The 56,311-nt window shown below is 70.9% G+C and carries 54 protein-coding genes (1 of these 54 cut by a window edge); 38 read left to right on the top strand and 16 right to left on the bottom strand.

The window, feature by feature from the left end; translation table 11 throughout:
* From ACFVX4_RS14205 to ACFVX4_RS14155, 11 genes are all read left to right on the top strand, one after another.
* Window positions 1-1,182, top strand: the 3' portion of a protein-coding gene (locus ACFVX4_RS14205) for an MCE family protein (RefSeq protein WP_389976010.1). It extends 132 nt beyond the left edge of the window; the window shows 1,182 of its 1,314 coding nt (coding positions 133-1,314); its start codon lies beyond the left edge, outside the window; it ends in the stop codon at window positions 1,180-1,182.
* Window positions 1,179-2,210, top strand: coding sequence for an MCE family protein (locus tag ACFVX4_RS14200; RefSeq protein ID WP_389976007.1), 1,032 nt, complete (start codon window positions 1,179-1,181; stop codon window positions 2,208-2,210). Before ACFVX4_RS14205 ends, ACFVX4_RS14200 begins: the two co-directional genes overlap by 4 nt.
* Window positions 2,207-3,226 carry an MCE family protein gene (locus tag ACFVX4_RS14195; protein WP_389976004.1) on the top strand — a complete coding sequence of 340 codons (1,020 nt, stop codon included), beginning with the start codon at window positions 2,207-2,209 and terminating at the stop codon, window positions 3,224-3,226. The genes ACFVX4_RS14200 and ACFVX4_RS14195 overlap by 4 nt, the downstream gene beginning before the upstream one ends.
* A 1-nt stretch (window position 3,227) precedes the next feature.
* Window positions 3,228-4,340, top strand: coding sequence for an MCE family protein (locus ACFVX4_RS14190; RefSeq protein WP_389976001.1), 1,113 nt, complete (start codon window positions 3,228-3,230; stop codon window positions 4,338-4,340).
* Complete coding sequence (locus ACFVX4_RS14185) at window positions 4,337-5,488, top strand: MCE family protein (protein ID WP_389975998.1); 1,152 nt, start codon at window positions 4,337-4,339, stop codon at window positions 5,486-5,488. The genes ACFVX4_RS14190 and ACFVX4_RS14185 overlap by 4 nt, the downstream gene beginning before the upstream one ends.
* A complete protein-coding gene (locus tag ACFVX4_RS14180; RefSeq protein ID WP_389975995.1) occupies window positions 5,485-6,744 on the top strand; it encodes an MCE family protein in 1,260 nt (419 codons plus the stop codon). The genes ACFVX4_RS14185 and ACFVX4_RS14180 overlap by 4 nt, the downstream gene beginning before the upstream one ends.
* Entirely contained in the window at window positions 6,741-7,262 is a 522-nt protein-coding gene (locus ACFVX4_RS14175) for a hypothetical protein (protein ID WP_389975992.1), read from the top strand. Before ACFVX4_RS14180 ends, ACFVX4_RS14175 begins: the two co-directional genes overlap by 4 nt.
* Window positions 7,259-7,879, top strand: coding sequence for a hypothetical protein (locus tag ACFVX4_RS14170; RefSeq protein WP_389975989.1), 621 nt, complete (start codon window positions 7,259-7,261; stop codon window positions 7,877-7,879). Before ACFVX4_RS14175 ends, ACFVX4_RS14170 begins: the two co-directional genes overlap by 4 nt.
* Before the next feature lie 88 nt (window positions 7,880-7,967).
* Window positions 7,968-8,465 carry a hypothetical protein gene (locus tag ACFVX4_RS14165; RefSeq protein ID WP_389976470.1) on the top strand — a complete coding sequence of 166 codons (498 nt, stop codon included), beginning with the start codon at window positions 7,968-7,970 and terminating at the stop codon, window positions 8,463-8,465.
* 205 nt (window positions 8,466-8,670) lie between these two features.
* Window positions 8,671-9,417, top strand: a complete 747-nt coding sequence (locus tag ACFVX4_RS14160; RefSeq protein ID WP_389975986.1) for a hypothetical protein — start codon at window positions 8,671-8,673, stop codon at window positions 9,415-9,417.
* A gap of 22 nt (window positions 9,418-9,439) precedes the next feature.
* Window positions 9,440-10,654, top strand: coding sequence for a lytic murein transglycosylase (locus ACFVX4_RS14155; protein WP_389975983.1), 1,215 nt, complete (start codon window positions 9,440-9,442; stop codon window positions 10,652-10,654).
* Here ACFVX4_RS14155 and ACFVX4_RS14150 read toward each other — a convergent pair.
* On the bottom strand, window positions 10,637-11,704 hold the full coding sequence (locus ACFVX4_RS14150; RefSeq protein WP_389975980.1) for an ATP-dependent DNA ligase: 1,068 nt from the start codon (window positions 11,702-11,704) through the stop codon (window positions 10,637-10,639). The two genes, ACFVX4_RS14155 and ACFVX4_RS14150, sit on opposite strands and share 18 nt — an antisense overlap.
* A gap of 97 nt (window positions 11,705-11,801) precedes the next feature.
* Here ACFVX4_RS14150 and ligD point away from each other — a divergent pair, with 97 nt between their 5' ends.
* Entirely contained in the window at window positions 11,802-12,812 is a 1,011-nt protein-coding gene (gene ligD / locus ACFVX4_RS14145) for a non-homologous end-joining DNA ligase (protein WP_389976466.1), read from the top strand.
* Window positions 12,809-13,888 carry an ABC transporter permease gene (locus ACFVX4_RS14140; RefSeq protein ID WP_389975977.1) on the top strand — a complete coding sequence of 360 codons (1,080 nt, stop codon included), beginning with the start codon at window positions 12,809-12,811 and terminating at the stop codon, window positions 13,886-13,888. The genes ligD and ACFVX4_RS14140 overlap by 4 nt, the downstream gene beginning before the upstream one ends.
* Window positions 13,889-13,900: 12 nt before the next feature.
* Here the strand turns inward: ACFVX4_RS14140 and ACFVX4_RS14135 are convergent, their stop codons facing one another.
* Complete coding sequence (locus tag ACFVX4_RS14135; protein ID WP_389976463.1) at window positions 13,901-16,057, bottom strand: OmpL47-type beta-barrel domain-containing protein; 2,157 nt, start codon at window positions 16,055-16,057, stop codon at window positions 13,901-13,903.
* A gap of 74 nt (window positions 16,058-16,131) precedes the next feature.
* Complete coding sequence (locus tag ACFVX4_RS14130; protein ID WP_389975974.1) at window positions 16,132-18,624, bottom strand: ThuA domain-containing protein; 2,493 nt, start codon at window positions 18,622-18,624, stop codon at window positions 16,132-16,134.
* A 194-nt stretch (window positions 18,625-18,818) separates the two neighbouring features.
* Between ACFVX4_RS14130 and ACFVX4_RS14125 the strand changes: the two genes are divergently transcribed.
* Window positions 18,819-19,874, top strand: coding sequence for a multicopper oxidase domain-containing protein (locus ACFVX4_RS14125; protein WP_389975971.1), 1,056 nt, complete (start codon window positions 18,819-18,821; stop codon window positions 19,872-19,874).
* 49 nt (window positions 19,875-19,923) lie between these two features.
* Here the strand turns inward: ACFVX4_RS14125 and ACFVX4_RS14120 are convergent, their stop codons facing one another.
* Entirely contained in the window at window positions 19,924-22,176 is a 2,253-nt protein-coding gene (locus ACFVX4_RS14120) for a DEAD/DEAH box helicase (protein ID WP_389975968.1), read from the bottom strand.
* Between the two features lie 96 nt (window positions 22,177-22,272).
* Window positions 22,273-23,055, bottom strand: a complete 783-nt coding sequence (locus ACFVX4_RS14115) for an IclR family transcriptional regulator (RefSeq protein WP_389976460.1) — start codon at window positions 23,053-23,055, stop codon at window positions 22,273-22,275.
* Between the two features lie 197 nt (window positions 23,056-23,252).
* On the opposite strand from ACFVX4_RS14115, the gene ACFVX4_RS14110 reads away from it, so the two are divergent.
* From ACFVX4_RS14110 to ACFVX4_RS14055, 12 genes are all read left to right on the top strand, one after another.
* On the top strand, window positions 23,253-23,363 hold the full coding sequence (locus tag ACFVX4_RS14110; protein WP_383967782.1) for a putative leader peptide: 111 nt from the start codon (window positions 23,253-23,255) through the stop codon (window positions 23,361-23,363).
* Window positions 23,364-23,503: 140 nt separating this feature from the next.
* Window positions 23,504-24,523: an ABC transporter substrate-binding protein gene (locus ACFVX4_RS14105; RefSeq protein WP_389975966.1), complete on the top strand. Its 1,020-nt coding sequence runs from the start codon at window positions 23,504-23,506 to the stop codon at window positions 24,521-24,523.
* Window positions 24,524-24,544: 21 nt separating this feature from the next.
* Window positions 24,545-25,561: an NrtA/SsuA/CpmA family ABC transporter substrate-binding protein gene (locus tag ACFVX4_RS14100; protein ID WP_389975963.1), complete on the top strand. Its 1,017-nt coding sequence runs from the start codon at window positions 24,545-24,547 to the stop codon at window positions 25,559-25,561.
* On the top strand, window positions 25,558-26,388 hold the full coding sequence (locus ACFVX4_RS14095; protein WP_389975960.1) for an ABC transporter permease: 831 nt from the start codon (window positions 25,558-25,560) through the stop codon (window positions 26,386-26,388). The genes ACFVX4_RS14100 and ACFVX4_RS14095 overlap by 4 nt, the downstream gene beginning before the upstream one ends.
* Window positions 26,385-27,140: an ABC transporter ATP-binding protein gene (locus ACFVX4_RS14090; protein WP_389975957.1), complete on the top strand. Its 756-nt coding sequence runs from the start codon at window positions 26,385-26,387 to the stop codon at window positions 27,138-27,140. The genes ACFVX4_RS14095 and ACFVX4_RS14090 overlap by 4 nt, the downstream gene beginning before the upstream one ends.
* Window positions 27,141-28,028, top strand: a complete 888-nt coding sequence (locus ACFVX4_RS14085; RefSeq protein ID WP_389975954.1) for an ABC transporter substrate-binding protein — start codon at window positions 27,141-27,143, stop codon at window positions 28,026-28,028.
* A 4-nt stretch (window positions 28,029-28,032) separates the two neighbouring features.
* Window positions 28,033-29,106: an LLM class flavin-dependent oxidoreductase gene (locus tag ACFVX4_RS14080; protein WP_389975951.1), complete on the top strand. Its 1,074-nt coding sequence runs from the start codon at window positions 28,033-28,035 to the stop codon at window positions 29,104-29,106.
* A 258-nt stretch (window positions 29,107-29,364) separates the two neighbouring features.
* Complete coding sequence (locus ACFVX4_RS14075) at window positions 29,365-30,165, top strand: VOC family protein (protein ID WP_389975948.1); 801 nt, start codon at window positions 29,365-29,367, stop codon at window positions 30,163-30,165.
* Between the two features lie 73 nt (window positions 30,166-30,238).
* The gene (locus tag ACFVX4_RS14070; RefSeq protein ID WP_389975945.1) at window positions 30,239-30,487 is read left to right on the top strand and encodes a WhiB family transcriptional regulator; all 249 of its coding nucleotides are present in this window, start codon (window positions 30,239-30,241) and stop codon (window positions 30,485-30,487) included.
* Between the two features lie 96 nt (window positions 30,488-30,583).
* A complete protein-coding gene (locus ACFVX4_RS14065; protein ID WP_389975942.1) occupies window positions 30,584-31,279 on the top strand; it encodes a GMC family oxidoreductase in 696 nt (231 codons plus the stop codon).
* A gap of 71 nt (window positions 31,280-31,350) precedes the next feature.
* Window positions 31,351-31,824 carry a GMC oxidoreductase gene (locus ACFVX4_RS14060; RefSeq protein WP_389975939.1) on the top strand — a complete coding sequence of 158 codons (474 nt, stop codon included), beginning with the start codon at window positions 31,351-31,353 and terminating at the stop codon, window positions 31,822-31,824.
* A 48-nt stretch (window positions 31,825-31,872) separates the two neighbouring features.
* On the top strand, window positions 31,873-32,373 hold the full coding sequence (locus ACFVX4_RS14055; RefSeq protein WP_389975936.1) for a tetratricopeptide repeat protein: 501 nt from the start codon (window positions 31,873-31,875) through the stop codon (window positions 32,371-32,373).
* 90 nt (window positions 32,374-32,463) lie between these two features.
* Here the strand turns inward: ACFVX4_RS14055 and ACFVX4_RS14050 are convergent, their stop codons facing one another.
* The 3 genes from ACFVX4_RS14050 to ACFVX4_RS14040 all read right to left on the bottom strand — a co-directional run bounded on the left by ACFVX4_RS14050 (window position 32,464) and on the right by ACFVX4_RS14040 (window position 34,790).
* Window positions 32,464-33,438: an acyl-ACP desaturase gene (locus ACFVX4_RS14050; RefSeq protein WP_389975933.1), complete on the bottom strand. Its 975-nt coding sequence runs from the start codon at window positions 33,436-33,438 to the stop codon at window positions 32,464-32,466.
* Between the two features lie 299 nt (window positions 33,439-33,737).
* Window positions 33,738-33,929, bottom strand: a complete 192-nt coding sequence (locus ACFVX4_RS14045) for a hypothetical protein (RefSeq protein WP_385817562.1) — start codon at window positions 33,927-33,929, stop codon at window positions 33,738-33,740.
* A gap of 9 nt (window positions 33,930-33,938) precedes the next feature.
* Window positions 33,939-34,790 (bottom strand): helix-turn-helix transcriptional regulator, encoded by an 852-nt coding sequence (locus ACFVX4_RS14040; protein ID WP_389975930.1) that lies wholly within the window; start codon window positions 34,788-34,790, stop codon window positions 33,939-33,941.
* Between the two features lie 237 nt (window positions 34,791-35,027).
* Here ACFVX4_RS14040 and ACFVX4_RS14035 point away from each other — a divergent pair, with 237 nt between their 5' ends.
* Window positions 35,028-35,432, top strand: a complete 405-nt coding sequence (locus tag ACFVX4_RS14035) for an ATP-binding protein (protein WP_389975928.1) — start codon at window positions 35,028-35,030, stop codon at window positions 35,430-35,432.
* 70 nt (window positions 35,433-35,502) lie between these two features.
* Here ACFVX4_RS14035 and ACFVX4_RS14030 read toward each other — a convergent pair whose 3' ends face one another.
* The gene (locus tag ACFVX4_RS14030; RefSeq protein ID WP_389976457.1) at window positions 35,503-35,883 is read right to left on the bottom strand and encodes an SsgA family sporulation/cell division regulator; all 381 of its coding nucleotides are present in this window, start codon (window positions 35,881-35,883) and stop codon (window positions 35,503-35,505) included.
* Window positions 35,884-36,103: 220 nt separating this feature from the next.
* Between ACFVX4_RS14030 and ACFVX4_RS14025 the strand changes: the two genes are divergently transcribed.
* Window positions 36,104-37,204, top strand: a complete 1,101-nt coding sequence (locus ACFVX4_RS14025) for a WD40/YVTN/BNR-like repeat-containing protein (protein ID WP_389975925.1) — start codon at window positions 36,104-36,106, stop codon at window positions 37,202-37,204.
* Between the two features lie 61 nt (window positions 37,205-37,265).
* On the opposite strand, the gene ACFVX4_RS14020 is transcribed toward ACFVX4_RS14025, so the two are convergent.
* Window positions 37,266-37,565 carry a YciI family protein gene (locus tag ACFVX4_RS14020; RefSeq protein WP_389975921.1) on the bottom strand — a complete coding sequence of 100 codons (300 nt, stop codon included), beginning with the start codon at window positions 37,563-37,565 and terminating at the stop codon, window positions 37,266-37,268.
* Between the two features lie 131 nt (window positions 37,566-37,696).
* Here ACFVX4_RS14020 and ACFVX4_RS14015 point away from each other — a divergent pair, with 131 nt between their 5' ends.
* Together ACFVX4_RS14015 and mmpA are read left to right on the top strand one after the other, a co-directional pair.
* A complete protein-coding gene (locus ACFVX4_RS14015; RefSeq protein ID WP_389975918.1) occupies window positions 37,697-38,374 on the top strand; it encodes an endonuclease V in 678 nt (225 codons plus the stop codon).
* A 49-nt stretch (window positions 38,375-38,423) separates the two neighbouring features.
* Complete coding sequence (mmpA, locus tag ACFVX4_RS14010) at window positions 38,424-38,567, top strand: morphogenic membrane protein MmpA (RefSeq protein WP_266429678.1); 144 nt, start codon at window positions 38,424-38,426, stop codon at window positions 38,565-38,567.
* Between the two features lie 33 nt (window positions 38,568-38,600).
* On the opposite strand, the gene ACFVX4_RS14005 is transcribed toward mmpA, so the two are convergent.
* Window positions 38,601-39,551, bottom strand: coding sequence for a peptidoglycan-binding protein (locus tag ACFVX4_RS14005; RefSeq protein WP_389975915.1), 951 nt, complete (start codon window positions 39,549-39,551; stop codon window positions 38,601-38,603).
* A 266-nt stretch (window positions 39,552-39,817) separates the two neighbouring features.
* Complete coding sequence (locus ACFVX4_RS14000) at window positions 39,818-41,008, bottom strand: saccharopine dehydrogenase family protein (protein ID WP_389975912.1); 1,191 nt, start codon at window positions 41,006-41,008, stop codon at window positions 39,818-39,820.
* A gap of 205 nt (window positions 41,009-41,213) precedes the next feature.
* Between ACFVX4_RS14000 and ACFVX4_RS13995 the strand changes: the two genes are divergently transcribed.
* The 4 genes from ACFVX4_RS13995 (at window position 41,214) to ACFVX4_RS13980 (ending at window position 47,021) form a co-directional block, all read left to right on the top strand.
* The gene (locus tag ACFVX4_RS13995; RefSeq protein ID WP_389975910.1) at window positions 41,214-42,350 is read left to right on the top strand and encodes a CaiB/BaiF CoA transferase family protein; all 1,137 of its coding nucleotides are present in this window, start codon (window positions 41,214-41,216) and stop codon (window positions 42,348-42,350) included.
* Window positions 42,351-42,425: 75 nt separating this feature from the next.
* On the top strand, window positions 42,426-43,568 hold the full coding sequence (locus tag ACFVX4_RS13990; protein WP_389975907.1) for an acyl-CoA dehydrogenase family protein: 1,143 nt from the start codon (window positions 42,426-42,428) through the stop codon (window positions 43,566-43,568).
* A 35-nt stretch (window positions 43,569-43,603) separates the two neighbouring features.
* Window positions 43,604-44,818 carry an acetyl-CoA C-acetyltransferase gene (locus ACFVX4_RS13985; RefSeq protein WP_389975904.1) on the top strand — a complete coding sequence of 405 codons (1,215 nt, stop codon included), beginning with the start codon at window positions 43,604-43,606 and terminating at the stop codon, window positions 44,816-44,818.
* A gap of 31 nt (window positions 44,819-44,849) precedes the next feature.
* Window positions 44,850-47,021 carry a 3-hydroxyacyl-CoA dehydrogenase NAD-binding domain-containing protein gene (locus tag ACFVX4_RS13980; RefSeq protein WP_389975901.1) on the top strand — a complete coding sequence of 724 codons (2,172 nt, stop codon included), beginning with the start codon at window positions 44,850-44,852 and terminating at the stop codon, window positions 47,019-47,021.
* Window positions 47,022-47,042: 21 nt separating this feature from the next.
* Here the strand turns inward: ACFVX4_RS13980 and ACFVX4_RS13975 are convergent, their stop codons facing one another.
* Window positions 47,043-47,774 (bottom strand): MerR family transcriptional regulator, encoded by a 732-nt coding sequence (locus ACFVX4_RS13975; protein ID WP_389975898.1) that lies wholly within the window; start codon window positions 47,772-47,774, stop codon window positions 47,043-47,045.
* A 130-nt stretch (window positions 47,775-47,904) separates the two neighbouring features.
* Here ACFVX4_RS13975 and ACFVX4_RS13970 point away from each other — a divergent pair, with 130 nt between their 5' ends.
* Complete coding sequence (locus ACFVX4_RS13970; RefSeq protein ID WP_389975895.1) at window positions 47,905-48,381, top strand: macro domain-containing protein; 477 nt, start codon at window positions 47,905-47,907, stop codon at window positions 48,379-48,381.
* Window positions 48,382-48,664: 283 nt separating this feature from the next.
* Window positions 48,665-49,297 (top strand): TetR/AcrR family transcriptional regulator, encoded by a 633-nt coding sequence (locus ACFVX4_RS13965; RefSeq protein ID WP_389975893.1) that lies wholly within the window; start codon window positions 48,665-48,667, stop codon window positions 49,295-49,297.
* Here ACFVX4_RS13965 and ACFVX4_RS13960 read toward each other — a convergent pair.
* Entirely contained in the window at window positions 49,215-50,189 is a 975-nt protein-coding gene (locus ACFVX4_RS13960) for an oxygenase MpaB family protein (protein WP_389975890.1), read from the bottom strand. The genes ACFVX4_RS13965 and ACFVX4_RS13960 overlap by 83 nt on opposite strands.
* Window positions 50,190-50,485: 296 nt before the next feature.
* On the opposite strand from ACFVX4_RS13960, the gene ACFVX4_RS13955 reads away from it, so the two are divergent.
* Window positions 50,486-51,403 carry an oxygenase MpaB family protein gene (locus ACFVX4_RS13955; RefSeq protein WP_389975887.1) on the top strand — a complete coding sequence of 306 codons (918 nt, stop codon included), beginning with the start codon at window positions 50,486-50,488 and terminating at the stop codon, window positions 51,401-51,403.
* On the opposite strand, the gene ACFVX4_RS13950 is transcribed toward ACFVX4_RS13955, so the two are convergent.
* Entirely contained in the window at window positions 51,366-52,415 is a 1,050-nt protein-coding gene (locus ACFVX4_RS13950; protein WP_389975884.1) for a LacI family DNA-binding transcriptional regulator, read from the bottom strand. The two genes, ACFVX4_RS13955 and ACFVX4_RS13950, sit on opposite strands and share 38 nt — an antisense overlap.
* 159 nt (window positions 52,416-52,574) lie before the next feature.
* Window positions 52,575-54,068: a M1 family metallopeptidase gene (locus tag ACFVX4_RS13945; protein ID WP_389975881.1), complete on the bottom strand. Its 1,494-nt coding sequence runs from the start codon at window positions 54,066-54,068 to the stop codon at window positions 52,575-52,577.
* A gap of 212 nt (window positions 54,069-54,280) precedes the next feature.
* On the opposite strand from ACFVX4_RS13945, the gene ACFVX4_RS13940 reads away from it, so the two are divergent.
* Window positions 54,281-56,275: a Xaa-Pro dipeptidyl-peptidase gene (locus ACFVX4_RS13940; RefSeq protein WP_389975878.1), complete on the top strand. Its 1,995-nt coding sequence runs from the start codon at window positions 54,281-54,283 to the stop codon at window positions 56,273-56,275.
* The last annotated feature ends 36 nt before the right edge of the window (window positions 56,276-56,311 follow it).

Here is a 56,311-nt window from a genome sequence, read left to right as displayed (position 1 = left end):
GTACGCACCTCCAGCGTCGGCAACGAGATGCACGACAACGCCGATGTGAAGCTGCGCGGTGTCGTCGTCGGGCAGGTCCGCTCCATCACGGCCGACGGGAACGGGGCCCGGCTCACCCTCGCCATCGAGCCCGCCAAGCTCGACCGGATCCCGGCCGACGTGACCGCGCAGATGCTGCCCACCACGCTCTTCGGGGAACGGTTCGTCGCACTCGTACCGCCCGAGATGCCGTCCACGCAGCCGTTGCGGGCCGGTTCCGTCATTCCGCAGGACCGCTCCAGCAACGCCATCGAGCTGGAGGAAGTCCTCGACAACGTCCTGCCGCTGCTGACCGCCGTCAAACCGGAGAAGCTCGCCGCCACTCTGGGCGCGGTCTCCCAGGCCCTCCAGGGGCGCGGCGAGAAGCTCGGCGACACGCTCGTCACGCTCGACGCGCACCTGGCGAAGTTCAACCCCCAACTCCCCACGCTCAACGCCGACATCAAGGAACTCGTCAAGGTGAGCAAGGTGTACGGGGACGCCGCCCCCGATGTCCTGGACGCCCTCACCGACTTCACCACCACCAGCGGCACCATCGCCGAACAGCAGGCGCAGCTCGCCGGGCTCTACGGGTCCACGACCGCGTCCGCGCGCGACCTCACCTCGTTCCTCCAGGAGAACAAGGACAACCTGATCCGGCTCTCCGCCACGAGCAGGCCGACGCTGGAGCTGCTGGCGAAGTACTCGGACGAATTCCCCTGCACCCTGCGGACCATGGCCGGCTTCGTCCCGGCCATGGACAAGGCGCTCGGCAAGGGCACCGACCGGCCCGGACTCCACGTCACCATCAAGCCCGTGAAGTCGAAGGGCAAGTACGTGCCCGGCAAGGACACCCCGGTCTACAACTCGACCGGCGGACCGCACTGCTACTCCGTGCCGTACGTGGGCAGGACCGTGCCGACCGCCGACGCCCGCACGGCGGCGGCGGTCACCCCGCCGGGTACCGCACACACCGGCGAACCGGCCGGCACCGCGTCCACGGCCAAGGACTCCGCCCTCGGCATGCCCAACTCCCCGCAGGAGAGCCGGCTCGTCAACGAGCTGGTCGCTCCCTCACTGAAAGTCCAGCCGCAGACCCTGCCCGACTGGAGCAGCGTGCTCATCGGTCCGGCCTTCCGCGGTGCGGAGGTGAAGCTCAAGTGAAGCGCCGCTCTCTCGCCGCTCCGCTCACGAAATCGATCGTCTTCATCCTGGTGACCGTTCTGGCCACCACCGTGCTGGCGCTGTCCATCGCCAACACGGGCGTCGGCGACACCACCACGTACAAGGCCAGGTTCACCGACGCCACCGGACTGGTCGTCGGCGACAGCGTCCGGATCGCCGGGGTCAAGGTCGGACAGGTCGAGTCCATCGAGGTGGCCGACAAGAGGCTCGCCGAGGTCGGCTTCGCCGTCCGCAAGGGGCGCAGTCTCCCCGCCTCGGTGACCGCCTCGATCAAGTACCTCAACATGGTCGGCCAGCGGTACATCGACCTCGACCAGGGGGCCGGGCCGGTCGGCAGGAGCTTCGCCGCCGGAGCGACCATCCCGCTCTCCCGCACCACCCCGGCGCTCGACCTCACCCAGCTCTTCAACGGCTTCCAGCCGCTCTTCGAGGGGCTCTCCCCGCCCGACGTCAACCAACTGGCCGGCTCCATCGTCCAGGTGCTCCAGGGCGAGGGCGGCACCGTCGACAGCATCCTCTCGCACGTCGGCTCGCTGACCGGCACGGTCGCCGCGAAGGACAAGGTGATCGGCGAGGTGATCAAGAACCTCAACACGGTCCTGAAGACCGTCAACGACCGCGAGGCCGGCTTCGACGACCTCGTCGACACCCTGCAGAAGCTCGTCACCGGATTCGCCGGCGACCGCAAACCGCTCGGCCAGGCGGTCACGGCCATGGGCGCGCTCACCACCGTCACCGCGGACCTCCTCGAAGACGGCCGGGCGCCCCTCAAGAGCGACATCAAACAACTCGGGCGGCTCTCCGACCAGTTGGGCAACGGCACCCCGCAGATCGAGAACTTCCTGCAGAAGACCCCGGCCAAGATGGCGGCGATCAGCCGGCTCACCTCGTACGGCTCATGGCTCAACCTCTACCTCTGCGAGGCCAAGGTCAGCGGAGTGACGACCGAGGACGGCAGCGCCCCGCCCACCGGCATCGTGGTCAGGAAGCCGAGGTGCCAGTCATGAGGATCAAACCCGTACGGGAACGCAACCCCGTCGCCGTGGCCGTCGTCGGGCTGGTCGTCCTCGCCCTCATCGGCCTGGGCGCCTACCGCGTCGACTCGCTGCCCTTCATCGGTGGCGGCACCACCTACAGCGCCGACTTCACCGAGTCCGCCGGACTGAGCGAGGGCGACGAGGTGCGGGTCGCCGGAGTGAAGGTCGGCGAGGTCACCGGCGTCTCGCTCGACGGCCCCAGGGTGAAGGTCGCCTTCAAGGTCAAGGACGTCTGGATCGGCAACTCCTCCACCGTCGGCATCGCCATCAAGACCCTGCTCGGCGAGAAGTACCTCGCCGTCGACCCGCTGGGCAACGCCCCGCAGGACCCGCACGAGCGCATCAGGGCGAGCCGCACCACGTCCCCGTACGACGTCACCCAGGCGTTCAACGGACTCGGCGAGACCATCGGCGAGATCGACACCGCACAGCTCGCCAAGAGCTTCGAGACGATCTCCGCCACCTTCAAGGACTCCCCGCCGGACGTGAAGAGCGCGGCCGACGGGCTGTCCGCCCTCTCGAAGACCGTCTCCGAACGGGACGCCCAGCTCGCCACCCTCCTCAAGGGCAGCAAGCAGCTCACCAAGACGCTCGCCGACAAGAAGAGCAGCTTCGAAACCCTGCTGGAGGACGGCAATCTGCTCCTCGGCGAGATCCAGGCACGCCGCGACTCCATCCACCAGCTGCTCACCGGTACCAAGAATCTGGGCATCCAGCTCACCGGCCTCGTGCAGGACAACAACAAGCAGCTGAAGCCCACCCTGGACTCGCTCGGCCGGGTCACCGCGGTGCTGGTGAAGAACCGCAAGAGCCTCGACAAGGTGCTCTCGCTCGCCGGCTCGTACAGCCGGCTCGTCGGCAACACCCTCGGCAGCGGCCGCTGGTTCGACAACTACGTCTGCGGAGTCGTCCCCAAGGAGTACGTGCCCGCGGGCACACCAGCGGGGCCCGAGTGCAAGCCACCCAAGCAGCAAGGCGGCCGCTGACATGAGAATGAAGCGCATCGTCGGCATCGGCGCCGGACTCGCCGTGGTGGCCGTCGCGGCCACCACCGGTGTGCTGGCCATGGACGACGAGGGAACGACGACCATCACCGCCTACTTCGACCGGGCCACCGGTGTGTACGCCGGATCGGACCTGCGGATCCTCGGCGTCAGGGTCGGCCGGGTCGAAGCGGTCACGCCCCGGGGCAAGGAGGTCGAGGTCACCCTGCGGGTCGACAAGGGCGTCAAGGTCCCCAAGGAGGCGCACGCCGTGGTCGTCGCCCCCAGCCTCGTCGCCGACCGCTACATCCAGCTCGCCCCCGCCTACGACGGCGGACCGCAGATCGCGGACAACGCCGTACTGCCGGCCGCGGACAACGCCACGCCCGTCGAGGTGGACCAGCTGTACGACTCCATCACGGAGCTCTCCAAGGCCCTCGGCCCGGACGGGGCCAACGCCGACGGAGCCCTCTCCGGACTCCTAGACACCGGGGCGAAGAACCTCGACGGCAACGGCAAGGCCATCGGCAATTCCATCGAGCAGTTCGGCAAGGCCACCAAGACCCTCGACAAGAGCAGCGGGAACCTCTTCGACACGCTGTCCTACCTCCAGACCTTCACCACCATGCTGAAGGACAACGACGGCAATGTGCGCGCCGCCGAACAGCAGCTCAACTCGGTGACCGGTTTCCTCGCCGACGACAAGGAGAACCTCGGCGCCGCGCTGAAGGAACTGGGCACCGCACTGGGGCAGGTGAAGGGCTTCATCCAGAAGAACCGCGGCGCCCTCAAGGCGAACGTGGACGCCCTGGTGCCGCTCACCCAGACGCTGGTCGACCAGCGGGCCTCGCTCGCCGAGTCACTGGACACGCTGCCGCTCGCCGCGGGCAACGTCGTCAACGCCTACGACCCGGTGAACCGCACGCTCAACGGCCGTACCAACCTCAACGAGCTCTCCATGGGCGGACCGCTCACGGAGGCCACCGGACTCGCCGGCCTCACCCCGGTGGACGGCGCACGCCGCAAGGCGCTGCCCACCCTGCCGCTCCCGGCCGTCGGCACCGTCTACGGCACCCCGGCGAGGACCGCCACGGAAAAGAAGGGGGCGAACCGATGAGCCGTGTGCTGCGCAGACCAGGAGCCCGCACGACCGGTGTCGCCGCGGTGCTGGCCGTGGGCGTCGGCCTGGCCCTCGTCGTCACCGCTTCCGGCCTGCCGTCGTTCACCGGGATCGACCAGGTCCCGCTGCCCGGCGGCGCCGACCTCGGCGACCACCCCTACGAGATCACCGCGGAGTTCGCGGACGTACTCAGTCTCGCCCCGCAGGCGTCGGTGAAGGTCAACGATGTCGCCGTCGGCCGGGTCACCAAGGTCTCCCTGGGCTCGGGCAGCTGGAACGCCAAGGTCACCATGCGCGTCAACGGCAAGGTCGAACTGCCCGCCAACGCCTACGCCCACCTGGAACAGTCCAGCCTCCTCGGCGAGAAGTACATCCAGCTCGCCGCGCCCGCGCGCGGCACCGCACAGGGCAGGCTCGCCGACGGGGACCGGATTCCGCTGACCCGCACCAACCGGAACCCCGAGGTCGAAGAGGTCTTCGGCGCACTGTCGATGCTCCTCAACGGCGGTGGCGTCAACCAGCTCAAGACCATCACCACCGAGCTGAACAAGGCACTCGCCGGACGCGAACCCCAGATGCGCTCCATGCTCGGCCGGGTCAACACCCTCGTCACCAACCTGGACGGCCACAAGAAGGACATCACCGACGCCCTCGACGGGGTGAACCGGCTCTCCGCCACCCTCGCCACCCGCAAACAGGACGTCGGTACGGTCCTCACCGGGCTCAGCCCCGGCCTGAAGGTCCTGGAGAAGCAGCGCGGCTCGCTCCTCACCATGCTGCGTTCGCTCGACACCCTCTCCACCGTCGCCGTCGACACGGTCGACAAGAGCAAGGCCGACATGATCGCCGACCTCAAGGCCCTCGCCCCCAGCCTCAAGGCGCTCGCCGACTCCGGCCGCGACCTGCCCGACTCCCTCCAGGTACTGCTTACCTACCCGTTCACGGACGAGGTGCTGCGCGGAGTGAAGGGCGACTACCTCAACGTCTACCTGGATGTGACGGCCATGCCCGGCACACAGATCATCCCGTCGCTCATCCCGGCGGTCCCCCCGCAGACCGGAACCGGTACGAGCGGGGCCGGCCGGACACTGCCGCTGCCCCTTCCCGCGGTCCCGACGGCGGGCACGGACGGGAGCAGCCGATGATCACCCTCGCCATCCGGCTCAAGAACATCTCCTTCCTGGTCATCGCGGTGCTAGTGCTCGGCTACCTCGGGGTGCGGTACGCCGACCTCGGCCACTACATCGGCCTGCGCAGCTACTACACCGTCAAGGTCCAACTCCCGCGCACCGGCGGGCTGTACACCCACTCCAACGTCACCTACCGAGGGGTCTCGGTGGGCCGGGTCGGGCCGATCGAGCTCACCGACGACGGAGTCGAGGCCGAACTGCGCATCGAGAAGGACGCCCCGAAGATCCCGGACGGCCTCAAGGCCGTCGTCGCCAATCTCTCCTCGGTCGGCGAGCAGTACGTGGACCTGCGGCCCACCCGCGCCGAGGGCCCGTACCTGGCGAACGGCTCCGTCATCGACCAGGCCGACACCACCGTCCCCGCCCCCGTCACCGATGTCCTCACCAGCGTCAACGACCTCGCGGGCTCCGTCGATCTGGAATCCCTGCGCACGGTCGTCGACGAGTTCGGCACCGCGTTCGAGGGGCGCGGCGACGACCTCCAGGTGCTGCTGGACACCGGAAGCGAATTCGTCCGGGCGGCGGACGACGCGCTGCCGGTCAACACCCGGCTGATGATCGACGGCCGGACCGTGCTGCGCACCCAGGCCGAACAGGGCGAAGCGCTCAAGGGCTTCGCCTCCGGTGCCGAGGAACTGGCCGCACAGCTCAAGGGATCCGACGCCGATCTGCGCAAGCTGATCGCGGTCGCCCCCGACGCGACCGGACAGATCAGCGGACTGCTGCGGGACCTCGACCCGAGCTTCGGCGTCGTCGTCGCCAACCTCCTCACCACCTCCGAGGTCGCCGTCACCCGGCAGCGCGGCATGGAGGAACTCCTGGTGAAACTGCCCGCGGTGGCGGCCGCCGGGGCCAGCGCGATCGACGAGAACGGCGCCCGGTTCGGCATGTCGGTCACCTTCTTCGAACCCCTGCCCTGCACCGCCGGATACGGCGGCACGGTCTACCGCAGCGGCCTGGACACCACCGCCGGACCGCCCGTCAACACCAAGGCCCGCTGCACCTCTTCGCCCGGCACCGGCATCAACGTGCGCGGCAGCGCCAACGCGCCCAAGGGCGGCGCCCTGCCCGAGCCCGCGAAGCCCGGCTCGATGCTGCTGGGTGACGACGCGGACCGGCTCCCGGGCGCGCTCGGTGTCAGCGGCCGGACCCCGTCGGACGGCGACGGCATGGCCGGCCTGCTGGGACTCGGACAGGGAGGCGGCCGATGACGGCCCGTACGAAGACCCTGACCGGCTGGGCGGTGCTGCTGGCCGCCGTGCTGGTCTGCGCCCTCGGCAGCTGGTCGTACGTCCGGGCACGGGGCGACGACAGCCTCGCGTACGCGAAGCACCGTGATGCCGCGCTGGCCGACGGCAAGCACCGCCTCGCCCTGCTGAACAGCCTCGATGCCAAGGACGCCGGGAGCGTGGACAGCGGCCTCGGCGCCTGGCTCGACTCCTCGACCGGGCCGCTCCACGACCAGCTGGGGCGCACCCGGAGCAAGGACGCGAAGGAACTGACCGAGTCCGGTGCCACCGCACGCGGGAAGGTCACCGACGCGGCGCTCACCGCGCTCGACGAGCGGACCGGAACGGCCGAGATGATCGCGACCGTCGATGTCGAGGTCACCCCGCGCACCGGAAAGGCCGGCACCGAACGCAAACGCTTCGAGGCCACGCTGGCCCGGACCCCGGACGGCTGGAAGGTCAAGGCGCTCACGGCGATTCCGGTCGGGAGCGGCGCATGAAGGAGCGGGGAGGGACGGCGGTCGTGAGTACGGACACCGACACGGACACGGAGACACGGGAGGCCGAGGAAGTCGGTGCGCTCGCCGAGGAGGAGCGGCCGGACCCGTCCGGGCCCGCCCGGCGGTGGCCGCGCATCGTGGCGGCCGTCCTGGTCGTCGCACTGCTCGCGACCGGCGGGGCGCTTTTCGCCGAGGGCAGGGCGCTGCGCGACACCCCCGCCACCTCGAACCGCGCGCTGACCGACAGCGAGGCGACCACCCGGGTCGCGGGCGATGTCAGCAACGCGCTCGGCAAGGTCTTCTCGTACAGCCCGCTGGCCACCGCCGTCACCAAGGAGTCGGCGAAGCAACTCCTGGCCGGCAAGGCGCTGCAGCAGTACGCGGCGCTGTTCGGCCAGGTGGAGAAGCAGGCGGCGGACCAGAAGCTGACGCTCACCACCCATGTCGTACGCGCCGGAGTGACCCGGCTGACGGACGACAGCGCCCACCTGCTGGTCTTCCTCGACCAGGTCTACGAGCGGGAGGGCAAGCAGGCCACCACGGCGGCGGCACAGCTCTCCGTCACCGCCCAACTGCGGGACGGCCACTGGACCGTGGTCGAGATCACCTCCAGATAGCAGCGTCCACACTCGCGCGACACGGTACGGACCGGCCGGCAGGGGAGAGACAGCAATGGCACGGGTACGGATGACGAGGAACCCGCTGATGGCGGCGGCGGTCGTGCTGGCCGTCGCGGCGGCCGGCGCGGCGGCCTGGAGCGGAGTGTCGTGGTACGACGCCGCGCACGACGAGTCGGCGGTGTACGCGCAGGCCCGTGACGAGGCGCTGGCCGCGGGCGAGCAGGCGGTGCAGAACATGAACACGCTCGACCACCGAAAGCTGGAGAAGGGCCTCGACAGCTGGGAGGACTCCACCACCGGCGATCTGCACCAGCAACTCGTAGACGGACGGACCGCGTTCGTGAAGCAGATCCAGCAGGCGAAGACGGTCAGCACGGCCCAGATCCTGTCCGGGGCGGTGACCGAACTCGACGACCGGGCCGGCAAGGCCGGAGTCATGGTGGCGCTGCGGGTCACCGTGACCGCGCCGAAGGGCAAGCCCGCGGTGAAGGAGAGCCGGATGCTCGGCAAGCTCACCCGTACCTCCGAGGGGTGGAAGCTCAGCGCCCTCGGCCAGGCACCCGTCGGCAACACGGCCGGCTGAGAGGCTGTCGGGTGCCCTCCGACCGGGCGGCCACGCCCTGGCACGCGCGCTTCCCGCGTTGTCTTCGGTCGCCGACGCTCCGCGTCGACTCCCTCCCCCGCCTTGGAATCGCACGCACCAGACCGCGTCCGCATTCCGATCCGAGGTCACCCGACAGCCTCTGACGCCACCGACTCCCACCCCGCCACCGAGAGGATCCCCGGACATGTCGACGACCCGTCACCTCGTCAACCGCCGGCGCCGTCTGGCCACCGTCGCCGCGGAACGCGCCACCGCCACCGTCCCGGAGCGGCGGCCCGCGACCCCGGACACGTCCCGGGACGCGCCGGCGTGTACCCCCGACGCGAAGGACACCACCACCGACGACGAGGTCACGGACGACGCCGATCCGGCAGACGGCCAGGAGAGGACGGAACCGCGACGCGAGCGGCCGTTCCGACTCCGTGGCCGGCTGCCCGCCGTTCTCTGTGCCCTCACCGTGCTGCTCGGGGCCTTCGCCGCCTGGGCGTTCACCTCGGCCGGCAGCCTGCGCGACGACCCGTCCCGGCAGAACACCGCCCTCACCGACATCGGCCGCACCAGCGAGGTGAAGGGCCAGATCGCCGACGCCGTCGGCGCGGTGTTCTCGTACAACTACGCCTCGCCCGGAAATTCCGAGGAGGCGGCCAGGACCCACCTGGTCGGCAAGGCGGTGCAGCAGCACAAGGACATGCTCTCCCAGGTCCGGGCCCAGGGGCAGAAGCAGAAGCTCGTGCTGACCACGACCGTCACCGACAGCGGTGTGGAGCTCCTCGACGGCGACCGGGCCCGGCTGCTGATCTTCGCCGACCAGAGCAACACCCGTACCGGCAAGTCGGACGAGACGACCTACGCGGCGGCCATGTTCGCCGTGGACGCCGTTCGCCGCGGCGACACCTGGCGGATCTCCGCCATCGATACGTTCACCCGGTGACCCGGGGGAGAGGGGAGCACGCATGAGGTTCAACGGCACGATGCGCCGCGGACTCAGCGGCACGGCGGCCGCGGTCGCCACGATGGCCGCGCTCACCGCGTCCCAGGCACCGGGACTCGTCGGTCATGAAACGACGCCGAAGGAGCGCCAGGAGGCCGACGAGGTCAAGTGGTCGCACGTACCCAACGACGACTCGTACCACACCGAACTCCCGCCGCTCCAGTCGCCGAAGCCGCCGAAGGCCGGCAAGAAACAGAGCCCGGCCGCCGCCCGGTCCTGGGCCGAGGCAGGCATCCCGGCCACGGTGCTCGCCGCCTACCGCAAGGCGGAGAGCGCACTCGGGAAGACCGACCCCGGATGCCGTCTGCCGTGGCAGTTGCTCGCGGCGATCGGCAAGGTCGAGTCCGGCCAGGCCGGCGGGGGACGGGTGGACGCCCACGGCACGACGCTCACCCCGATCCTCGGACCGGTCCTCAATGGTGCGGGATTCGCCGACATCCCGGACACCGACGGCGGCGCGTACGACGGCGACCGTACCTACGACCGGGCGGTCGGCCCGATGCAGTTCATCCCGTCGACCTGGGCCCACTGGGGCAAGGACGGAAACGGTGACGGCCGCCGCGATCCGGGCAACATCTACGACGCCGCCCTGGCCGCCGGGTACTACCTCTGCGCCGGACCGCGCGATCTGTCGGTGAAGGCCGATCTGGACCGGGTGATCCTCAGCTACAACCACTCGGACACCTATCTGCGCACCGTGCTGTCCTGGCTGGAGTTCTACCGCAAGGGCATCCATCCGGTGGCCGACGGCAAGGGAACCGTCCCGAAGAGCCCCGGTGCGGGCGGCCCGAACAAGCCGAAGCGTCCGGTCGGCGGCCCCGGCGCCCCGGACGGCGGCATCATCGTGGGCCCGCAGCCCGGCGGTTCGCCGCACCCCTCACCGTCGGCCACCCCGAAGCCCTCCGGGTCGCCGACCGGTTCCCCGGACCCCACCGGCTCCCCGGACCCCACCGACCCGGGCACCGGCTCACCGGATCCGACCGACAGCGGACCGGCCACCCCGGACCCCGGTACGAGCCCCGACCCCGGTACCTCGGAGCCGGGCCCCGGCTGCCCGACCGACTCGCCGTCACCGGATCCGACCGAAACCACCGGGACCACCGAGTCCCCGGAGCCCGACCCGACGACGAGCGAGGACCCCTGCGCCACGCCGTCGGGCTCACCGTCCGCCGGCTGACAGCACCTCCGCCAGGTCGTACCGCACCACTTCTTCCAGCTGCGCATAGGTGCAGCCGGCAGGGGTGCGGTCCGGCCGCCAGCGGCGGAACCGGGCGGTGTGCCGGAAACGGTCGCCCTCCATGTGGTCGTACGCCACCTCGCAGACCCGCTCCGGGCGCAGCGCCACCCACGACTGGTCCTTCTTCCCGGACCAGCGGCTCTGCGTCCCGGGCAGCCGGGCGTGCTCGTGCGCCTCGGCGTCGGCCCAGGCCGCCCACGGGTGGCCGGCGAAATCGACGCGCAGCGGCTCCAGCTCCACGACGAGCTCCTCGCGGCGCTTCATCGAGAAGGCGGCACAGACTCCGACGTGCTGGAGCACGCCCCCGGAGTCGTACAGGCCGAGCAGCAGCGAGCCGACGACCGGGCCGCTCCTGTGGAAGCGGTATCCCGCCACCACGCAGTCGGCGGTCCGCTCGTGCTTGATCTTGTACATCACCCGGGTGTCGGGGCGGTACGGCAGATCGAGCGGTTTGGCCACCACACCGTCGAGCCCCGCGCCCTCGTAGCGCTCGAACCACTCCTGGGCGAGGGCCGGGTCCGTGGTCGCCGGAGCGAGGTGGACGGGGGCGGACGCGTGGGACAGCGCCGCCTCCAGCACGGCACGGCGGTCGGACTGCCGGGTGGAGAGCAGGGAGTCGTCCCCCACCGCCAGGATGTCGAAGGCGATCAGACTGGCCGGGGTCCGTTCGGCGAGCAGCCGCACCCGGGAATCGGCGGGGTGGATGCGCTCGCTGAGCCGGTCGAAGTCCAGCCGCCCGTCGTACGCGATCACGATCTCGCCGTCGATCACGCAACGCGGCGGCAGATTGTCCCGCACGGCGGTGACCAGCTCGGGGAAGTAGCGGGTGAGCGGCTTGCCGGTGCGGCTGCCGATCACCACCTCCTCGCCGTCCCGGTGCACGATCGCGCGGAAGCCGTCCCACTTGGCCTCGTACTGCATACCGGGCGGGATCCTGGCCACGGACTTGGCGAGCATCGGCTTCACAGGCGGCATCACCGGCAGATCCATGGCCCGATTCTCACCCAGGAACAGGCGCAAGTCTCCCGATATGCGGCATATGTGAGCTCGGCCTACCGTGACCGTCATGGGTGCAGCGGTGAAAGCAGTGGAGCTCGAAGCCGACGGACGGGCCGTACGGCTCTCCAATCCGGACAAGGTCTACTTCCCGGAGAAGGGTTACACCAAGAGGGACGTGGCCGAGTACTTCCTGGCCGTGGGCCCCGGCATCACCCGCGCCCTGCGCGACCGGCCCACCACCCTCCAGCGCTTCGTGGACGGCGTCGAGGGCGAGTTCTTCTACCAGAAGCGGGCCCCGAAGAACCTCCCCGACTGGATCCGCACGGCACGGATCGCCTTCCCGAGCGGCCGGCCCGCCGACGAGATCTGCCCCACCGAGATCGGCGCCGTCATCTGGGCGGCCAACCTCGGCACACTCACCTTCCACCCCTGGCCGGTCCGCAGCACCGACACCGACCACCCGGACGAACTGCGCATCGACCTCGACCCGCAGCCCGGCACGGACTACGCCGACGCGGTACGGGCCGCCCACGAGCTGCGGTCCGTGCTCGGCGACCACGGGTTGCGCGGCTGGCCCAAGACCTCCGGCGGCCGGGGCATCCATGTCTTCGTCCCGATCGCCCCGGAGTGGACGTTCACCGAGGTCAGGCGCGCCACCATCGCCGCCGGGCGCGAACTGGAGCGCCGCATGCCGGACCGGGTGACCACGGCCTGGTGGAAGGAGGAGCGCGGTGAGCGGATCTTCGTCGACTTCAATCAGACCGCCCGGGACCGCACCATCGCCTCCGCCTACTCCGTACGCCCCCGCCCGTACGCCCCGGTCTCCGCCCCGCTGCGCTGGGAGGAGCTCGACGAGGTCGAACCGCGCGACTTCGACATCAGGACCATGCCGAAGCGCTACGCCGACGTCGGCGACGTGCACGCGGACATGGACGACCACGCCTTCCGGCTCGACGGGCTGCTGGAGCTGGCGGACCGGGACGAGCGGGAACGCGGACTCGGCGACATGCCGTACCCGCCGGAGTACCCGAAGATGCCCGGCGAGCCGAAACGGGTCCAGCCGAGCCGGGCCCGGCACGACGAGGACGGCGATGCATGAGCGCACCCGACCTGGAGCCCGTCACCCCGCACGGGGAACATGCGCGGCCCCCGGCCCGCCGTGACCGATGGGCGGAGTTCAAGGCGTCCCCGTATCTGCCCGCCGTCGTGCTTCTGTTCATCATCGCGGCCGCGGCCGGTCTCTTCGCGGGCTCCTACACGTACGCGATGGCCAACCCGACCCCGCGCAACATCCCGGCCGCCGTGGTCGGCGAGCTCGACACCCCGCGCGACAAGGTCTTCCTCGACCGGCTGGAGGGCGCACTCGACACCTCGCTGGTGCTGCACGAGTACGCCACCGAAGCCGAAGCCCGCATCGCGCTGGAGGAGCAGAAGGTCTTCGCCGTCCTGCGGTCCGAGAACAGCGGGGTCGGCCTGGACGTCGCGAGCGCTTCCGGAGCCTCGGTCGCCCAGTTGCTCGCCGAGTCCACGCTGAAGGTGGGGGAAGCGGCCCATGTGCCGGTGAAGGTCACGGACGTGAAGCCCCTGCAGCGGGGCGACCCGCGCGGCCTCGCTCTCTTCTACATCTCGCTCGCCGCGGTGATCGTCGGGTTCATCGGCGCGATCCAGCTGAGTGTGCACGCCAAGGCGCTGGAGCCCCTGGAGCGGGTCGGGTTCACCGTCGCCTACGCCCTGCTCGGCGGGTTCTCCATCGCCGCCGTGGTGGACTGGCTGCTCGGCTCCGTCGACCTGCCGTTCGTCCAGTCGTGGATGATCCTCGCCTTCACCATGTTCACCACGGGCATGGTCTTCACCATGTTCAACGTCCTGATGGGGCGCTGGGCGATGATCCCCACCTGGGGACTGATGGTGATGCTCGGAAACCCGTCCTCCGGTGGTGCGGTGTCCTGGCCGCTGCTGCCGTCGGTGCTCGGCTTCATCGGCCGCTGGCTCCCCCCGGGCGCCTCGGTCAACGCCCAGCACGCCGCCGTCTACTACCAGGGACACCAGCGGGTCTTTCCGTACCTGGTCCTCGCCGGCTGGGCGCTGGTCTCGTGCACGGTGTTCTGGGTGTGGCGTCACCGGCACCCGGGAGGCCGTGACCACATGCCTCAGCACGCGGCCACGGCCAACTGATCCGAGTCCGGGCTACAGCTCCTTGATCCGGATGTCGCGGTACGAGACCACGTCCGTGGTGCTGTGGACCTGGAGTCCGATGTAACCGGAGGCGTACCGCCGGCCGTCGGTCCCCGGGTCGTCGCCGCGCGGCGGTTCGAAGACCTGACCGCCGTTGTTGTCGAACTCGTTCAGCAGGACACCGTTGCGGTAGATCGAGTAGTGCTGGTCCACCACCCGGATCTCGTAGTCGTTCCAGGTGCCCTTGGGAGTGATTCCGGCGCCGGCCAGACCGATCCGGTCGAAGCCGTAGATCGAGCCGGTCTTGTACATGTCGCCGTCCGGACGGTCGAGGATCTGCACCTCATGGCCGTACTTGATGGCGACCCACTCCGGACGCGACTCCTCCGGGTTGTCATGGACGTTCGGGAAGCGGACGAACACCCCGCTGTTGGCGTTGCCCGCGCCCGGGGCGTCGTCGCGCCACTGGAGCTTGAGCGAGAAGTCGCCGTACTGCCGCCCGGGGAACCAGAGCATGCCCATGCCGTCCACCGAGGTGGAGCTGGTGATGGTGCCGTCCGCGTTCAGCCCGAACTTTCCGCCGCCGACCTGCTGCCACTTGGCGAAGGACGCCGCCGTGCCGTCGAAGAGCTTCTTGTAGCCCTCGTCCTGGCCCGGCCCGCCGATCCCCGACTGCTTGGCCGCCCGGTAGATCTTCTTCTGCTCGCGGGCGTCGATCACACCGGCGGCGAGCAGCTTGTCGAGGACGCCGTCGACGTGCTTGAGGAACAGCGCGTGCGACGACCAGTCCTTCTCGTCCTCGATCAGCTCATTGATCGTGCAGCGGTTGCCCGTGATGCGGTTGGGGACCCCGGTGTCGACCGTGCCGACGATGACGGTGAGCCGCTCGTCGAACTCCGGGCATTTCGGCGCCGGTACGCCCCCGCTCTCCGCGACGGTGAACGACACCTGCTTCGCGACGGAGGTGTTGCCGGCCTTGTCCGTCGCCCGGTGGGCGATGGTGTGATAGCCGACGCGGTCGACGACGACGGTGCCGGTGTACGCGAGGTACGGGCCGCCGTCGAGCGAGTACTCGACCTTGTCCACGCCGGATTCGGCGTCGGTCGCGGTGACCGTCACCTTGGCGCTGGTGATGTAGGCGTTGTCGGAGTTCTTGTCGCCCTCGACCTTCGCGGAGGTCTCCGGCGGGGTCTTGTCCTGCGTCGGCGGCGCGACGACGGTGAAGTCGACCGACTTCTCGGCTGCCGCGTTGCCCGCCTTGTCGGTGGCGCGGTAGCGGATCGTGTGCGTGCCGACCTCGTGCACCATCACGGGCCCGGTGTACGCCTGCCAGGCGCCGTCCGCCCCGATCGCGTACTCGATGGTGTTGACGCCGGACCCGGTGTCGGAGGCGGTCACGGTGACCGTCGCCATCCCGAGGTACTGCCCCTGGTCGTCCTTCTCACCGGACACGGTCGCCGAGGTCTCCGGCGGCGTCCTGTCGTCCGTCGGCGGTGCGGCGACCGTGAAGTCGACCGACTTCTCCGCCGCCGTGTTGCCCGCCTTGTCGGTGGCGCGGTAGCGGATCGTGTGCGTGCCGACCTCGTCGACCACGACCGGTGCGGTGTACGGCTGCCAGGCGCCGTCCGCGCCCACCGCGTACTCCACGGTGTCGACGCCGGAACCGTCGTCGGTCGCCGAGACGGTGACCGTGGCCTGACCGATGTACGCGCCGTCGGCGTTCTTGTCACCGTCCACCTTCGCCGAGGTGCCGGGCGCCGTGGTGTCCTCGCCGCCACCGCCCTCGGTCACGGTGAGGATGCCCTGCATCGCCTCGTGCCCCGGCATGGTGCAGTGGTAGAAGTACCGGCCGGGGGAGAGCGTGACCTCGGCGGTGTGCTTGCCGCCCTGGTCGTCGGCCGGGTTGGCCAGGATGTTCAGCGTGACGTCGTTGTTGAACTCCGGGTCCGAGACGCTGAACGTGAGGGTGTGCGGCATCCCCGTGGTGTTGCCGGTCGCCGCGCTGTTCTCGAAGACGATGGTCGCCTTGCCGGCCACCGCGGTCTTCGGGGCGGACAGATAGTGGTCGATGGGGTCGCCCGCGGTCCAGGTGAGGACCTGATCGGCGGCCGCACCGGCGGGAGTCGCCGTACGGCCGTACGCCGCCGTCGAGGTCAGCCCCAGGACCATCAGGAAGGAACCCAGCAGCGCGAGCCACAGCCGGGCGGGACGGTACCGCTTTCGCGAGAGGACCGGACGATGTCTCACCGCACTGCCGCCTTCCTGGCCAGATCCTCGGCGGCCGGGGTCGGACCGCCGCCCTTGTACGTCACACGCCACAGCGCCGACTTGGAGTCGGAGGTGAAGAAGCCGCGCCCGTAGTCCAGGACGTACAGCGAACCGTCCGGGGCGAACTTCCAGTCCATCAGGTTGCGGATGCCGTCCGCCCCGACCGGGATGATCTTCCGCAGGGACTCGGCGTGCGTGGGCAGACCGCCCTTGCCGACCGTCTTCGGGTCGGTGAGCACGGCGTGGCGGGGCTGGGTGTCGTCGTAGAAGTCACCGACGAACCACTTGCCGTCCCAGTAGGAGGGCCACTTGTCGGCGCTGGTGCTCGCCGCGTCGTACCGGTAGACCGGACCGTTCATCGTGGCCTGGCCGCCGCCCTTGAGCCACGGCAGCAGCTGCTTCTGGTCCTCGACCTTGTAGCTCGGGATGCCGTTCGCGTCGCGCGGGTAGTCCACGCCACCGCCCTGCGGCGAGTACCAGATGGTGTTGGAGGTGACCGGCGGCAGATTCACCAGACCGTCGTTGTTCGGCGACTCGTTCTTCGGGTGGTCGCAGTCGTACCAGCCGAGCGGCTTCGTCGGATCCGGCAGATTGCGGTCCCGGTAGGGCTGCTTGTTGCCCATGCAGTACGGCCAGCCGTGGTTGCCCGCCTTCGTGATCGCGGCGAACGTGTCGTACTTGGCCGGGCCCCAGATGGTGGAGGGTGCGCCCGCATCGGGGCCGACCCAGCCCGCGTACAGCGTGTCCGTCGACTTGTCGATGGAGATCCGGGCCGGGTTGCGCACGCCCATCACATAGATCTCGCCGCGGGTCCTGCCACCGCCCTCGTCCGGCTCCTTGCCGGTGAAGAGGTTGCCCTCGGGCAGTGTGTAGGTGCCGTCGTCCTCCGGGTGGATCCGCAGGATCTTCCCGTTGAGGTTGTTCGTGTTGCCCGCGGTGCGGCGGGCGTCGGCGAACGAGACGCCCTTGTAGTTCGGCTGAGGGTTGTTCCCGGAGTAACCGTCGCTGAAGCCGGAGGAGTTGTTGTCACCGGTCGCGATGTACAGATTGCCCTTGGAGTCCCAGGCCATCCCGCCGCCCGCGTGGCAGCAGCTGTGGACCTGGACGGGCCAGTGCAACAGCACCTTCTCCGAGGACAGGTCCAGCTTGTTCGTGGCCAGGTCCATGGTGAAGCGGGAGACCTGGCGCACCGCCATCTGCTTGTCGCGGTCCAGCTTCGAGTGCGGGGTGTAGTGCAGATACACCCAGCCGTTCTTCTCGAAGTCCGGGTCCAGCTCGATGCCGAGCAGCCCCTCCTCGACCTTGACCAGCTCGTCGCCGCCGCCCTTGTTGCCGAAGATGGTCAGCTCGCCGGCGAGGGTGACCTTCTTGGTCCTGGGGTCGTAGACGTGGATCTGTCCCAGGCCCTTGCCGATGTCCGGGTCGTTCCAGTCGGTGACGACCGGCCTGCTGCTGTCGGCGCCGCCGCGCCCGATGTACAGCACGCGTCCGTCGGGGGCGACGACCAGGCCGTGCGGCTCGCCGATCTGGTCGTTCTGTCCCGGCTGGTTGGGCTGGGTGACGCGCTCGGCCTTGTAGTTGGCGTCGATCGTGGCCTTGCAGTCGGCCTGCGAGATCCGGGTCGTCCAGTTCAGCGCGCCGCGCAGATGGTCGCGGAAGTCGGTCTCAGCGAAGCTGTCGACCGTACCGCCCATCGCCGTGTAGAAGGACCTGCCGCCGTCGTAGTCGCGGCACCAGGAGACCGGGTGGTCCCAGCCGTTGGCACTCGCGCCCGGCTTGTAGGTGATCTCGCGGACGCGGGCCACGGTGTGCACGTCGCCGGACGGGTTCTTCGTCCAGTTCAGCCACTTGTCGGGGCGCTTCCACTCCAGCGGAAGGTTCTTGGTCGCCGGATGCTGCCGGTCACCGATCTCGACCGTCGCACGCTGTACGGAGGTCGGGCTGTTCGCCGCCGGGCGGGCGCCGACCAGGCCGGTGAACCAGTCCGAGTACGGCTCGGTGCGCGCGGCGTCATGGATGCCGAGGAAGCCGCCGCCGGCCTCCATGTACGCCTCCAGACCGGCCTCCTGCTCCGGGTCGAGGACATCGCCGCCGCCGGTCAGGAAGACCACGGCGTTGTACTTGCCGAGCTGCTTGCCCTTGGTGAAGACCGCGGGGTCGTCGGTGGCGACGGTCCTGAACCGGCCGGCCTCCGGGCCGGTGAGGCCGATCTTCTCGATCGCCGCGATCCCGGCGTCGACCGTCGGGGACTCCTCGGTGGCGGAGGCGTGGAACACCAGCACCTTGACGTCGGCGCCGCCCGGCGGCGACGGCAGGGACAACGTTGTCGCCAGGGAGCCCGGCGGCTCCGGATAGGGCCTGGCGTCGGCTGTGCCGGCACCGAGCAGGGAAGCGGTCAGTGCGCCGGCCGCGAGGCCCGCCGCGAGTCCACGTCGCGATCTGGACCGGTGATGTGGTGTGCGCTGCATGTGGTCACCCACCCCTCTTTGGTCACTGCAACAGCGCATGAAGCTAGACCTCTTTTCGCGGTCCGCCAATAGCTATGGCGGCAATTGCACGAACTTTGTCCTGGGTGTGGATAAACGGAGATCCTCCGGCTACGGTGTGGGCCGTCCGGGGCGAGTCGGCGCTCCAAATTCCTTGGCGCAGTGGGGAGTTCGGCATGGACAGAAGGAGCTTCAACCGGCGGATGCTGGTCGGCGGCGGGGTGGCGGCCGCGACCGGCCTGACATCGTTGTCCCTCGGTTCGATCGACGCCAGCTCGGCGGAGCCCGCGCTGGACACCGCCCCGGCGGGCGGTGCGGTCCGCCGTCTCAAGCTGTACGCCGAGAAGCTGGCGGACGGTCAGATGGGGTACGGGCTGGAGAAGGGGAAGGCGTCGGTGCCGGGGCCGCTCATCGAGATCAACGAGGGCGACACCCTGCACATCGAGTTCGAGAACACGGCGGACGTGCCGGTCAGTCTCCACGCGCACGGCGTCGACTACGACATCGCGAGCGACGGCACCCGGATGAACAAGAGCATCGTCGAGCCGGGCGGGACCCGTACCTACACCTGGCGCACCCATGTCGCCGGCCGCCGCAAGGACGGCACCTGGCAGCCGGGCAGCGCGGGCTACTGGCACTACCACGACCATGTCGTCGGCACGGATCACGGCACGGGCGGCATCCGCAAGGGCCTCTACGGTCCGCTGATCGTCCGGCGCAAGGGCGACCTCCTGCCGGACAAGACGATCACGATCGTCTTCAACGACATGACGATCAACAACAAGGGGGCCCACGAGAGTCCGAACTTCGAGGCCACGGTGGGGGACCGGCTCGAAGTGGTCATGATCACGCACGGCGAGTACTACCACACGTTCCACATCCACGGTCATCGCTGGGCGGACAACCGGACCGGCCTGCTCACCGGCCCCGACGACCCGAGCCGGGTCATCGACACGAAGATCGTCGGCCCGGCGGACTCCTTCGGCTTCCAGGTCATCGCGGGCGAACATGTGGGCGCGGGCGCCTGGATGTACCACTGCCATGTGCAGAGCCACTCGGACATGGGCATGGCCGGACTGCTGCTGGTCGCCAAGCCGGACGGCACCGTGCCGGGGTACGACCCGCACGACATGATGGCCCACGGCAAGACGGCACCGGACAAGACGGCACCGGACAAGGCGGCACCCGGGAAGGGCACGGCCGTGCACGACCCGGCGGCACACGGATCCTGAGCCGCCGGTCCGGGGTCCCGACGCCGTCGGGCCACAGGCCCTGACGGCGTCAGCTCTCCGGCACCACTTCCCGGGCCGCCCCGTCCGCCCCTTCCGTCCCGTCCGCCCCGGTCGTCGTGGCTGTGCCGGTCGCGAGGCGCAGCTGTTCCTCCTCGACGATGCGCCGGGCCAGTGCCCCGTCCGACACATCCACGGCGTCCGGCGTCGTCTCGGCGACGTCGCTGCGCCGCGCGTAGAGGTCGAACAGCCGCTCCTTGCGGGCCAGGATGTCCAGCATCCGTTCGTCGACGCTGTCGGCCGCGAGGAGCCGGTGCACCTGGACGGTCCGTATCTGCCCCATCCGGTGGGCGCGGGCCACCGCCTGGTGCTCCATCGTCGGCTTGATCTGCGGTTCGCAGATGATGACGACCGACGCCGACTGCATGTTCAGCCCGACGCCGCCCGCCTGGATCTGGCTGAGCAGAACGGCATGGCCGTCCACGGCAGCGAAGTCGTCGATCAGCCGCTGGCGGCGGGCGGCCGGGAGGCTCCCCGAGAGCGGGCCGAACACGGGTGGTTCCAGGGCCTGTCCGACCGTGTGGAGCACGTCGCGGAAGTAGGAGAACACCACGACCTTCAGGCCGTTGTCCGCGGCCTCGGCCACCAGCTCACGCAGCCGGTTCAGCTTCGCGGACGTGGCGGGCCGGGCATACGCCGCCCGGCGCATCCGCATGAACTGCCCGGCGCCCACCGCCTCGCGGTAGGCGTCGAGATCACCCGGGCTGAATTCCTCCCACTCGTCGACCTGTACCAGTGCCGGGAGTTCGGTCAGCACATCCACCTGGTTGCGCCGCAGATAGGCCGGGGCGACCGCTCTGCGGAAGGCGAGCGAACCGGCGGCTCCATGGGTGGTGTGTATCGAGGGGGCCAGCTCCGGCTGGAGGTGACGGACCAGGCTGCGGAACTCCTCGACACGGTTCTCCATGGGCGTACCGGTCAGGAACAGCACCCGTTCGGTCTGCTGCGTCCAGCCGGACACCGCCCGGGACCGGCGGGTGGTGGGGTTCTTGACGTAGTGGGCCTCGTCGACCACCAGCATGCCGGGCCGCATGCCGCAGTCCGCGGCGGCCGGCAGCGTGTGCAGGGCGTCGAACGTGGTGAGGGCGACCCCGCCGCCGCGACACCATTCGTCGAAGGCGGACTGCCGCTCGGGGCCGTGCACCGGCAGGGTGCGCAGCGTGGAGCGGGCGCGGACCTCGCGCGCCCAGTTGATCAGCACGCTCGCCGGGCAGACCACCAGGAAGTGCGTCTCGCCCCGCGCCGAGAGATGCGCGAGCGCGGCGATGGCCTGGACGGTCTTGCCGAGCCCCATCTCGTCACCGAGGATCACCCGCTTCTGCGCGAGCGCGAACCGCGCGCCGAACGACTGGTAGCCGCGCAGCGAGACGCGGAGATGGGCGTCGTCCAGCCGCAGACCGCGCACCCGGTCCGCCATCCCGGACGGCAGGAACCCCTCGGCCGCGTCCCGGTCGGGGCCGGTTCCGGACATCTCGGCGAGCAGGCTGTAGTACTCGGCGGACCGCAGCTCGAAGTCCACCAACGCCGCGAGGTCCGACTCCGGGGCCCGCAGCAGATCGACCGAGACCTGCCCGAACAGCAGGGGCAGCTCGCGTCCCTCCGCTTCGGCGACGGCGGTCCGCACCTCGGTGACGGCCTCCAGCGCCAGGGAGCGGGCCTGCCGCCCGGTGAACAGCATGCGCAGCCGTCCCCGCGCCGGTCCCGCGGCGGCCAGCAGGGGTTCGAGGCGCCCGACGAGCCGGCCCGCCGCGTCCACGGCCCGCCGGACATCGGGGCCGGCGTCGACCAGCCGGTGCAGTGCGACGACCAACGCGGTCGTGGCGTCGTCCGGGGCATCCACGTCTATCCGGACCGCGACCGTGTCCCGCACCGCGTGGGCGATCTGCCCGGCCGCGGCCAGCGCCTGGTCGGCGGTCTGCGCGCCGACCCCGGGGATCTGCCGCAGCTCGTAGCGGTTGGCCTCGTGGACCTGGCCGACGGTGGTGAACCCGGCCTGCTCGACCGCGCCGAGCCGTAGCCTGCCCTCGGTGACGTCCTTGAGCCGGGAGGCCGGGATGGCGGCGAGCTCCCGGCTCACGAGCGAGTCGAGCAGCGGCTTCAGCGCGGTGTGCACGGCATCGACGGCGCGGGTGTGATCGGCCAGCACGGCGCGCGCGGTTTCCAGCAGCAGCCCGGCCCGCGTCAGCAGCTCCCGGGCGGCCCTTCCCGTGGGCGCCCCGTCCTCCGTCGGTCCGGCCTGTGTCATGTACGTCCCTCTGTCCGCGCAGCCCGGCTGCCGTCCTGCCCGGCACCTGCCCGGACGATTCCTATCGTGCCACGCGGCACCGACAGTCCCGGCTGCTCAGGGCGCGGGCGGCCGGCGCTCGGCCGGGGAGAGCAACAGGACCTCCAGGGCCCGAGCGCAGGAGCGGGCCTGTGCCAGGAACCAGTCGGTGCGTGCGTCCGTGATCACGGTCGGTGTGGCCCGGACCGCCAGGGCGAAGCGGGCATGGCCGGCGCCGTCCAGGACCGGGACCGCCAGGGTCCGCACCCCGTGGGCCGACTCGCCGTCGTTGAGCGCGTAGGCGTCGGACCGTACCTTCGCCAACTCGGCCTCCAGGGCCGCCGGTTCGACGATCGTACGGTCGGTGAACGCGGGCAGCGGAGGCAGCGAGGAGGGCCCGCCCTCGCCCGGCCTGGCCCAGGCCAGCAGGACCTTGCCGAGCGCGGTGGAGTGCAGCGGTCTGCGCAGCCCCACCTTCGGCGTGACCGAACCGCCCGCGACGATCACCGCATGGGGGCCGCTGCGCAGCGCCAGGTCGGCGGTGGCGCCGGTGCGCTCGGCGAGATCGGTCAGCTCGGGGGCGGCCAGATGCAGACCGCGCTGGTGGTACGAGAGCCTGCCCAGCTCGGTCACGGCGGGGCCCAGCCGGTAGCGGGACGTACGGGCGTCCTGTTCCAGGAAGCCCGCGCCGAGCAGGGTGCGGGCCAGGCGGTGCGCCGTGGAGACGGAGAGCCCGAGGCGGCGGGCGAGGTCGGAGGCGCTGACATCGGGGCCGTTGTCGTGGAAACAGTGCAGGACGTCCAGGGCGCGCTGTACCGCCTGCGCGCCGCCGGGAGCACGCACTGTCGCGGCCTCGGTCATATCGGTCCACTCTCCGCTCGTGAGGGGATGGCGGGGCATGTGATTGCCACATTACGGGAGTTGGGGATCCGGGAAGCTGCGTGGCGAAACACTGCGTTCACACCGAATCCCACATCATGGGAAGCGAGTTGTGGGGCGGCCTCGGCGCGTGGCAGTCTGCAGCACGTCATCATCGACGAGCAGAAGGGAGCAGTGCCATGGCCGGTCGCCGAACCGTGACCCCCGCCCACGCCGCTCCGGTCCTGCTCGCCCTGACGCTGCGTCGTCACATCGACCTGGCGCGGGTCTCCAGCGCCGCCTGTCGCTGACACCCTCCCTTCCTTCGCGTTCCCTTATCTCCCTCCGCCGCGTTCCGGCGCGGCCGGGGCCTTCGGCCGTACCCGGTGTCCGCATCCCGGCGTACGCGCCACGACACCCTCCGCTTCGCCGACCCCTCGGGAAGACCCCCATGACGCATGCCGTCCTGCCCCGGACGCTCTGGTTCACCCGCTGTCCCGTCCCCACCGCGACCGGCATCGCCGCCGACCGCCGGTGGCTCACCGAAGAGTTCGCCCCCGACGGCATCACGGTGCGGTCCCTCCAGGACGCCGCGCCCGACGCCGACCGGGCCGCCCACTTCACCCACGCCCTGCCGGGCCTGTTCCGCGAAGGCGGCAACGTGCCTGCCCTGTGGGCCCGTTCACGCGGGGAGCGGACCCGGCTGATCGGTCTCACCTGGATCGAGGAACGGCAAGCCGTACTCGTCGGTCCCGGCTCCGGAATCCGGGGCGTCGAGGCCCTGCGCGGGCTGCGGCTCGCCGTTCCCGTGCACGACATCGCCATCGACTTCTGGCGGGCCATGGCCCTGCGCGGCTTCGAGGGCGCGCTCGCCGCCGCCGGACTCGCACCGGACGACGCCACGTTCGTCGACGTACCGGCCGCCGGACACCCGGGCCAGTGGGCCGCCGAGCTGGCGGCGCTGCGGCGCGGTGACGTCGACGCCGTGTACGTGAAGGGTGCGCTGGCCGTCGAGGCCGCCCGGCGGGAGGGCGCCGAGGTCGCCGTCGAACTCGACGAACTGGCCGACCGCCGGTTCCGGATCAACAACGGCACCCCGCGCCCCATCACCGTCCACCAGCAGCTCCTCGACGACCACCCCGGCCTCGTCGACCGCTTCCTCGCCGTCCTGCTCAGGGCCGCCGACTGGGCCACCGGACAGCCCGCCGAGGTCGCCCGGATCCTCGGCGCCGAGACCGGCGCGGGCGCCGACGGAGTCGCCGGGGCCTACCGGCCGGGCACCCATCTCACCCTCCATCCCGATCTCTCCCCGGACCGCCTGGCCCTGCTCGCCGAGCAGGAGGCCGGGCTGCGCGCCCACGGCTTCCTGCCCGAACCCGTCGACATCACGGCCTGGGCCGACCTCGAGCCGCTGCGCCGCGCCACCGCACTGGCCGCCTCCCGCGCCACCCACCGCGTTCCCGCCCCCTGAGCTGTGAGGACCCCCGACACCATGAACCTCCCCCGACCACTGCGCACGGCCATCGCCCCCGCGCTCCTCACGGCCACCGCACTCCTCGCCCTCACCGCCTGCGGCTCGTCCGAGGCCGCCGGCGGTGAGTCCGGCGCCAAGGGCACGGTGGACATCCGCATCCCCGACCCCGGCAACTCCGGTGTGCTCGCCCTCGGCAAGAAGGATGGCAGCCTCGACAGGGCGCTCGCCAAGGCCGGCGCCAAGGTGCGCTGGACCGGCAGCGCGGGGCCCTTCGCCCCGGCCGCCCAGGCGATGAACGCCGACCAGCTCGACATCGCGACCGGCTCCATCACCTCCGGCATCACCTCGCTCGCCCAGCGCCCCGGCTTCAAGTTCTTCACCGCGGTCGACCCGGACGCGACCGGCGAGGGCATCCTCGTCAGGAACGGCTCCGGCATCGCATCGGTCAAGGACCTGGTCGGCAAGAAGGTCGCCGTCAACCAGGGCGGCACCGGCGAGTACCTGCTGTTGAAGGCTCTCGCCAAGGCCGGCATCCCCGCCGACAAGGTCGATCGGGTCTATCTGCGACCCGACCAGACGGCCGCCGTCTTCAACGCGGGCAAGGTCGACGCCTGGGCCGTCTGGGCGACCTACGCCGTTGCCGAGATCGGCAGCGGCAAGGCGCACTTCGTCGCCGACGGCGCCGCGATCGGCTCCGACAACTACAGCCTCGACGCCGTGCGCACCGGCTTCGCCGAGCAGCACCCCGGGATCGTCAAGGCGCTCTACCAGTACCTCCACGACGCCAGTGCCGAGGAGAAGCAGGACCCGGCCGCGTACCTCAACGTCTTCACGGACGTCGGACCGACCGCCGTCACCGGCAGGGCGAAGGAGGCCCAGACCGAATTCACCCGCAAGGGCGGCACGGTCGACCCCATCGGACCCGAGGACATCAAGCGCTTCGAGGACGTCGCCGGCTTCTACGCCGAGCAGAAGGTCACCACGGACAAGGTCGACGTCGCCGCCCACCTCCTCGACATCGAGAAGCTGAAATGAGCGACGCCGGCCTGCACCCGGGCCTCGTCCGGCCCCGCCCCCAGCGGCGCAGGGCCCGCAGCCGGACCTACTCCGCGACCGTCCGGACCCTTGGCCCCCTCGCCCTCCTCGTCCTGTGGTGGGCGGCGTCCGCCACCGGGCTCCTCACCCCCGATGTCCTCGCCTCGCCCGCCGAAGTGCTGCGTGCGGTAGGGGAGTTGTGGGGCAACGGGCAGCTGCCCGACGCGCTCACCACCTCCCTGACCCGCTCCGGACTCGGCCTCCTCATCGGGCTCGCCGCCGGGCTGGTCCTCGGCATCACCACCGGATTCACCCGACTCGGCGACGAACTCCTCGACTCCTCCATCCAGACCCTGCGCACCATCCCGTTCCTCTCCCTGGTACCCCTGTTCATGGTCTGGTTCGGGATCAACGAGACCGCGAAGATCCTCCTCATCGCCATCGCCACCACCTTCCCGATGTACGTGTCGACATCGAGCGGGGTGCGCAACACCGACCCCAAACTCATCGAGGCCATGCGCAGCTTCGGCATGGGACGGTTCGCCCTCGTGCGCGAGGTCGTCCTGCCCGGCGCCCTGCCGTCGCTGCTCGCCGGGCTGCGGCTCTCCATGACACTCAGCGTCATCGCCCTGATCGCCGCCGAGGAGATCAACGCCACGGCCGGCATCGGCTATCTGATGTCCCAGGCGCAGAGCTATGCCCGCACCGACATCCTCGCCGTCTGCATCCTCGTCTACGGACTGCTCGGACTCACCGCCGACATCGTCGTACGGCTGCTGGAACGCCTGCTGATGCCCTGGCGCACCCCGCAGGGAGCCACCCGATGACCGACCGGACCCCCCAAGCAGCGGTACGGGTACGCGGACTGCGCCGCGTGTTCGGCGACCGCGCCGTCCTCGACGGTCTCCGACTCGACATCGCGCGGGGCGAGTTCGTCGCCCTGCTCGGCGCGAGCGGAAGCGGCAAGACGACCCTGCTGCGCATCCTGGGCGCACTCGACGGAGCCGACGGGGGAGAGGTCCTCGTCCCCGAGGCCCGCACCGTCGTCTTCCAGGAACCCCGCCTCGTACCGTCGAAGAAGGTCCTCGCCAATGTGACGGTGGCCCTGCCGCGCGGCCGCTCCGGGCACGGGCTGCGGGCCCTGGCCGAAGTCGGCCTCGAACGGCACGCCGATGCCTGGCCCGCCACCCTCTCCGGCGGCGAGGCCCAGCGCGTCGCCCTCGCCCGCGCCCTGGTCCGCGAACCCGAACTGCTGCTGCTCGACGAGCCGTTCGCCGCACTCGACGCCCTGACCCGGCTCAGGATGCAGGACCTGGTGGGAGAGCTGTGCCGCAAGCACCGGCCCGCCGTCCTCCTCGTCACCCACGACGTGGACGAAGCCGTACGGCTCGCCGACCGGGTCGCCGTCCTGCGCGACGGCCGGCTGATCACCGACGAACCGGTCACCGTCGACCGGCCGCGCGACCCCGGCGACCCCGCCTTCGGAGCCCTGCGCCGCAGGCTCCTCGACGACCTCGGGGTCGAGACGGCCCCGCACCCCGCAAAGTCCCCCGAACGTACCGAAGTCGGAGTGATCTGAATGACCATCACCATCGGTGTGCACAGCAGCAACCCGTCCCTCTACCACCTGTACCACCTCTCCCGGCTCGGCCTCGCCGAGGAGGAGCTGGCCCCGCTCGGCGAGAGCGTCGTCTTCCACCCGTACACCAACGGCGTCCGCACCGGCGAACTCCTCAGCCGGGGCGTCATCGACTTCGGCGGCACCGGCTCCACCCCGCCGGTCACCGCCCAGGCCGCCGGCCACGACATCGTCTACACCGCCGTCTCGGCCCCGCGCCCCGAACACGGCGCGCTCCTCGTCCCCGAGGACAGCCCCGTGCACACGGTCGCCGACCTCAAGGGCACCACCGTCCACCTCGCGATCGGCTCCTGGCAGACCCACCTGATCGCCAAGGCGCTCGACGACGCCGGGCTCTCCTACGCCGACGACATCACCGCGGTCCGCAGCGACGACACCAGCGAGGAACTGCTGCGCACCGGCGCCATCGCCGCCTGGGTGGCCCAGGGCGCCCAGCTCGCCGCGGCCCGCCGCACCGGCGGTCTGCGCACCCTGGTCCGCACCGGCGACGTCATCACCGACCGCTCCGTCTTCTTCGCCCGCCGCGACCTCGCCGAGAGCCGCCCCGAGGTGATCGAGGCGCTCACCCGCGCCCTCCGGCGCGCCGACGACTGGGCGGCGGCCAATCCCCGCCGGGCGGCCGAGATCGCCGCCGCCGACCTCGGCGGATCCGCCGACGACTGGGAGACCGCGCTGCGCACCCTGCCCTGGAAGATCGAGCCCGTCACCGACGCCTTCATCGCCGAACAGCAGGAGGCGGCCGACATCTTCCTCCGCACCGGCTTCATCGACCGCCCGGTCACCGTCGCCCATGCCCTGGTCGGTGCCGGCACGGACAAGGCGGCGTGACGACATGGCGACCGAAGTCCTCTGGTACATCATCCCGCGCGAAGGCGCCTACCCCTGGGAGCCCGAAGGACGGCGCCCGGTCGACCTCGGCTACCTCGCCCAGCTCGCGGGCACGGTCGAACGCCTCGGCTACAGCGGTGCGTTGCTCGCCACCGACCTGTACGACGTCTGGCCGCTCGGCAGCGCGCTGGCGGCCTCCACCAGCACCCGGTTCAAGCCCCTGCTGGCCGTCCACCCCGGTCTGATCCCGCCCACCCTGCTCGCCAAGATGGCCCTCAGCTTCGACCACCTCTTCGGCGGCCGGCTCCGCTTCAACGTCGTCAACGGCTCGATGAAGTCGCTCCAGGAGTACGGACTCCACGTGGAGCACGACGAGCGGTACGAGCTGAGCGCCGAGTACTGGTCGATCGTGAAGCGGCTCACCGCCGGTGAGGTCTTCGACCACAAGGGCCGCTTCTACGACCTGAAGAACGCGGGAGCGTCCTTCAGGGAGCTGAAACCGGTCCAGGAATCGCACATCCCGCTCTGGTTCGGCGGCTCGTCGGACCCCGGGATCGAGATGGCGGCCGAGCACGTCGACGTCTTCCTGACCTGGGGTGAGCCCCCGCACCTGCTCAAGGAGAAGCTGGACCGGGTCAGGGCGCGGGCCGCCGCGTACGGCCGTACGCTCAGGATCGGGCTCCGTCTCCACCTCATCGTCCGCGACACGGAGGACGAGGCCTGGGCGGCGGCCGACCGGCTCCTCGACGTGACGAGCGATGCGACGTACGCCCGGCAGCTCGGCGACCGGGCGGGGGAGGACGGCGTGGGCTGGCAGCGCCAGTTCCGCCAGCACGGCGGCAAGGTGCCCGCGCATGCCCGGGAGCTGGAGGCGCACCCCAACATGTGGCCGGGCATGAGCCTGTTCCGCCCGGGGCCCGGCACGGCGGTCGTCGGCTCGACCGCCCAGGTCGTCGAGCGCCTCGGGGAGTTCCAGGACCTGGGCGTCGACACCTTCATCCTCTCCGGCAACCCGCTGCTGGAGGAGGCCTACCGGGTGGCGGAGACGGTGCTTCCGGCGCTGGGGATCACCCGCTGACCCGACCGGGGAGCGGGAGCGGGGGCGCCTGCGCGGCATGGGCCGTTCCGGTGGTCGTGGGAGATCATCCACGGGGCCGATACCGGTACGCGACGCAACGGCGAGAATTCGCCATCCGCAGGCCGGCTCCGTACGGCGTAGGGCAACGCGGACCGTGCCCCGGGTGCGGGCTGCGGTCGCCGGTGCCCGGTGCGAGACTCGGAACGTCGGGAAGGACTCCCGCAGCCCGGAGCACGGGCATCGTCGAAGGAGCCGGCCATGCTCACTACGCGTCATGTCGACGGAGCACCCAACTGGACCGATCTGGGCACACCCGATCTCGACCGGGCCGTCGAGTTCTACACCGGCCTCTTCGGCTGGGAGTACGTGGCCGGGGGCCCGGAGACCGGTGGCTACGGCATGTTCACGTTGGACGGGAAGACGGTCGCCGGCGCGATGACGGTCACCGAGGAGCAGGCGGAGCCGTCCTGGTCGGTCTATTTCCGGTCGGCGGACGCCGACGCCACGGCACGGGCGGTCGAGCAGGCCGGCGGTACCGTGCCGTTCGCCCCGATGGATGTCCTGGATCTCGGCAGGATGGCCGGATTCAAGGACCGGGCGGGGGCCTTCTTCGGCGTCTGGCAGCCGAAGGAGAACCTGGGCCTGGGCGCCGTGGGCGTCCCGCGCAGTCTGTGCTGGGCCGAGCTGTACACCCCGGACGTCCCCGCGGCCGCCGCGTTCTACGACGCGGTCTTCGGCTGGGAGACCGCCCATGTACCGTTCCCCGGCGGCGGCGGGTCGTACACGGTGATCCGGACCAGGGGCGGCGGTGCGGAGGCGGAGTTCGGCGGCTTCGTACCGCTCAACGCGGTGGCGACCCGGGCGGTGGCCGGACCGCACTGGCTGCCGTACTTCGAGGTCGACGACTGCGACGCGGCAGTGGCGGACGTGGAACGGCTGGGCGGCAAACTGACCCTGGAACCGATGGAGATGGAAGGCGTGGGAAAGTTCGCCGATGTCGCCGATCCGGACGGGGCCGAGTTCGCCCTGATCAAGAGTGCGCAGGCGCCGCAGAGCTGACCGGAAGTCATCGGCGCGCCGCATTGATGAGGCGTTGATCAGTCGTTTATCGCGACCGGGCACTGTGGACCGCATGCTGATCAACACCGCGGCCGACCCCGCATTCGCCTGGCAGGAGACAGCGCTGTGCGCCCAGGCGGGGCCCGAGTTCTTCTTTCCCGCCCCCGGTAGCTCCACCCGTGAGGCCAAGCAGCTCTGCAACGCCTGCGAGGGGCGTGAGGCCTGCCTGGAGTACGCCCTCGCCAACGACGAGCGCTTCGGCGTATGGGGCGGACTCTCCGAGAAGGAGCGGGACCGGCTGCGCAGAACCGGCCGCGCATAGGGTCTTCCGTTCGGGTCCGGACCGATCCGAACGGAAGACCCAGGTCTGAACATGCCCCGCGTATGCGACAATTCGGCACTCCGTGCACCCGTTGAGGTGTCCGCTTCGGCCACCGAGGGGTCCGAGTCGAGCGAGTACGACTACATCGTCGTCGGGGCAGGATCGGCCGGCTGCGTCCTCGCCGCGAGACTCTCCGAGGACCCGACGGTCCGGGTCGCGCTCATCGAGTCGGGCGGGTGCGACCGCAAGCCGGAGATCCGCATCCCGGCCGCCTTCCCGAAGCTGTTCAGGACGGCGTACGACTGGGACTTCAGCACGGTGGCGCAATCGGCCCTGGACGGCCGCGAACTGTACTGGCCGCGCGGCCACACACTCGGCGGATGCTCATCGATCAACGCCATGATGTGGGTGCGCGGTCACCGCGACGACTACGACGCCTGGGCCCGCACGGCCGGTGACGACCGGTCGCACGACGCGCTCGCACGCTGCTTCAGGCGCGCGGAGCGGTGGACGGGCCGCACCGGCGACGGCACGGTGTACGGCACCGAGGGGCCCCTCTTCATCTCGCCGCCCCGTGCCCCCAACCCGCTGACCGGCGCCTTCCGCGACGCCTGTCAGGACGAGGGCCTCCCGCCGCTGGACGAGCTCAACGCCCCCGATCACAGCGGCTGCGCGATCACCCCGCTCAGCCAGCGGGGCGGACGCCGCTGGAGCGCGGCCGACGGCTACCTGAGGCCGGCCGGCGCGCCAACCTGCGCGCACCCGAGCTGGCCGCCCCGGACCTCGAACTGATCTTCGCCCCGGCGCCGTTCGTCAACCATGGTCTGACCGCGCCGACCCGGCACGCCACGACCATCGGCGTGGTGCTCCTCCAGCCCGAGAGCGAGGGCCGCATCACGCTGGATCCGAAGAGCGCGGAAGCCGGCTCCGGGCTCCGGACCGACCCGGGATATCTGACGTCCGAAGCAGATCTCGGCCGCCTGATCGCGGGGGTCCGCCGTGCCGAGGCGCTGTTCGCGGGCCCGAGCCTCGCCGCGCACACCTCGGGCCCGACGGGCGTGTACCCCGGCCCGGTCGACGACGCCCGCCTCGCCGAGGCGATCCGTGCCGGTGCCGAGACGCTGTACCACCCGGTCGGCACCGGCCGCATGGGCGAGGATCCGGACTCCGTGACCGACCCGCGGCTACGGGTGCGCGGCGTGGCGGGGCTCCGGGTCGTCGATGCCTCCGTGATGCCGCGGATCACCCGCGGCCACACCCACGCACCGACGGTCGCGATCGTCGAGAGGGCCGCGGAGCTGATCCCGGAGGACGCGCGGCAGCCGGCCGCGACGTGACGCGGGGGCCGCATCCGGACACGCTCGCCGGCCTGGGACGATGTCCGTATGAATGATCACGACCGGGACAGCATGCTCGCGGCGGCCGTGCGGCTGCGCACCGAAGGCCACCAGGAGGAGGCCCGGCAGCGGCTGCTGTCCCTCTCCGCCGACTTCCCCGCGGACGCGGAGGTCGCCTATCAGACGGCCTGGGCGCACGATGTGCTCGGTCTGGAGGCCGAGGCGGTGCCGTTCTACGAACGCTGCCTGGCCGGGACCGGGCTGTCCGAGGAGGACCGCAGGGGCGCGCTGCTCGGCCTGGGGAGCACGTACCGGGTGCTCGGCCAGTACGAGAAGGCCGTGGAGGTCCTGCGCCGCGGTGCCGAGCAGTTCCCCGACGACGGGGCGCTGCGGACGTTCCTCGCCATGGCCCTCTTCAACACCGGTGAGCACCACGAAGCCATGCGGTTGCTGCTGGAACTGCTCGCGGCCGGCAGCACGGACCCGTATGTGCGCCGGTACCGGGCAGCGATCGAGCACTATGCGCGGGACCTGCGCGAAACGGTGTGAGACCGGTGCGGGACGTCGGCTGACGTCCGCCCGACAGGGGCACGCGGCGGTGCCCGTCCGGCGGACGGCAGCCGACGGCCTTCGGGACCGTCAGGCGTCGGCGCGCGCGGCCATGCGCGCCTTGCGGGCTGCCAGCTTCTCGTCGAACTTCGACGCCTCGCTGTCCAGGCCGCCCATGTACAGGCCCAGCTCCTCCTGCGCCTTCAGGCCGTCGGGGCCCAGGCCGTCGATGGAGAGGATCTTCAGGTAGCGCAGCACGGGCTGGATCACGTCGTCGTGGTGGATGCGCATGTTGTAGATCTCGCCGATCGCCATCTGCGCGGCGGCCCGCTCGAAGCCCGGCATGCCGTGTCCGGGCATCCGGAAGTTGACGACGACGTCGCGCACGGCCTGCATCGTCAGGTCCGGGGCGAGCTCGAAGGCCGCACCGAGGAGGTTGCGGTAGAAGACCATGTGCAGGTTCTCGTCGGTCGCGATCCGCGCCAGCATGCGGTCGCAGACCGGGTCGCCCGACTGGTGGCCGGTGTTGCGGTGCGAGACGCGGGTGGCCAGCTCCTGGAACGCGACGTACGCCACCGAGTGCAGCATCGAGTGGCGGTTGTCCGACTCGAAGCCCTCCGCCATGTGCGCCATGCGGAACTGCTCCAGCTTGTCCGGGTCGACCGCCCGTGAGGTGAGCAGGTAGTCACGCATCACGATGCCGTGCCGGCCCTCCTCGGCCGTCCAGCGGTGCACCCAGGTGCCCCAGGCGCCGTCGCGGCCGAAGAGGGAGGCGATCTCGTGGTGGTAGCTGGGGAGGTTGTCCTCGGTCAGCAGATTCACCACCAGCGCGATCTTGCCGATGTCGGTGACCTTGGACTGGTCGGCCTGCCAGGCCTCACCGTCCTCGAAGACGCCGGGGAAGTTCCGCCCGTCGGAGAACGGCACGTACTCGTGGGGCATCCAGTCCCTGGCGACCTTGAGATGGCGGTTGAGCTCCTTCTCCACCACCTCTTCCAGGGCGTACAGCAGCTGGGCGTCGGTCCACGCCTTCGGGCTGCCGAGGTGGGGAGCGGTGATCGTCACGGGGAACTCCTGGGGACGGGAGAATTACCTACGGATACGTAGGTTACGAGACCGTAGGTTAAAGCGGCGGTAAGCCCACCGCCAAGCCCGGCCTCTCGATGCCCGGTTACGTAACGTTATGTACGCAGGTCCCGGGGTGGACGCAGGTCCGTGAACGGGGTGCGGTGTCGGCGAGCGGCGCCGGCGGATCGCCGGGACCGGGACCGGGACCGGCCGGCCCCCGGCCGTCAGGCGCTCTGAGCTGTCGGCGTACTCGGAGCACATGCTTGCGGGGGCGCGGGCACGGTCGGGCCGCGCGGTCAGAGCAGGTGGTCCGCCGCGCCGGACTTCACCGCGGAGATCAGCGCCCGAAGCGCCTCCACGGAGTCGCTGACGTAGGCGGTGGCGTCCGTGGTGGAGCCGATGTACGCCCTGCCCTGGTCGTCGAGTCCGAAGCGGAAGCAGTTGGCGCCCTCACTGCAGAAGGCTTCGTCCCAGCAGATGTCGGTCATGGTCACTCCTCAGAGGTCATGGGCTATGGATCGGATGAAGTCGCGCGATTCCCCGACGGGCAGCGCGAGTGTGCGCAGGCGCTCCAACAGGCCGCGGTAGCGGCGCAGTTGCATGTCGGAGTCCAGCAGCATCGAACCATGCGAGGAATCGAGCTGTACGGTGTCGAGCTGCGGCACCGCGGCGCCCGCATAGGTGAACGACTGTCCGGCGCCCGGGAAACCGCCGGCCGCGAACGGAATCACCCGGACGGTGATCCGGTCCCGCTCGGACTGCTCGACGATGTGGTCCAGTTGGGCCCTCGCCACCTTCGGGCCGCCGAACTGCATGCGCAGCGCCGCCTCGTGGACCACCGACTCGTACATCGGCGGAAGGTCTCGTTCCAGTACCTCCTGGCGGCGCAGCCGCAGTGACAGCCGCGCCATCAGATCGGGTCCGGGTAGTTGGGGATCGGCGGTGTCGAAGACCGCCCGCGCATGCTGCTCGGTCTGCAGCAGGCCGGGGATGTGTGTGGTGGTGGAGGTGATCAACTCCACTGCGTGGTATTCGAGTTCGGCGATGTCGAGCAGTCCTGGCAGCAGCATTCCGCGATGCTCCTCCCACCAGCCCCTGGCGCGCTCCTGGGCCATCGCGGCGAGCAGGTCGACCAGTCCGGTGTCCGGGCACCCGTAGTTGAAGGCGAGGGTGCGGACCCGCTCGGCGCTGATGCCGAACCGTCCCGATTCGATGTTCGGGATGCGGGTGCGGTCGACGCCGAGCAGTGCGGCGGCCTGCTGCACCGGCATGCCCGACTGCTCGCGCAGTTTGCGTAGTTCGTGCCCGAGCCGATGCTGGCGGGCGGTCGGGGTGCTTCTGGGCGGCAAGGCGTGGTTCCTTCCAGGGAGGGGGAACGAAATGACCGGAACCGCACAAGTAGTAGCACCGTGCTCCACGGTGCGCTACGGTCGGTAGCGCAAGTCTCACACGGGGCGACCGCGCCTATGTGTGATCGTCACCACAATTACCGAAATGTGAGCATCTTGATGAAAGGCGCACTGCGTTGTCTTCCGGCCGTGGCATCTGCCGGATCCCGCCCGCCATCCGCCGGGCCCCACCCGCCGGTGGCCGACAACCTGAGTTATTCGTTCGCACTGCCCGGCGGCGCCTTCTGTGCCGGTCTCGCACGCGGTGCCGTGGGTGACCTGCTCACCCGGCACGGTCTCGCGGAGCTCTGTGAGACAGCCGTACTCGCCGCCTCCGAACTGGTCGCGACCGCCTACCGGTTCACCCCGGACCGGGAGATGCTGCTGCGGGTGCACTGGCAGTTCGACGCACTCCGCATCACCCTCTACGACCAGCATCCCTCCCATGGCTCGGCCGCGAAGTCGGAGAAATGCCGGGAGCGCCGCAGCGACAGCATGTGGCTGCTGGCCGCCGCGGTCGACGCGCATGGCGGTGACTGGGGGCTGGCGCCCGCGCTGACTCAGTCCGGCGGCTGCAAGGCCTGGGCCTTACTGCACACGTGACCCCGCACCACCCGCTCGCCCCGGAACCTCCTGCCGCCCCTCCGACGGAGCCGGCCCGTCGGCCGCGAGGTCAGCAGGGGCCGCCGAGCAGCTCGGTCAGACCGCGGTCGAGATCCAGGAACCGGTGCTCGTCGCCGACCGGCACCATTTCCTGCGCCCGCTCCAGGAAGCGGCGCAACTCCGCCGTGCGGACGTGCACCATCGCGATTCCCTCGGCGGCATGGAACTCCAGGACCGTACGCTCGTAGCCGAACGGCCTGACGCGTACGTCCCCCGCACCGGCCGCCCGGTCCATCCCCGCCGCCAGCAGCTCGCGGGAGAACTCCCAGGCCACCTCGGTGCCCTCCAGGGTCGCAGGGGCGGGAAACGCCATGCGAACGGCGAACGGATCGTTCGGGTCGTACTGCAAAGTGGCGGGAAGGGTCTCCATCCGCGGCGCGGATGCGACCATGCGGGCCTGCACGGACTGCTGGATGACGGTGAACAAGACCTGCTCCCTTTCTCGGCCAGATGAACGGTTCCCGGCACTGATACAGACGACGGAAGTCCCTCATCCGTGCACCGGAGGGTGGCGTGAGCTGTATCACCGCATGCCGCCGCACCCCTCGCACGGCCGCTTCCCGGCGGCGCACCCTGGACTGGGCGCAACTCGTGGGCTAGCTTCCAGCGCCATGAGGGTCAAGGGGAAGACGAGACGACTGATGTCATGGGGGCTCTGTGCGGCAGCGCTGACCGCGGCACTGGCCACACCGGCAGCCGCGGCCGCACCGTGGGACCGGCACCGGCCCGGCGAACAGCCGGCCTGGACGCTCACCGACACCGGAACCGACGCCCGCTTCCGCGGACTTGCCGCCGTCAGCCGTCGCACCGCCTGGGTCGCGGGTTCCGGGGGCACGGTGCTGCGCACGTCCGACGGCGGCCGGCACTGGCGCGACGTGTCACCGCCCGGTGCGGCCGGGGAGGCGCTGGAGTTCCGCGACATCGAGGCCTTCGACGCCCGGCGCGCGGTGGCACTGGCCATCGGCGAGGGCGAGGCCTCCCGGGTGTTCCGCACGGAAGACGGGGGAGCGACCTGGACGGAGTCGTTCCGCAACACCGACGCGCGCGCCTTCTACGACTGCCTCACCTTCTTCGACAGCCGGCACGGACTGGCGATGAGCGATCCCGTGGACGGGAAGTACCGCATCCTGTCCACCGCGGACGGCGGCCGTAGCTGGCGGGTGCTGCCCACCGAGGGCATGCCGCAGGCGCAGACCGGTGAGGCCGGATTCGCGGCCAGTGGCCAATGCCTGGTCTCGTCGGGCCCCCGGGACGTCTGGCTGGCGACCGGCGGCGCCGCCACCGCACGGGTGCTGCACTCCGCCGACCGGGGGCTGACCTGGACCGCGGCCGGATCGACGATCCCGGCCGGCGACCCGGCCCGCGGCGTCTTCGGCCTGGCCTTCCGGGACCGCCACCACGGCATCGCGGTCGGCGGCGACTACCGGGCCGGAGAGCCGTCGCCGGACGCCGCGGCCGTGACCGGCGACGGCGGCCGCACCTGGCGGCAGGCCGCCGCCCCGCCGACTGCCTACCGCTCGGGGGTGGCCTGGCTGCCGCACAGCAGGTCCGGCGCGCTGGCGGTCGGCCCGACCGGCACCGACCTCACGACGGACGGCGGCCGTACCTGGCGCACGGTCGACACCGGGTCGTACGACACCGTCGACTGCACACCGGACGGCGGCTGCTGGGCCGCGGGCGAGAAGGGACGAGTGGCGCACGCGGGGCGCTGAGCCTGTTGCGCACGCCCCCGGCCCGCCCGGGGGCGTGCGACGCGGGCGGGGGCGCTCTCCGCTACCCGGGCAACTGCTGGCGGTACGGCGCGAGTTCGTCCGCGGTCTTCGTTGCGATGAACTCGGTGATCCGGTACGCGCACACGCCCTGTGCCGTGAACGGGTCCTCCGCGACGATCTTCTCGATCCGCGCGCGGTCGGCCCCGACGGCCAGGATCACTCCGCCGTCGCGCGGATTCTTGCGGCCCGACGCGATGAACACCCCGGCCGCGTACTGCGTGTCCAGCCAGGCGGCATGGTCCTTCATCAGCGCGTCGACGCGCTCGACGGGTGCGGTGTAGGTCAACTCCAGTACGAACATGATCGCCAGGCTACGGGACGGGGCCCGGCGCACTCCGGGCCCCGTCCCGCCGGCGGTCCCGCCGCCGAACCGGCCGCCGGACGCACCGCCGTGCCGGTTGCCCATGGGACAGCCCTAGACTCGGCGGCACCATGACAAACCTTCCGATGCCCGCCGACGAGGCCGAAGCCCGAGCCGTCCAGGACACCCTGCGCGCCCGCGTGGTGCTCGACGAACCCGGCCCGCCGCCCGGCACCGGCCGGGTCACGGGGGTCGACGTCGCCTACGACGACGAGCGCGATGTCGTCGTCGCGGCAGCGGTCGTCCTCGACGCGGCGACGCTCGACGTGGTCGCCGAGACCACCGCCGTCGGCCGGGTCACCTTCCCGTACATCCCGGGCCTCCTCGCCTTCCGGGAGATCCCGACCGTGCTGGCCGCGCTCGAATCGCTGCCGGTCGACCCCGGACTCGTGATCTGTGACGGATACGGCCGGGCGCACCCGCGCCGCTTCGGACTCGCCAGCCACCTCGGGGTGCTCACCGGTCTCCCGGTGATCGGCGTCGCCAAGAACCCGTTCACCTTCTCGTACGAGCAACCGGGCCCCCACCGCGGGGGGAGGTGGCGGCTGGTGTGCGGGGAGGGGGAGGGGGGTAGGGGGGTGCGCACCCAGGACGGCGTCAAACCCGTCTTCGTCTCCGTCGGGCACCGGACGGGCCTGGACAACGCCTGCGCCCACACCCTGCTGCTGGCCCGTGACTTCCGTCAGCCGGAAACCACCCGCAGGGCCGACTCGCTCTGCCGACAGGCGCTGCGGGAGGCGACCGCCTGAGTACGCGTACGGATACCGTTTGCTGATCATGACCGGCAAGCTGGTACACATGAACGAACATCGAACGTCCACACGACCCGGCACCGTCTATCTCGCTCAGCGCCGGGTCGCGGTGGGGATGACACTCGGCATGGTCGCGGGAGCGGTCTGGGCCGTCTCGATGATCTGCACGCTGGTGTCCTGGGCGCTCTGAGCCCGCAGGGTGCAGCCGCCCCCGCGGTCACGGCTACTTGTGCTGGTCCGGCCCCTGGGCGTTGAGCAGTGCGCGCCAGGTGCCCTCGTCCCCGACGCCCGTCACCGGCAGATTCCGGGACTCCTGGAACTCCTTCAGCGACCGCATGGTCGCGAGGGTGTACGTACCGGTGCTGTCGGTCGGCACCCCGGCGTGGTGCAGCAGGTACTGCACCGCCGTGACGGCGTCGGGCTTCGTCGTGCGCGAGTCGACCGTGATGATCAGCAACGGCCAGGTGTCCTTTCCGACCTTGCCGTCCGGGGTCAGGCCGTGAGCGGACTGGAACTTCTTCACGGCCTCCGCCGTGGCCGGACCGTAGTCGGCGTCGACCTTCACGTCGAAGGCGTTCGCCCGCAGCAGCAATTGCACCGTACGCGCCTTCCAGAGCACATTGCCCTTGCGGGCCAAGGGCCAGTCCGTGCCTTCCGACGGCCGGTCCGACAGGTTCGCCATGGCCTTGGCGTCGCTCTGTCCAGCGGTCGGGACCACCCACCACGCGATGCAGCCGAGCGCGAGGAGGAGAAGCGACGCGACGGCCAGGGCCGGGAACGTGACGGGGGAGCGGTCCCACCAGCGGGGAGCCGCACCACGACCGCCGGCCGGCCCGGCGGGGGCGGGCGCCGGGCCGGGTGCCGCCGAGGCCGTGGCCGCCGGGCGTCTGCCGGCCGCCGCGTCCGCCAGGGCACACGCCCGGACCAGTTCGTCGTCCGGAGCCCGCAGCACCGTGTGCAGCTGCTCGACGATCCTGCGCGGAGCGTTGGAGGCGTGAGCGGGATTCAGATAGCGCGACAGGGTGGTCTGGTCGACCCCCAGCCGCTTGGCGAGGGACTGCTGGGTGGGTTTCTCGCGGCCGTCGCGCGCCGACGACTCCCACCAGTTCCTCAGTAACCCGGCGAGCGCCTGTCCCGGCTGCTCCTCGCGACCCGCCACAGTGTTGTCCGTCATCGTTCTTCCCCGACTCTCTGTGTGCATAGCCGCAGGTCAGCGCTGTGCATCGGGAGCATGCCCGGGTGCTACGACCTGCGGGACGCAGATCGTAGTGAAAGCACCGTCGCGCGCCGCACGGCCGAGGAGCCATCGAAGCGGTGCCACTGCCCGCACACCCGGGGAACGAGGAGATCCGAGCGCGCGTCGGACATCACCCGAACGAGTGCGCGTCGCCCCGGGCTTCGGCTCAGGGGCTGCCCGATCGGAGGTCACCCGACAGCCTCTCAGCGGGCCGACGCGACCCGGAAGCGCAGACCGGCCGAGCGCAGCCGCTCCAGCAGCACGTCACCCATCGCGGCGGCCGTGGTGACCTGCCCCGACGTCGGCGGGAGCTCGTCCAGGGCGAGACAGAGCGCGGACTGGGCGAGCATCTTCGCCGTCTCGTCGTAGCCGGGGTCGCCGCCCGAGACCTCGGTGAGGACCCGGTGCCCGCCGCCCGCACCGACAAAGCGCACGGTGAACCAGCTGCGCCGCCGGCGCTCCGCGTCCGGTCCCTTGCCCGGCTCGTACCGGTCCATCAGCCAGGACCGGGCCGCCGGGAGCTGCGCGGCACCCAGGAGGGCGCCCACCGCGGCCGTACCGCCGAGGGCCACCGGCAGATGCCGCACCGAGGCGAAGTGGCGGTAGCGGAAGTCGGGGCCGTAGCGGGGGAGTGCCCGCGCCGAGCGCTCGATGACCTGTGGGTCCAGTGTCGGCAGCGGGAGCGCCCAGGTGCCGGTCTCCGTGCTGAAGTGCGGAGTGCCGAACGGGGCACGGGCCCGGCGGGCGACCAGCCGCGGTTCGTGCAGCCGGCGTTCCCGGGCCGCGCGCAGCATCCGCGGGCCGCGGCCCATCGCGGTGAGCGCCGAGGCGAACGTACCGCCGGAGAAGACGGCGTTGCTGCGTACGAAGCCGTCGACGGTCAGCGGCACGTCCTGCGGCAGCTGCTGGACGGTGAAGTACACCCCGAGGTCGTGCGGTACGGAGTCGAAACCGCAGGCGTGCACGATCCGGGCCCCGGTCTCGCGGGCCCGCGCGTCGTGCTCCAGATACATCCGGTCCACGAACTCCGCCTCACCGGTGAGGTCCGCGTAGTCCGTCCCCGCCTCGGCGCAGGCCGCGACCAGCTTCTCGCCGTACCAGACGTACGGGCCGACCGTCGTGGCCACCACATGGGCGGATTCGGCGAGTTCGCGCAGCGTGTGCTCGTCGTCGGCGTCGGCGTGCAGCAGCGGGAGGTCCGCGCAGCGCGGGTCGATCGCGGCGAGACGTTCGCGCAGGTGCTCCAGCTTGGCCCGGTCGCGTCCGGCCAGGGCCCAGCGGCAGCCGGAGGGTGCGTGGGCGGCGAGATATTCGGCGGTGAGGGAGCCCACGAAGCCGGTGGCGCCGAAGAGGACCACGTCATAGGGGCGTTGTGTCCCGTTCTGCCTGTTCACGAGTGCCTCCGCGGGGGCCGGGTGCCGATGTGGCAGGCAGAGGCTAGCGGAGGGGTTCGTGGCGGTGTGCGGCAAGGCGGGCCCGGTGGGGGAGGATCCCGGAGAAGGAACTAAGCGCTTGCTCGGCCGAAAGGGTTGTGCGGAGCGCGGTGCGTTCTTAGCATCATCGATGTTACATCAGTTGTGTCATACCGCTGGGGGCTTGATGGCAACGACAGAGCACGGCTCGCACGGCCCGCTGGCAGGGGTGCGGGTGGTCGAACTGGCAGGCATCGGACCCGGTCCGTTCGCCGCGATGCTCCTGGCCGACCTCGGCGCCGATGTCGTCAGGGTCGACCGGCCCGGCGGAGCGGGGCTGGGCATCGACCCCGCGTACGACCTCACCAACCGCAACAAACGCTCCGTGCTCGTCGACCTCAAGGCCGAGAACGGTGCCGCCGCGGTGCTCGATCTGGTCGAGCGCGCCGACATCCTGATCGAGGGCTACCGGCCGGGCGTCGCCGAACGGCTCGGCGTCGGGCCCGACGCCGCGCTGGCCCGCAATCCGCAGCTCGTGTATGGGCGGATGACCGGCTGGGGCCAGGACGGACCGCTCGCCGAACGGGCCGGGCACGACATCGCCTACATCGCGCTCACCGGCACCCTCTCCATGATCGGCAAGCCCGGCGAGCCGCCCACCGTCCCGGCCAATCTCGTCGGCGACTACGCGGGCGGCTCGCTCTATCTCGTCGTCGGCGTGCTCGCCGCCCTCCAGTACGCCCGCACCCCCGGCGGCCGGGGCCAGGTCGTGGACGCGGCCATCGTCGACGGCGCCGCCCATCTCGCCACGATGATCCACGGAATGCTCGCGGCCGGCGGCTGGCAGGACCGGCGCGGCGCCAACCTCCTGGACGGCGGCTGCCCGTTCTACGGTACGTACGAGACGGCCGACGGCCAGTACATGGCGGTCGGGGCGCTGGAACAGCGGTTCTACGACGAGTTCGGCCGGCTCCTCGGACTCGGGGACGAAGCCCCGGACCGGGGCGACATCACCCGGTGGGAGGAGCTGCGCACCGTCGTCGCCGACCGGTTCAGGACCCGTACGCGTGCCGAGTGGACCGAGGTGTTCGAGGGATCGGACGCCTGCGTCGCACCCGTCCTCTCACTCCGCGAGGCGCCCCGCCACCCGCACATCGCCGCCCGCTCCACCTTCGTCGAGCACGGCGGGCTCACCCAGCCCGCGCCGGCACCGCGCTTCTCCGCGACCCCCGTCTCCGTACGCGGCGGCCCCGCGCGACCCGGCGCGGACAATCACGCCGTCGCCGCCGACTGGGGCGTACCCGGCATCGCCGGGCCGGAGTGACGATGCCCTACGCGCCCCCGCCGGGCCCGGCCCGGCCCGTCTCCACCGTCGAGAACTGTTCCTAGGAGGACCGCAGTGCAGCGGCAGATCTTCACCGAAGAGCACGACGCGTTCCGCGAGACCGTGCGCACCTTCCTCACCAAGGAGGTCCTCCCGCACTACGAGCAGTGGGAGAAGGACGGCATCGTCTCGCGCGAGGCCTGGCGCGCGGCCGGCCGACAGGGGCTGCTGGGCCTCGCCGTACCCGAGGAGTACGGGGGCGGCGGCAACACCGACTTCCGCTACAGCGCGGTTCTCGCCGAGGAGTTCACCCGGGCCGGTACGCCCGGCCTCGCGCTCGGGCTGCACAACGACATCATCGGCCCCTACCTCACGGGCCTCGGCACCGACGAGCAGAAGCGGCGCTGGCTGCCCGGCTTCTGCAGCGGCGAGATCATCACCGCCATCGCCATGACCGAACCCGGCGCGGGCTCCGACCTCCAGGGCATCCGCACCACCGCCGAGGACATGGGCGACCACTGGCTGCTCAACGGGTCCAAGACCTTCATCTCCAACGGCATCCTCGCCGACCTCGTGGTCGTCGTCGCGAAGACCACCCCGGAGGGCGGCGCGAAGGGGCTCTCGCTGATCGTCGTCGAACGCGGCGCGGACGGCTTCGAGCGCGGTCGCAACCTCGACAAGATCGGCCAGAAGTCCCAGGACACCGCGGAGCTGTTCTTCAACGACGTCCGCGTTCCCAAGGAGAACCTGCTCGGCGAGCGGGACGGCGCCTTCATCCACCTGATGACCAACCTCGCGCAGGAACGCATGGGCATAGCGGTGGCCGGGATCGCCGCCGCGGAACACCTGCTGGAGATCACCACGCGGTACGTCAAGGAGCGCGAGGCCTTCGGACGCCCGCTCTCCAAGCTCCAGCACATCAGGTTCGAGATCGCCGAGATGGCCACCGAGTGCGCCGTCACCCGTACCTTCCTCGACCGCTGCATCGTCGACCACTCCGACGGGACCCTCGACGCCGTGCACGCCTCGATGGCCAAGTGGTGGGCCACCGAACTGCAGAAGCGTGTCGCCGACCGCTGCCTCCAACTGCACGGCGGATACGGCTACATGACGGAGTACCCGGTCGCCAGGGCGTTCACCGACGGCCGCATCCAGACCATCTACGGCGGCACGACCGAGATCATGAAGGAGATCATCGGCCGCTCGCTGCTCGCCTGACCCCGTCGCACAACCACCCCCGAAAGGCTGCTGACTTGAGTACCGAAGCGTTCGTCTACGACGCGATCCGCACCCCGCGCGGCCGCGGCAAGGCCAATGGCGCCCTGCACGGCACCAAGCCGATCGACCTCGTCGTCGGCCTCATCCACGAAATCCGCAGCCGCTTCCCCGGCCTCGACCCGGCGGCCATCGACGACATCGTCCTCGGCGTGGTCAGCCCGCTCGGCGACCAGGGCTCCGACATCGCCCGGATCGCCGCCATCGCGGCCGGCCTCCCGGACACCGTCGCCGGCGTCCAGGAGAACCGCTTCTGTGCCTCGGGTCTGGAGGCAGTCAACCTGGCCGCCGCCAAGGTCCGTTCGGGCTGGGAGGACCTCGTCCTCGCGGGCGGCGTCGAGTCGATGTCCCGGGTCCCGATGGGCTCCGACGGCGGCGCCTGGGCGATGGACCCGATGACCAACTTCGAGACCGGCTTCGCTCCGCAGGGCGTCGGCGCCGACCTCATCGCCACCATCGAGGGCTTCTCCCGCCGCGACGTCGACGAGTTCGCCGCGCTCTCCCAGGAACGCGCCGCCGAAGCGTGGAAGGACGGCCGCTTCGCGCGCTCCGTCGTCCCCGTCAAGGACCGCAACGGCCTCGTCGTGCTCGACCACGACGAGCACATGCGGCCCGGCACCACCGCCGACTCCCTCGCCGCGCTCAAGCCCTCCTTCGCCACGATCGGCGAGATGGGCGGCTTCGACGCGGTGGCGCTGCAGAAGTACCACTGGGTCGAGAAGATCGACCACGTCCACCACGCGGGCAACTCCTCCGGCATCGTCGACGGCGCCGCGCTCGTCGCCATCGGCAACCAGGAGGTCGGCGAGCGCTACGGACTCACGCCGCGCGCCCGGATCATCTCCGCCGCCGTCTCCGGCTCCGAGCCGACCATCATGCTGACCGGCCCCGCGCCCGCCACCCGCAAGGCCCTCGCCAAGGCCGGGCTGACCATCGACGACATCGACCTCGTCGAGATCAACGAGGCGTTCGCCGGAGTCGTGCTCCGCTTCGCCAGGGACATGGGGCTCCCGCTCGACAAGATCAACGTCAACGGCGGCGCCATCGCCCTCGGCCACCCGCTCGGCGCCACCGGCGCGATGATCCTCGGCACCCTCATCGACGAATTGGAACGCCGCGACCAGCGGTACGGCCTCGCCACCCTCTGCGTCGGCGGCGGCATGGGCGTCGCCACCGTCATCGAGCGTCTCTGACCGTTCCCCTTCCTACGGAGAAGACAGACACATGAACGAGAGCACGACCATCCGCTGGGAACAGGACGAGACCGGCGTCGTCACCCTCGTACTCGACGACCCCGACCAGTCCGCCAACACGATGAACCAGGCCTTCAAGGACTCCATCGCGGCCATCGCCGACCGCGCCGAGGCCGAGAAGGACTTCATCCGCGGCATCATCTACACCTCCGCCAAGAAGACCTTCTTCGCGGGCGGCGACCTCAAGGACATGATCAAGGTCGGTCCCGAGAACGCCCAGCAGGCCTTCGACACCGGCACCGCCATCAAGAACTCGCTGCGCCGCATCGAGACCCTCGGCAAGCCCGTCGTCGCCGCCATCAACGGCGCGGCGCTCGGCGGCGGTTACGAGATCGCGCTCGCCTCGCACCACCGCGTCGCCCTCGACGCGCCCGGCTCCCGGATCGGCCTGCCCGAGGTCACCCTCGGCCTGCTGCCCGCAGGCGGCGGCGTCACCCGCACCGTACGCCTCATGGGCATCGCCGACGCGCTGCTGAAAGTCCTTCTCCAGGGCACCCAGTACACCCCGCAGCGCGCCCTGGAGAACGGCCTGGTCCACGAGGTCGCCGCCACCCGGGAGGAGATGCTCGAAAAGGCCCGTGCCTTCATCGACGCGAACCCCGAGTCCCAGCAGCCCTGGGACGTCAAGGGATACCGGATCCCCGGCGGCACCCCGTCCAACCCGAAGTTCGCCGCCAACCTGCCGGCCTTCCCGTCCAACCTGAAGAAGCAGCTCGCGGGCGCCCCGATGCCCGCGCCCCGCAACATCCTGGCCGCCGCCGTCGAGGGTTCCCAGGTCGACTTCGAGACCGCGCTGACCATCGAGGCCCGCTACTTCACCGAGCTGGTCACCGGCCAGGTCACGAAGAACATGATCCAGGCGTTCTTCTTCGACCTCCAGGCCGTCAACTCCGGTGCCAGCCGCCCCAAGGGGATCGAGGAGCGCCAGGTCAACAAGGTCGCCGTCCTCGGCGCCGGGATGATGGGCGCGGGCATCGCGTACTCCTGTGCCCGCGCCGGCATCGAGGTCGTGCTCAAGGACGTCTCCACCGAGGCCGCGGCCAAGGGCAAGGCGTACAGCGAGAAGCTCCTCGACAAGGCGCTCTCCCGGGGCCGCACCACCGAGGCCAAGCGTGACGAGCTGCTGGCCCGGATCACCCCGACCGGCGACCCGGCCGACCTGGCGGGCTGCGACGCCGTCATCGAGGCCGTCTTCGAGGACACCGCGCTCAAGCACAAGGTGTTCCAGGAGATCCAGGACATCATCGAGCCGGACGCCCTGCTCTGCTCCAACACCTCGACCCTGCCCATCACCGTCCTGGCCGAAGGCGTCTCGCGCCCGGCCGACTTCATCGGGCTGCACTTCTTCTCGCCCGTGGACAAGATGCCGCTGGTCGAGATCATCAAGGGCGAGCAGACCGGCGACGCAGCCCTGGCCCGCGCCTTCGACCTGGTCCGCCGGATCAAGAAGACCCCGATCGTCGTCAACGACTCGCGCGGCTTCTTCACCTCGCGCGTCATCGGCCAGTTCATCAACGAGGGCGTCGCCATGGTCGGCGAGGGCGTCGAACCGGCGTCCATCGAGCAGGCCGCGGCACAGTCCGGCTACCCGGCCAAGGTGCTCTCCCTGATGGACGAGCTGACCCTCACCCTGCCCCGCAAGATCCGCAACGAGACCCGGCGGGCCGTCGAGGAGGCCGGCGGCACCTGGGCCGGACACCCGTCGGACGCGGTCATCGACCGGATGGTCGACGAGTTCGGCCGGCCGGGACGCAGCGGTGGCGCCGGCTTCTACGAGTACGACGAGAACGGCAGGCGGACCCGCCTGTGGCCCGGACTGCGGGAGCACTTCGCCAAGCCCGACACCGACATCCCCTTCCTCGACATGAAGGAGCGGATGCTGTTCTCCGAGGCCCTGGACAGCGTCCGCTGCCTGGAGGAGAACGTCCTGGTCTCCGTGGCCGACGCCAACATCGGCTCCATCATGGGCATCGGCTTCCCGCCGTGGACCGGTGGCGTGCTCCAGTACATCAACGGGTACGAGGGCGGCCTGCCCGGCTTCGTCGCCCGCGCCCGGGAGCTCGCGGAGCGGTACGGCGACCGCTTCCTGCCGCCCGCGCTGCTCGTGGAGAAGGCCGGGAAGGGCGAGACCTTCCACGACTGACGCCCACCCCGCGGGCCGCGTTCACTCCGCCGGGAACGCGGCCCGCAGCTCCTCCTTCAACGACCGCTGGAACGCGGTCACCAGTGCTTGCAGCACCATCGGCTGCATATGGGCCGACAGCGACTTCATCGCCGCCACGTGCTCGGGGTCCGACTCCCGCTCCCGGTACGGACCCCACACCTCGTCCCGGAACAGCCGGGTCAGCTCCTGCGCGGCGGACCGGGAGTGCTCCAGCAGCACCGTGCGGGCGGCCAGGATCGTCTCGTGCGCGATCGGCACGCCGAGCAGCTCGACCCCGAGCCGCAGCAGCCCCGGGTCCACCCGGTAGCTGCCGTCGACCGGCTCCGCGCGCTCCAGCACCCCCATCGCGGCCAGCCGCGCGATGTCCTGCTCGGTCAGTGCCCGGCCGGCCCGCCGCTCCAGCTCCGCCCGCGTCGCGTCCTCCGCCGAGTCCGGTGCCCAGGACGCCACCAGGGCCCGGTGGATCGCCAGGTCGTGCGCGCTCAGATCCGGCGGCAGCTGCTCCAGATAGCGTTCGATCGCGGCCAGCGTCATGCCCTGGTGCTGGAGCTCCTCGATGAGCGCCAGCCGGGACAGGTGGTCGTGTCCGTAGTGCCCCACCCGGCGCGGTCCGATGACCGGGGGCGGCAGCAGCCCGCGGGTGCTGTAGAAACGCACCGTGCGCACGGTCACCCCGGCGCGCGCCGCCAGCTCGTCGACGGTGAGCGTAGGCTCCTCGGCCCCGGTCGCCATATCTGCTCCTCGTGTCCGGCCCTGAGGGGTGAGCCGCTGTGCGCGTGATCCACCCCGGCGCAACAGTATTGCTGTCTCACCAATGATGTGAAAGTGCCCGGCTGTCACAGGCGGCACCTAACCTGATCCCATGTCCGGGATCAGGTACGTACAGGGGGACGCGACGGCGCCCCACGGCAAAGGCGTCAAGCTGATCGTCCATGTCTGCAACGACCTCGGCGGCTGGGGCAAGGGATTCGTGCTGGCGCTCTCGCGCCGCTGGCCCGAACCCGAAGCGGCCTACCGCCGGTGGCACCGGGAGCGCGCGGGCAACGACTTCGGCCTCGGCGCGGTGCAGTTCGTACAGGTGGGCCCGTACATCTGGGTGGCGAACATGGTGGGCCAGCGTGGGATGCGCACGGGCAGCAAAGGGGTCCCGGTGCGTTACGAGGCGATCGACACGGCGCTGGGCGCGGTGGCCGACCGGGCCCACGAGCTGGGGGCCTCGGTCCACATGCCGCGGATCGGCTGCGGCCTGGCGGGTGGGAAGTGGTCCCGGATCGAGCCCCTGATCGAGGAGTGGTTGACCGGCCGGGACATACCGGTGACGGTGTACGACTTCGCGTAGGGCCCGCCCGTCGAATCGGGTCGGACGGGTCGTGGCCCGTCCGAGCCCCTTGAGCGGCTTCGGCCTGCGGAAACCTGCCGGACGACCGGATAATCCGGCCCCGGTCGCCGGGACCTGCGAGCAGGACCCGGCCGACGGACCGCACCCTCGGCAGGGCGCCCACCGGACTCCGGCTGGCGCCCTGCGCGTGTTGCTACAGGGATACGGGATACAGGGATACGGGGTGGGTCACTCCGTATCGACTCCTATGGTGGGGTGGAAGCGGCGGAACGGGGGAGGGCCCATGACGGCACGGAGTACCGACGAGACACGGCTGGCCCTGGCGCTCCGCGCGACGCTGCCCTCCGACGCGCTGAGCGAGCAGATCCTGGACGCCGCGCGCGAGCAGTTCATGACCTTCGGGCTGCGCCGCTCCACCGTCGACGACGTCGCCAAGCGCGCCAGGGTCTCGCGGGTGACCGTGTACCGGCGGATCGGCAACAAGGACAGCCTCGTCTCCGCCTGTCTGCTGCGCGAGTACCGCCGCTTCGTCGTGGAGGTGGACGACGCGGTGGCCGCGTTGCCGACGACGGAGGACCGGCTCGTCGAGGGCTTCGCCGCGGTTCTCCGGCACATCCGCGAGCATCCGCTCATCGGCGGTCTGCTGAGGCTGGAGCCCGAGACGATGCTGCCGTTCCTGACCCTGGAGAGCGGACCGGCCCTCCTCGCCATCCGCGAGTACCTGGCCGACCGGCTGCGTGACGCCCGGCGCGCGGAGGGCCGGCCGGCGAGCGATCCGACCCCGGTCGCCGAACTGATGGTGCGGATCACCGTCTCCTTCCTCCTCAACCCCGTCAGCTGTTTCGAGCTGGACGACGACACCCAGGTGCGAGAGTTCGCCCGCCGCTATCTGGTGCCGCTGCTCGCTGCCGGGTAGAACCACCGGTGTGGCCGTCCGTCTCGTCGGGCAGGGGTTCCACGGGACGGCTGCGGGCCCAGTGCGGTCCGAGGTCGTCGAGCCGCCAGCCGAAGGGGTACGAACGGGGCTGCGGGCGCGCGGGAAACCTGCGTGGCCGGGCCGGCAGCCGGCGGACACAACGTGCGCGCAGGTGCAGAGCCGCCGACGCCGAGGCCCGCACCCACGGCGGCTGCGGCCGGAAGCCCAGCGCCGCCAGCAGCGGCTCGTCCAGCAGCGCGAGTGCGAATCTCGCCACCAGGGGCCGCAACGGACGCGGATACCAGCTCGCGATCACGCGGAACGTGGCGTTCGCGACCCGCCGGTTCGCCGGGTCGTACGCGAACATCCGCTCCTCGTAGGAGTCGAGGAGCCGCTCGAACCCCTCGTACGTGTCGGGCGCCCCCTCGATGCCCATCATTGCCGCCGTCTTCCGGCCGGCCTCCACCAGAGCCTGGACCTCCTGGGCGCACAGGGGACGCCAGCCGAACCGGTCGATCCAGCGCTTCGGCCCCACGACCGTGGTCGCGAGGACATAGCGGAAGTCGTCGTTCGGGATGTTGTACTTGCCGTGGATCCGGTTGAGATGACGCGCGGCCGCCCGCCCGCGCTCCGAGTCGAAGCCGTCGGCGGCCATCTCGTACCCGATCAGCACCGTGTCGTCGTACCGTTTCTGCCCGGCCCGTTCGAACTCCTGGGTCCGGTCGAGGAGCACGGAGATCCGGGGGACGCCGTAGTCCCGGAGGAAGGCGACGCTCACCCCCTGCCGGTAGTCCCAGGGGAACTCGTACTGGGAGATCAGCCGAAGGATCTCGGCGTAGTCGTGTGCCGGATCCATCCGGCGTATCTCGTGCAGGCGGCTGTATCGGCCCATGGTGCGCCCTCCTGTCCGTGTACCGACTCCCTGCGGGACCGTTCCTGCGGGTTGTCGCTGTGTGACGGACCAACTCACCTGCTGCACAAGGAATGTGAGGGGCCGTCCGGCCTGGGAGTCAAAGTTACAAATACTATCGACTTGTTTCACGAACCTCGTCAACACCGCCGACGACAGGGCATGCGGCGGTCTGCCTCAGCGGGCCGGTGCGCATCACTCCCGAAGGGCTCGCATACTGGATCACGCAGAGGGCCGGGCGCCGAGCCGTATGCCCGCCGACCGTCGGGAGCACCGTGATGAGCAGCGAAGCACCGGGAGACCGGAATCCCGCCCCGCCGCCACCCGGCGGTGTGCTCTGGAGCCTCTCGGGCGACATCCGGGCCCTGCTGATGCTGCCCGCCGCGCTCACCCTCCAGGTCGCCCACCCGGCGGTCGGCGCCGGCGTCGACGAGCACTCCGTCTTCCGCACGGACCCCTGGGGACGCGGCGAGAGGTCCCTGCGCTCGCTCCAGCTCTGGGTGTACGGGGGCGAGGAGGCGGCCGAGGAAGGGCGCAGGCTGCGCCGACTGCACCGCACCATCCAGGGCACCGACACCCGAGGGCGTCGTTACCATGCGCTGTCGCCCGCCAACTACGCGTGGGTGCACGCCACGGGCTTCCCCGTCTACCAGCACGCCGCGCGCTATCTCGTCCGGCCGCTCACCGCGGCACAGGAGCGGGCGCTGTACCGGGAGTGGCTCCAGGTCGGCAGGATCCTCGGCATCCACGACCGGGACATGCCGCAGACGATCGAAGAGTTCTGGCCGTACTTCCGAAAGGTGCTCGCCGAGGAGATCGAGGCGACCGCGGTCGTCGAGGACCTGGTCGCCACCGATCGTCCCGTACCGCCGCCGGACCGCGGGCCGCTGCCGCTGAGGCTGCTGCTGAAGGCGCTGTGGCCGGTGCTGTTCCCGCCGTTGGCCCGGTTCCGGCGCTTCGTCACCATCGGGTTCATGCCGCCGGAGGCGCGGGAGGTCATCGGGCTGGAGTGGACGGACGAGCAGGAGCGCGCTCTGCGGCGGTTCTGCGGGGTGGTGCGGCGCGTGGTGCCGGCGCTCCCCGAGCGGCTGCGCTATCTGCCGTACGCGCGCAGGGCGCGGGCCGCCCATCGCGAGACCGTCCGGGGCGGGGGAGGGCTCAGGCGGAAGCCCGGCGCACCAGCTCGGTCGGCGTGATCACCGAGGTTCGATCGTCGCCCCCGGCCTCGCCGCCCAGCCGGCTCATCAGCATCCGCACCATCAACCGGCCCATGCCCTCCACATCCTGACGGACCGTCGTCAGCGGGGGTTCGGTGGCCTCCGCTATCGACGCCATGTCGTCGAAGCCGACCAGGGCCACGTCGTCCGGCACGCGGCGACCGCGTTCGTGCAGCACCCGCAGGGCACCCGAGGCCATCAGGTCGTTGGCGGCGAAGACCGCGTCCAGGCCGGGGCGGCGGTCGAGCAGTTCCGCCATCGCCCGCGCGCCGCCCTCGACGGTGAAGTCGCCGTCCACGAGCAGCGCCGGATCGCCGTCGGGCAGCACGTCGCGGTAGCCGTCGACCCGGTCCAGGGCCGAGGTCTGGTCGCGCGGTCCGGCGATGTGCGCGATCTGCCGCCGTCCCAGGGCGACGAGATGGCGTACGGCCTCGGCCGCGCCGCCGCGGTTGTCGCAGTCCACGTACGGGACGGCCAGTTCGGACGCGGCGCCCGGCCGGCCCGGCCTGCCGCCGTAGACCGTGGGTACCCGGAACCTGCGGATGATCGCCGGGAGTTCGTCGTCGGTGTGCAGCGAGAAGGCCAGTACGCCGTCCACATGGCCGCCGGCCAGATAGCGGGCGACCCGGTCGAAGTCCCCGCTGCCCTCCACCAGGAGCAGGACCAACTGGGAGTCGTGCAGAGTGAGTTCGCGGCTGATTCCGCGGATCTGCTGGGAGAAGAACGGATCGGAGAAGATCCGGAACTCCGGCTCGTCGATGATCACGGCGACCGCGCCGTTGCGCCGGGTGACCAGGGTCCGGGCGGCATGGTTCGGAACGTAGCCGAGCTCCTCGACCGCCTTGCGGACCTGGTCCACGAGCGGCTTGCGCACCCCCGCCCCGCCGTTCACCACCCGGGAGGCCGTCGCCCGGGAGACCCCGGCGCGGGCCGCCACGGCTTCCAGTGTGGGGCGGGCATCGCGAGCGGGATCGTGGGACGGACCGGGCAAGGGACGCTCCTCGTACACGCGGGATCGGGCCGGAAACGGCCGGGGCCGGCCGGACAGCACCGACGCCATCAGCCTAACCGGCGCCGCCGGCCGGCCGCCGGGCACCACCGCCTCCACCAGGAGAGGGGCGGTGGTGCCCGGACCCGGTCCGCGTGCCGGTCAGCGGTGTTCGTGCAGGGAGTTCGTCGCCGCGATCTTCTTCCAGGAGGCGGGCCGCGCGGGCTGCCCGGCGGCGTGCCGGGCGTGCGTCCCGGCCGCCGCCGGGGCCTCGGGCCGCGTCGGCCGGAACAGCCAGGCGTCGAAGAAGGCGGCGAGCGGCTTGCCCGAGACCCGCTCCGCGTAGGCGACGAAGTCGCTCACGCTCGCGTTCCCGTACGCGTGCTCGGCGGGCCAGCCCTTCAGCAGCTCGAAGAACGTCTCGTCGCCCAACTCGTTGCGCAGCGCCTGGAGCGCCAGCGCGCCCCGGTCGTAGACGGCCGCGTCGAATTGGTTGTCGGGGCCCGGGTCGCCGGGCTTCACCTTCCAGAAGGCGTCGTCGGCCGGATGCAGTGCGTAGGTGTAGTCCGCCAGCTCCTGCGCGGTTCCCTCGCCCTCCCTCTCCGACCACAGCCACTGGCTGTAACGGGCGAAGCCCTCGTTGACCCAGATGTCCTTCCAGCCCTTGAGGGACACGCTGTCGCCGTACCACTGGTGCGCCAGTTCATGGACGACGACCGAGACGTTCGCACCGTTCGCGAACTGCTTCGGGCTGTAGAACGGCCTGGTCTGGGTCTCCAGCGCGAAGCCGCTCGTCACATTGGGGGCGTATCCGCCCAGCGCGTCGAAGGGGTACGGTCCGAAGACCTCCGTCAGCCACTCGGCGACCTCGGTGGTCCGCTCGATGCTGGCCCGCGCGGCCCCGTCGTTGGCGCCGAGGTCCTTGCTGTACGCGTTGACGACCGGCAGCCCGTCCGACGTGGTGTCCGTGGTGATGTCGAACTTCCCGACCGCCAGCGTCGTCAGATACGTCGCCTGCGGCTTGCTCGAACGCCAGTTGAAGCGGGTCCAGCCGAGCTTCGAACTCTGCGACTGCAGCGTGCCGTTGCTGATCGCCTGGGTGCCGTCCGGGACGGACACGGAGATGTCGTACGTCGCCTTGTCGAGCGGGTGGTCGTTGCTGGGGAACCACCACGCGGCCGACTCCGGCTCCTGGGCGGCCACCGCGCCGTCCGGGGTGCGCACCCAGGACGTCCAGCCGTTGATCTTCACCTCGGAGGGCTTTCCGGCGTACCGCACGACCACCGAGACGGCCTTGCCCTTCGCCAGCGGGGCCGCCGGGGTGATCTCCAGCTCCTGCTCGCCGTTCTTCACATGGCCGGCCTTCTTGCCGTTCACCCGCACTTCGGAGACGTCCAGCCCGAAGTCCAGGTTGAAACGGGAGAGTTCCTGGGTGGTCGTGGCGAGGATCGTCGCCGTGCCCTCCAGCAGGTCGGTCGAGGGCTGGTACTTCAGCCGCAGGTCGTAGTGGGAGACGTCGTATCCGCCGTTGCCGCTGGCCGGGTAGTAGGGGTCGCCGATGCCCGGGGCGCCCACGGTGCCTTCGGCGGCCGAGGCCGGGATCGCCAGCAGCAGGGAGGCCGCGAGTGCGCTCGGGACGATGAGTCTGCGGTGCACGGAATGCTCCAAGTGGTCGGGGCGAATGATCTTTCGAACCGTCACGTCGACACTATTCAGCGACTGCCGCATCAGTCGTGTCCATGGTCACAGCTGTCACACAATCGCCATTCGGCCGCCATGGCGGCAGGTCGCGTTTGCGCCATGTTCATGCCGTATGCGCCGCTGATCGCCCTCTGTCGTCGGGGAGTTGACCGGGGTACCTTCCGCCCATGCCGAATCGTGCGCGAGGCCCCCGTTCGAGTTACAGATCGCTGGTGGTGGCAGCTGTCGCCGCCCTGATGGCCGTCCTGCTCTCCCCGGCAGGTGCCCAGGGCGCGGGTGCCCGGGAGGCCAGGCCGCCAAAGAGCATGCCCGTCTACTCGTACGGGAACGCCGTCCGGGAATCGGTCTGGGTCGACACGGGGCTGGACGGCGACGGGGACGGGCGCAGCGACCGCGTCGCCGCCGACATCGTGAGGCCGCGCGAACCCGCCCGGCAGGGCCGGAAGATCCCCGTGATCATGGACGCCAGCCCGTACTACTCCTGCTGCGGGCGCGGCAACGAGAGCCAGCTCAAGACGTACGACGACAACGGCCGGCCCGTCCAGTTCCCGCTCCACTACGACAACTACTTCGTGCCGCGCGGCTACGCCTTCGTCGCTGTCGATCTGGCCGGTACCAATCGCTCCGACGGCTGTGTCGATGTCGGAGGCCGCTCCGACGTGCAGTCCGCCAAGGCCGTGATCGACTGGCTGAACGGCCGCGCCCGCGGTTACACCACCCGCACCGGCGGCACCCGTGCCACGGCCGGCTGGTCCGACGGCCGCACCGGAATGATCGGCAAGAGCTACGACGGCACCATCGCCAACGCGGTCGCGGCGACCGGCGTGCACGGGCTGCGGACCATCGTGCCGATCGGCGCCATCTCCTCCTGGTACGACTACTACTTCGCCCAGGGCGCACCCCTCTACGACAGCGGCCCCGAGTGGCTCTCCGGCTATGTGGAGAGCCCCGAGGCGCGCGGACGCTGCGCCGCCGTCCAGCAGCAACTCGTCGACGGGGCGCCGCGCACCGGAGACTGGTCGGAGCTGTGGAACGCGCGCGACTACGTGAAGGACGCCCGCAAGGTGCGTGCCAGCGTCTTCGCCGTCCACGGCATGCAGGACCTCAACGTCCGTACCAGGCACCTCGGCCAGTGGTGGGACGCGCTCGCGGACCGGGGCGTGGAGCGCAAGATCTGGCTCTCCCAGACCGGACACGTCGACCCGTTCGACTACCGGCGCGCCGAATGGGTCGACACGCTGCACCGCTGGTTCGACCACTACCTCCTCGGCTACGACAACGGCATCGACCGTGAACCGATGGCCGACATCGAGCGCCACCCCGACCAGTGGTCCACCGACCGGGTCTGGCCGCCCCGCACCACCCACGCCACCACCGTGCGCCCCGGCGCCGGGAGCACGCCGGGCGTCGGCACCCTGTCCCTGAGGCCCGCCCGCCCCGGCGCCACCGAGACGTTCACCGACGATCCGGCGCAGAGTGAGACGGAGTGGGCCGCCGACCTGGACCGGACCACCGGCGCCAAGGCCGGATTCCGCACCGCGCCGCTCACCGCCGACCTCAGGCTCTCCGGATCCTCCGCGGTGACCGTCACCGCCACCCCGACCACCTCGACCGCCCATCTCTCCGCGGTCCTCGTGGACATCGGCCCCGACACCATCCGCGACTACGGCTCGTCCGGCGAGGGGATCACCACCCTCACCAGCCAGAGCTGCTGGGGCGCGAGCACGACCGGGGACAGCGCCTGCTTCAAGGAGACCAGGGCCCGGACCACGGCCGTCGACCGGACCGTGGTCAGCCGCGGCTGGGCCGACCTCGGCACGTACGCCTCCGCCGGAAAGGGCCGCCCGCTCACCCCGGGCCGGGCCGTCACCCTCACCATCGACCTGGCGGCCACCGACCATGTCGTCCCGGCCGGACACCGCCTCGCCCTGATCGTGGCCGGCACCGACCGGGACCTCATCGACCCGCCGGACTCCACGCCCACGCTCACCCTCGACCTGGCCCGCACGTCCGCGAAGTTGCCGTTCGTCGGCGGCACCGGCGCCTTCGTCCGCGCCACCACGGGTTCCGCGTCCGCGACGGACACGCCCCGAACGGCCGAAGTCCGGGGCGTGACGCCGCCGCGCGCCGCCCATCGCGTCCCGGGAGGCAGCCGCTCGTAACGACGCCCACGCCCGCGTCGGGCCCCTCCCGTGAGG

This window comes from Streptomyces sp. NPDC058240 (assembly GCF_042882135.1).
In the GTDB taxonomy this organism is placed as follows: domain Bacteria; phylum Actinomycetota; class Actinomycetes; order Streptomycetales; family Streptomycetaceae; genus Streptomyces.
This window is presented reverse-complemented; position numbering and strand designations above follow the sequence as displayed.

Coding starts and splice junctions, on each gene's coding strand:
- ACFVX4_RS14170 (WP_389975989.1), top strand. CDS start 7,259: ATGAAGGAGCGGGGAGGGACGGCGGTCGTGAGTACGGACACCGACACG.
- ACFVX4_RS13975 (WP_389975898.1), bottom strand. CDS start 47,774: ATGGCGACCGGGGCCGAGGAGCCTACGCTCACCGTCGACGAGCTGGCG.
- ACFVX4_RS14160 (WP_389975986.1), top strand. CDS start 8,671: ATGTCGACGACCCGTCACCTCGTCAACCGCCGGCGCCGTCTGGCCACC.
- ACFVX4_RS14095 (WP_389975960.1), top strand. CDS start 25,558: ATGAGCGACGCCGGCCTGCACCCGGGCCTCGTCCGGCCCCGCCCCCAG.
- ACFVX4_RS14015 (WP_389975918.1), top strand. CDS start 37,697: ATGACAAACCTTCCGATGCCCGCCGACGAGGCCGAAGCCCGAGCCGTC.
- ACFVX4_RS13960 (WP_389975890.1), bottom strand. CDS start 50,189: ATGGGCCGATACAGCCGCCTGCACGAGATACGCCGGATGGATCCGGCA.
- ACFVX4_RS14085 (WP_389975954.1), top strand. CDS start 27,141: ATGACCATCACCATCGGTGTGCACAGCAGCAACCCGTCCCTCTACCAC.
- ACFVX4_RS14185 (WP_389975998.1), top strand. CDS start 4,337: ATGAGCCGTGTGCTGCGCAGACCAGGAGCCCGCACGACCGGTGTCGCC.
- ACFVX4_RS14090 (WP_389975957.1), top strand. CDS start 26,385: ATGACCGACCGGACCCCCCAAGCAGCGGTACGGGTACGCGGACTGCGC.
- ACFVX4_RS14165 (WP_389976470.1), top strand. CDS start 7,968: ATGGCGGCGGCGGTCGTGCTGGCCGTCGCGGCGGCCGGCGCGGCGGCC.
- ACFVX4_RS14140 (WP_389975977.1), top strand. CDS start 12,809: ATGAGCGCACCCGACCTGGAGCCCGTCACCCCGCACGGGGAACATGCG.
- ACFVX4_RS13940 (WP_389975878.1), top strand. CDS start 54,281: ATGCCGAATCGTGCGCGAGGCCCCCGTTCGAGTTACAGATCGCTGGTG.
- ACFVX4_RS14005 (WP_389975915.1), bottom strand. CDS start 39,551: ATGACGGACAACACTGTGGCGGGTCGCGAGGAGCAGCCGGGACAGGCG.
- ACFVX4_RS14025 (WP_389975925.1), top strand. CDS start 36,104: ATGAGGGTCAAGGGGAAGACGAGACGACTGATGTCATGGGGGCTCTGT.
- ACFVX4_RS14190 (WP_389976001.1), top strand. CDS start 3,228: ATGAGAATGAAGCGCATCGTCGGCATCGGCGCCGGACTCGCCGTGGTG.
- ACFVX4_RS14105 (WP_389975966.1), top strand. CDS start 23,504: ATGACGCATGCCGTCCTGCCCCGGACGCTCTGGTTCACCCGCTGTCCC.
- ACFVX4_RS14195 (WP_389976004.1), top strand. CDS start 2,207: ATGAGGATCAAACCCGTACGGGAACGCAACCCCGTCGCCGTGGCCGTC.
- ACFVX4_RS14115 (WP_389976460.1), bottom strand. CDS start 23,055: ATGACCGAGGCCGCGACAGTGCGTGCTCCCGGCGGCGCGCAGGCGGTA.
- ACFVX4_RS13980 (WP_389975901.1), top strand. CDS start 44,850: ATGAACGAGAGCACGACCATCCGCTGGGAACAGGACGAGACCGGCGTC.
- ACFVX4_RS14110 (WP_383967782.1), top strand. CDS start 23,253: ATGGCCGGTCGCCGAACCGTGACCCCCGCCCACGCCGCTCCGGTCCTG.
- ACFVX4_RS14120 (WP_389975968.1), bottom strand. CDS start 22,176: ATGACACAGGCCGGACCGACGGAGGACGGGGCGCCCACGGGAAGGGCC.
- ACFVX4_RS14130 (WP_389975974.1), bottom strand. CDS start 18,624: ATGCAGCGCACACCACATCACCGGTCCAGATCGCGACGTGGACTCGCG.
- ACFVX4_RS14020 (WP_389975921.1), bottom strand. CDS start 37,565: ATGTTCGTACTGGAGTTGACCTACACCGCACCCGTCGAGCGCGTCGAC.
- ACFVX4_RS14135 (WP_389976463.1), bottom strand. CDS start 16,057: ATGGTCCTGGGGCTGACCTCGACGGCGGCGTACGGCCGTACGGCGACT.
- ACFVX4_RS14150 (WP_389975980.1), bottom strand. CDS start 11,704: ATGGATCTGCCGGTGATGCCGCCTGTGAAGCCGATGCTCGCCAAGTCC.
- ACFVX4_RS14155 (WP_389975983.1), top strand. CDS start 9,440: ATGAGGTTCAACGGCACGATGCGCCGCGGACTCAGCGGCACGGCGGCC.
- ACFVX4_RS13970 (WP_389975895.1), top strand. CDS start 47,905: ATGTCCGGGATCAGGTACGTACAGGGGGACGCGACGGCGCCCCACGGC.
- ACFVX4_RS14030 (WP_389976457.1), bottom strand. CDS start 35,883: ATGGTCGCATCCGCGCCGCGGATGGAGACCCTTCCCGCCACTTTGCAG.
- ACFVX4_RS14125 (WP_389975971.1), top strand. CDS start 18,819: ATGGACAGAAGGAGCTTCAACCGGCGGATGCTGGTCGGCGGCGGGGTG.
- ACFVX4_RS14080 (WP_389975951.1), top strand. CDS start 28,033: ATGGCGACCGAAGTCCTCTGGTACATCATCCCGCGCGAAGGCGCCTAC.
- ACFVX4_RS14180 (WP_389975995.1), top strand. CDS start 5,485: ATGATCACCCTCGCCATCCGGCTCAAGAACATCTCCTTCCTGGTCATC.
- mmpA (WP_266429678.1), top strand. CDS start 38,424: ATGAACGAACATCGAACGTCCACACGACCCGGCACCGTCTATCTCGCT.
- ACFVX4_RS13995 (WP_389975910.1), top strand. CDS start 41,214: ATGGCAACGACAGAGCACGGCTCGCACGGCCCGCTGGCAGGGGTGCGG.
- ACFVX4_RS13955 (WP_389975887.1), top strand. CDS start 50,486: ATGAGCAGCGAAGCACCGGGAGACCGGAATCCCGCCCCGCCGCCACCC.
- ACFVX4_RS14075 (WP_389975948.1), top strand. CDS start 29,365: ATGCTCACTACGCGTCATGTCGACGGAGCACCCAACTGGACCGATCTG.
- ACFVX4_RS14055 (WP_389975936.1), top strand. CDS start 31,873: ATGAATGATCACGACCGGGACAGCATGCTCGCGGCGGCCGTGCGGCTG.
- ACFVX4_RS14100 (WP_389975963.1), top strand. CDS start 24,545: ATGAACCTCCCCCGACCACTGCGCACGGCCATCGCCCCCGCGCTCCTC.
- ACFVX4_RS14045 (WP_385817562.1), bottom strand. CDS start 33,929: ATGACCGACATCTGCTGGGACGAAGCCTTCTGCAGTGAGGGCGCCAAC.
- ACFVX4_RS14070 (WP_389975945.1), top strand. CDS start 30,239: ATGCTGATCAACACCGCGGCCGACCCCGCATTCGCCTGGCAGGAGACA.
- ACFVX4_RS13965 (WP_389975893.1), top strand. CDS start 48,665: ATGACGGCACGGAGTACCGACGAGACACGGCTGGCCCTGGCGCTCCGC.
- ACFVX4_RS14175 (WP_389975992.1), top strand. CDS start 6,741: ATGACGGCCCGTACGAAGACCCTGACCGGCTGGGCGGTGCTGCTGGCC.